Origin of the sequence: Acinetobacter sp. V110_1 (assembly GCF_031798975.1) — a bacterium.
In the GTDB taxonomy this organism is placed as follows: Bacteria; Pseudomonadota; Gammaproteobacteria; order Pseudomonadales; family Moraxellaceae; genus Acinetobacter; species Acinetobacter nosocomialis_A.
In genome coordinates, this window is the sequence record NZ_JAVQNN010000013.1 from 173,014 (window position 1) to 230,684 (window position 57,671).

At 39.6% G+C, this 57,671-nt stretch carries 55 protein-coding genes and 2 pseudogenes (1 of these 57 running past the window's edge); 36 read left to right on the plus strand and 21 right to left on the minus strand.

Features of this window, described 5'->3' with window-relative positions; genetic code table 11:
* Window positions 1–8: 8 nt before the first annotated feature.
* Window positions 9–131 (minus strand): hypothetical protein, encoded by a 123-nt coding sequence (locus RMA95_RS03350; RefSeq protein ID WP_081404853.1) that lies wholly within the window; start codon window positions 129–131, stop codon window positions 9–11.
* Window positions 132–234: 103 nt separating this feature from the next.
* On the opposite strand from RMA95_RS03350, the gene RMA95_RS03355 reads away from it, so the two are divergent.
* Complete coding sequence (locus RMA95_RS03355; RefSeq protein ID WP_311069584.1) at window positions 235–1,128, plus strand: LysR family transcriptional regulator; 894 nt, start codon at window positions 235–237, stop codon at window positions 1,126–1,128.
* 11 nt (window positions 1,129–1,139) lie between these two features.
* Here RMA95_RS03355 and RMA95_RS03360 read toward each other — a convergent pair whose 3' ends face one another.
* The 5 genes from RMA95_RS03360 to RMA95_RS03380 form a co-directional block, all read right to left on the minus strand.
* Window positions 1,140–1,649 (minus strand): hypothetical protein, encoded by a 510-nt coding sequence (locus tag RMA95_RS03360; RefSeq protein WP_002050979.1) that lies wholly within the window; start codon window positions 1,647–1,649, stop codon window positions 1,140–1,142.
* Window positions 1,650–1,984: 335 nt separating this feature from the next.
* The gene (gene dusA / locus RMA95_RS03365) at window positions 1,985–2,989 is read right to left on the minus strand and encodes a tRNA dihydrouridine(20/20a) synthase DusA (RefSeq protein WP_311069585.1); all 1,005 of its coding nucleotides are present in this window, start codon (window positions 2,987–2,989) and stop codon (window positions 1,985–1,987) included.
* Window positions 2,990–3,126: 137 nt separating this feature from the next.
* Window positions 3,127–4,323 carry an MFS transporter gene (locus tag RMA95_RS03370; RefSeq protein WP_263612936.1) on the minus strand — a complete coding sequence of 399 codons (1,197 nt, stop codon included), beginning with the start codon at window positions 4,321–4,323 and terminating at the stop codon, window positions 3,127–3,129.
* Window positions 4,324–4,341: 18 nt separating this feature from the next.
* Window positions 4,342–4,749 carry a RidA family protein gene (locus tag RMA95_RS03375; RefSeq protein ID WP_263612937.1) on the minus strand — a complete coding sequence of 136 codons (408 nt, stop codon included), beginning with the start codon at window positions 4,747–4,749 and terminating at the stop codon, window positions 4,342–4,344.
* A gap of 68 nt (window positions 4,750–4,817) precedes the next feature.
* Window positions 4,818–5,744 (minus strand): DMT family transporter, encoded by a 927-nt coding sequence (locus RMA95_RS03380; protein ID WP_263612938.1) that lies wholly within the window; start codon window positions 5,742–5,744, stop codon window positions 4,818–4,820.
* 237 nt (window positions 5,745–5,981) lie between these two features.
* Between RMA95_RS03380 and RMA95_RS03385 the strand changes: the two genes are divergently transcribed.
* From RMA95_RS03385 to RMA95_RS03395, 3 genes are read left to right on the plus strand one after another with little or no spacing between them, the layout of a single operon-like run.
* Window positions 5,982–7,109 carry a Re/Si-specific NAD(P)(+) transhydrogenase subunit alpha gene (locus RMA95_RS03385; protein ID WP_174735586.1) on the plus strand — a complete coding sequence of 376 codons (1,128 nt, stop codon included), beginning with the start codon at window positions 5,982–5,984 and terminating at the stop codon, window positions 7,107–7,109.
* A gap of 11 nt (window positions 7,110–7,120) precedes the next feature.
* Entirely contained in the window at window positions 7,121–7,435 is a 315-nt protein-coding gene (locus RMA95_RS03390) for a proton-translocating transhydrogenase family protein (protein WP_000230434.1), read from the plus strand.
* A gap of 12 nt (window positions 7,436–7,447) precedes the next feature.
* The gene (locus RMA95_RS03395) at window positions 7,448–8,902 is read left to right on the plus strand and encodes an NAD(P)(+) transhydrogenase (Re/Si-specific) subunit beta (RefSeq protein WP_311069586.1); all 1,455 of its coding nucleotides are present in this window, start codon (window positions 7,448–7,450) and stop codon (window positions 8,900–8,902) included.
* Between the two features lie 51 nt (window positions 8,903–8,953).
* Here the strand turns inward: RMA95_RS03395 and RMA95_RS03400 are convergent, their stop codons facing one another.
* The 6 genes from RMA95_RS03400 to RMA95_RS03425 form a co-directional block, all read right to left on the minus strand.
* Window positions 8,954–9,775 (minus strand): SDR family NAD(P)-dependent oxidoreductase, encoded by an 822-nt coding sequence (locus RMA95_RS03400; protein ID WP_311069587.1) that lies wholly within the window; start codon window positions 9,773–9,775, stop codon window positions 8,954–8,956.
* A 240-nt stretch (window positions 9,776–10,015) separates the two neighbouring features.
* Window positions 10,016–10,417: a ribosome silencing factor gene (gene rsfS / locus RMA95_RS03405; RefSeq protein ID WP_019458118.1), complete on the minus strand. Its 402-nt coding sequence runs from the start codon at window positions 10,415–10,417 to the stop codon at window positions 10,016–10,018.
* An 81-nt stretch (window positions 10,418–10,498) separates the two neighbouring features.
* The gene (locus tag RMA95_RS03410; protein WP_311069588.1) at window positions 10,499–11,293 is read right to left on the minus strand and encodes a TIM barrel protein; all 795 of its coding nucleotides are present in this window, start codon (window positions 11,291–11,293) and stop codon (window positions 10,499–10,501) included.
* 16 nt (window positions 11,294–11,309) lie between these two features.
* Entirely contained in the window at window positions 11,310–12,176 is an 867-nt protein-coding gene (locus RMA95_RS03415; RefSeq protein ID WP_311069589.1) for an NAD(P)-dependent oxidoreductase, read from the minus strand.
* An 11-nt stretch (window positions 12,177–12,187) separates the two neighbouring features.
* A complete protein-coding gene (locus tag RMA95_RS03420) occupies window positions 12,188–12,976 on the minus strand; it encodes a crotonase/enoyl-CoA hydratase family protein (RefSeq protein ID WP_016803787.1) in 789 nt (262 codons plus the stop codon).
* 97 nt (window positions 12,977–13,073) lie between these two features.
* Entirely contained in the window at window positions 13,074–15,881 is a 2,808-nt protein-coding gene (locus RMA95_RS03425; RefSeq protein ID WP_311069590.1) for an ATP-binding protein, read from the minus strand.
* 172 nt (window positions 15,882–16,053) lie between these two features.
* Here RMA95_RS03425 and cysM point away from each other — a divergent pair, with 172 nt between their 5' ends.
* From cysM to RMA95_RS03445, 4 genes are read left to right on the plus strand one after another with little or no spacing between them, the layout of a single operon-like run.
* Window positions 16,054–16,986 carry a cysteine synthase CysM gene (gene cysM, locus RMA95_RS03430; protein ID WP_002054567.1) on the plus strand — a complete coding sequence of 311 codons (933 nt, stop codon included), beginning with the start codon at window positions 16,054–16,056 and terminating at the stop codon, window positions 16,984–16,986.
* Window positions 16,987–16,998: 12 nt separating this feature from the next.
* Window positions 16,999–17,817: a 3'-5' exonuclease gene (locus tag RMA95_RS03435; RefSeq protein WP_311069591.1), complete on the plus strand. Its 819-nt coding sequence runs from the start codon at window positions 16,999–17,001 to the stop codon at window positions 17,815–17,817.
* 9 nt (window positions 17,818–17,826) lie between these two features.
* Window positions 17,827–19,218 carry a 23S rRNA (uracil(1939)-C(5))-methyltransferase RlmD gene (gene rlmD / locus RMA95_RS03440; RefSeq protein WP_311069593.1) on the plus strand — a complete coding sequence of 464 codons (1,392 nt, stop codon included), beginning with the start codon at window positions 17,827–17,829 and terminating at the stop codon, window positions 19,216–19,218.
* 30 nt (window positions 19,219–19,248) lie between these two features.
* Complete coding sequence (locus RMA95_RS03445) at window positions 19,249–21,555, plus strand: bifunctional (p)ppGpp synthetase/guanosine-3',5'-bis(diphosphate) 3'-pyrophosphohydrolase (protein ID WP_004698623.1); 2,307 nt, start codon at window positions 19,249–19,251, stop codon at window positions 21,553–21,555.
* 44 nt (window positions 21,556–21,599) lie between these two features.
* Here RMA95_RS03445 and RMA95_RS03450 read toward each other — a convergent pair whose 3' ends face one another.
* Entirely contained in the window at window positions 21,600–22,373 is a 774-nt protein-coding gene (locus tag RMA95_RS03450; RefSeq protein ID WP_311069595.1) for an SDR family oxidoreductase, read from the minus strand.
* A gap of 112 nt (window positions 22,374–22,485) precedes the next feature.
* Here RMA95_RS03450 and mazG point away from each other — a divergent pair, with 112 nt between their 5' ends.
* The 9 genes from mazG (at window position 22,486) to yjgA (ending at window position 29,123) form a co-directional block, all read left to right on the plus strand.
* Window positions 22,486–23,292 (plus strand): nucleoside triphosphate pyrophosphohydrolase, encoded by an 807-nt coding sequence (gene mazG, locus RMA95_RS03455; RefSeq protein ID WP_311069596.1) that lies wholly within the window; start codon window positions 22,486–22,488, stop codon window positions 23,290–23,292.
* Entirely contained in the window at window positions 23,261–23,671 is a 411-nt protein-coding gene (locus RMA95_RS03460) for a ComEA family DNA-binding protein (RefSeq protein WP_311069597.1), read from the plus strand. Before mazG ends, RMA95_RS03460 begins: the two co-directional genes overlap by 32 nt.
* Before the next feature lie 125 nt (window positions 23,672–23,796).
* Window positions 23,797–25,260: a polynucleotide adenylyltransferase PcnB gene (gene pcnB, locus RMA95_RS03465; RefSeq protein WP_233930186.1), complete on the plus strand. Its 1,464-nt coding sequence runs from the start codon at window positions 23,797–23,799 to the stop codon at window positions 25,258–25,260.
* Window positions 25,257–25,739, plus strand: coding sequence for a 2-amino-4-hydroxy-6-hydroxymethyldihydropteridine diphosphokinase (gene folK, locus RMA95_RS03470; RefSeq protein WP_031982042.1), 483 nt, complete (start codon window positions 25,257–25,259; stop codon window positions 25,737–25,739). The genes pcnB and folK overlap by 4 nt, the downstream gene beginning before the upstream one ends.
* A gap of 43 nt (window positions 25,740–25,782) precedes the next feature.
* The gene (panB, locus tag RMA95_RS03475) at window positions 25,783–26,592 is read left to right on the plus strand and encodes a 3-methyl-2-oxobutanoate hydroxymethyltransferase (RefSeq protein ID WP_032047472.1); all 810 of its coding nucleotides are present in this window, start codon (window positions 25,783–25,785) and stop codon (window positions 26,590–26,592) included.
* 3 nt (window positions 26,593–26,595) lie between these two features.
* Window positions 26,596–27,444, plus strand: a complete 849-nt coding sequence (panC, locus tag RMA95_RS03480; protein WP_042076257.1) for a pantoate--beta-alanine ligase — start codon at window positions 26,596–26,598, stop codon at window positions 27,442–27,444.
* Between the two features lie 22 nt (window positions 27,445–27,466).
* Window positions 27,467–28,318, plus strand: coding sequence for an RNase adapter RapZ (gene rapZ / locus RMA95_RS03485; RefSeq protein ID WP_042076255.1), 852 nt, complete (start codon window positions 27,467–27,469; stop codon window positions 28,316–28,318).
* Window positions 28,315–28,584, plus strand: a complete 270-nt coding sequence (locus tag RMA95_RS03490; protein ID WP_019458135.1) for an HPr family phosphocarrier protein — start codon at window positions 28,315–28,317, stop codon at window positions 28,582–28,584. The genes rapZ and RMA95_RS03490 overlap by 4 nt, the downstream gene beginning before the upstream one ends.
* A 2-nt stretch (window positions 28,585–28,586) precedes the next feature.
* On the plus strand, window positions 28,587–29,123 hold the full coding sequence (yjgA, locus tag RMA95_RS03495) for a ribosome biogenesis factor YjgA (RefSeq protein ID WP_004883153.1): 537 nt from the start codon (window positions 28,587–28,589) through the stop codon (window positions 29,121–29,123).
* A gap of 60 nt (window positions 29,124–29,183) precedes the next feature.
* On the opposite strand, the gene RMA95_RS03500 is transcribed toward yjgA, so the two are convergent.
* Window positions 29,184–30,812, minus strand: a complete 1,629-nt coding sequence (locus tag RMA95_RS03500) for an acyl-CoA synthetase (protein WP_207693296.1) — start codon at window positions 30,810–30,812, stop codon at window positions 29,184–29,186.
* Between the two features lie 412 nt (window positions 30,813–31,224).
* Between RMA95_RS03500 and thrS the strand changes: the two genes are divergently transcribed.
* The 4 genes from thrS (at window position 31,225) to RMA95_RS03520 (ending at window position 35,014) form a co-directional block, all read left to right on the plus strand.
* Entirely contained in the window at window positions 31,225–33,147 is a 1,923-nt protein-coding gene (thrS, locus tag RMA95_RS03505; RefSeq protein WP_019456642.1) for a threonine--tRNA ligase, read from the plus strand.
* Between the two features lie 5 nt (window positions 33,148–33,152).
* Window positions 33,153–33,704, plus strand: coding sequence for a translation initiation factor IF-3 (gene infC, locus RMA95_RS03510; protein ID WP_079377112.1), 552 nt, complete (start codon window positions 33,153–33,155; stop codon window positions 33,702–33,704).
* Window positions 33,705–33,910: 206 nt separating this feature from the next.
* Complete coding sequence (locus RMA95_RS03515; RefSeq protein WP_002054551.1) at window positions 33,911–34,531, plus strand: glutathione S-transferase N-terminal domain-containing protein; 621 nt, start codon at window positions 33,911–33,913, stop codon at window positions 34,529–34,531.
* A 54-nt stretch (window positions 34,532–34,585) separates the two neighbouring features.
* Complete coding sequence (locus RMA95_RS03520; protein WP_004698584.1) at window positions 34,586–35,014, plus strand: YqaA family protein; 429 nt, start codon at window positions 34,586–34,588, stop codon at window positions 35,012–35,014.
* A gap of 40 nt (window positions 35,015–35,054) precedes the next feature.
* On the opposite strand, the gene nreB is transcribed toward RMA95_RS03520, so the two are convergent.
* A complete protein-coding gene (gene nreB, locus RMA95_RS03525; RefSeq protein ID WP_311069598.1) occupies window positions 35,055–36,305 on the minus strand; it encodes a nickel resistance MFS transporter NreB in 1,251 nt (416 codons plus the stop codon).
* A gap of 129 nt (window positions 36,306–36,434) precedes the next feature.
* Here nreB and RMA95_RS03530 point away from each other — a divergent pair.
* From RMA95_RS03530 to RMA95_RS03550, 5 genes and pseudogenes are all read left to right on the plus strand, one after another.
* Window positions 36,435–36,542 (plus strand): annotated as a pseudogene (locus tag RMA95_RS03530) (hypothetical protein); the annotation flags it as partial.
* An 11-nt stretch (window positions 36,543–36,553) separates the two neighbouring features.
* A complete protein-coding gene (gene rpmI, locus RMA95_RS03535; RefSeq protein ID WP_002054552.1) occupies window positions 36,554–36,748 on the plus strand; it encodes a 50S ribosomal protein L35 in 195 nt (64 codons plus the stop codon).
* An 11-nt stretch (window positions 36,749–36,759) separates the two neighbouring features.
* Window positions 36,760–37,119 carry a 50S ribosomal protein L20 gene (rplT, locus tag RMA95_RS03540; protein ID WP_000124858.1) on the plus strand — a complete coding sequence of 120 codons (360 nt, stop codon included), beginning with the start codon at window positions 36,760–36,762 and terminating at the stop codon, window positions 37,117–37,119.
* A 93-nt stretch (window positions 37,120–37,212) separates the two neighbouring features.
* Window positions 37,213–37,770, plus strand: a pseudogene (locus RMA95_RS03545) (NADAR family protein).
* 54 nt (window positions 37,771–37,824) lie between these two features.
* On the plus strand, window positions 37,825–38,328 hold the full coding sequence (locus RMA95_RS03550) for a GNAT family N-acetyltransferase (protein WP_212285037.1): 504 nt from the start codon (window positions 37,825–37,827) through the stop codon (window positions 38,326–38,328).
* A 6-nt stretch (window positions 38,329–38,334) separates the two neighbouring features.
* Here RMA95_RS03550 and RMA95_RS03555 read toward each other — a convergent pair whose 3' ends face one another.
* Window positions 38,335–39,336, minus strand: a complete 1,002-nt coding sequence (locus RMA95_RS03555; RefSeq protein WP_200001352.1) for a hypothetical protein — start codon at window positions 39,334–39,336, stop codon at window positions 38,335–38,337.
* A gap of 157 nt (window positions 39,337–39,493) precedes the next feature.
* Here RMA95_RS03555 and pheS point away from each other — a divergent pair, with 157 nt between their 5' ends.
* The 3 genes from pheS to RMA95_RS03570 are packed head-to-tail and all read left to right on the plus strand — an operon-like array spanning window position 39,494 to window position 43,181.
* Entirely contained in the window at window positions 39,494–40,474 is a 981-nt protein-coding gene (pheS, locus tag RMA95_RS03560) for a phenylalanine--tRNA ligase subunit alpha (protein ID WP_311069600.1), read from the plus strand.
* A 32-nt stretch (window positions 40,475–40,506) separates the two neighbouring features.
* Window positions 40,507–42,888 carry a phenylalanine--tRNA ligase subunit beta gene (gene pheT / locus RMA95_RS03565; RefSeq protein ID WP_311069601.1) on the plus strand — a complete coding sequence of 794 codons (2,382 nt, stop codon included), beginning with the start codon at window positions 40,507–40,509 and terminating at the stop codon, window positions 42,886–42,888.
* The gene (locus tag RMA95_RS03570; protein WP_000126166.1) at window positions 42,885–43,181 is read left to right on the plus strand and encodes an integration host factor subunit alpha; all 297 of its coding nucleotides are present in this window, start codon (window positions 42,885–42,887) and stop codon (window positions 43,179–43,181) included. The genes pheT and RMA95_RS03570 overlap by 4 nt, the downstream gene beginning before the upstream one ends.
* A 166-nt stretch (window positions 43,182–43,347) precedes the next feature.
* On the opposite strand, the gene RMA95_RS03575 is transcribed toward RMA95_RS03570, so the two are convergent.
* Window positions 43,348–43,611, minus strand: coding sequence for a hypothetical protein (locus RMA95_RS03575; RefSeq protein WP_311069602.1), 264 nt, complete (start codon window positions 43,609–43,611; stop codon window positions 43,348–43,350).
* A gap of 93 nt (window positions 43,612–43,704) precedes the next feature.
* Here RMA95_RS03575 and RMA95_RS03580 point away from each other — a divergent pair, with 93 nt between their 5' ends.
* Window positions 43,705–43,839, plus strand: coding sequence for a hypothetical protein (locus RMA95_RS03580; protein ID WP_311069604.1), 135 nt, complete (start codon window positions 43,705–43,707; stop codon window positions 43,837–43,839).
* A gap of 183 nt (window positions 43,840–44,022) precedes the next feature.
* Here the strand turns inward: RMA95_RS03580 and rho are convergent, their stop codons facing one another.
* On the minus strand, window positions 44,023–45,291 hold the full coding sequence (gene rho, locus RMA95_RS03585; protein WP_001054522.1) for a transcription termination factor Rho: 1,269 nt from the start codon (window positions 45,289–45,291) through the stop codon (window positions 44,023–44,025).
* Between the two features lie 320 nt (window positions 45,292–45,611).
* Window positions 45,612–45,938, minus strand: a complete 327-nt coding sequence (trxA, locus tag RMA95_RS03590) for a thioredoxin (protein WP_002054512.1) — start codon at window positions 45,936–45,938, stop codon at window positions 45,612–45,614.
* A 279-nt stretch (window positions 45,939–46,217) separates the two neighbouring features.
* On the opposite strand from trxA, the gene ppx reads away from it, so the two are divergent.
* From ppx to RMA95_RS03615, 5 genes are read left to right on the plus strand one after another with little or no spacing between them, the layout of a single operon-like run.
* The gene (gene ppx, locus RMA95_RS03595; RefSeq protein WP_311069605.1) at window positions 46,218–47,738 is read left to right on the plus strand and encodes an exopolyphosphatase; all 1,521 of its coding nucleotides are present in this window, start codon (window positions 46,218–46,220) and stop codon (window positions 47,736–47,738) included.
* Between the two features lie 18 nt (window positions 47,739–47,756).
* The gene (locus RMA95_RS03600; RefSeq protein ID WP_213688850.1) at window positions 47,757–48,578 is read left to right on the plus strand and encodes an acetyl-CoA carboxylase carboxyltransferase subunit alpha; all 822 of its coding nucleotides are present in this window, start codon (window positions 47,757–47,759) and stop codon (window positions 48,576–48,578) included.
* The gene (gene tilS / locus RMA95_RS03605) at window positions 48,515–49,915 is read left to right on the plus strand and encodes a tRNA lysidine(34) synthetase TilS (RefSeq protein ID WP_311069606.1); all 1,401 of its coding nucleotides are present in this window, start codon (window positions 48,515–48,517) and stop codon (window positions 49,913–49,915) included. Before RMA95_RS03600 ends, tilS begins: the two co-directional genes overlap by 64 nt.
* Window positions 49,890–50,726 (plus strand): pyrroline-5-carboxylate reductase, encoded by an 837-nt coding sequence (gene proC / locus RMA95_RS03610; RefSeq protein WP_079377114.1) that lies wholly within the window; start codon window positions 49,890–49,892, stop codon window positions 50,724–50,726. The genes tilS and proC overlap by 26 nt, the downstream gene beginning before the upstream one ends.
* Window positions 50,727–50,747: 21 nt before the next feature.
* Entirely contained in the window at window positions 50,748–51,317 is a 570-nt protein-coding gene (locus RMA95_RS03615; protein WP_002054582.1) for a YggT family protein, read from the plus strand.
* Between the two features lie 53 nt (window positions 51,318–51,370).
* On the opposite strand, the gene polA is transcribed toward RMA95_RS03615, so the two are convergent.
* Complete coding sequence (gene polA, locus RMA95_RS03620) at window positions 51,371–54,142, minus strand: DNA polymerase I (RefSeq protein ID WP_311069607.1); 2,772 nt, start codon at window positions 54,140–54,142, stop codon at window positions 51,371–51,373.
* Between the two features lie 154 nt (window positions 54,143–54,296).
* Here polA and RMA95_RS03625 point away from each other — a divergent pair, with 154 nt between their 5' ends.
* Window positions 54,297–57,110 carry a DUF2339 domain-containing protein gene (locus tag RMA95_RS03625; RefSeq protein ID WP_311069608.1) on the plus strand — a complete coding sequence of 938 codons (2,814 nt, stop codon included), beginning with the start codon at window positions 54,297–54,299 and terminating at the stop codon, window positions 57,108–57,110.
* On the opposite strand, the gene RMA95_RS03630 is transcribed toward RMA95_RS03625, so the two are convergent.
* On the minus strand, window positions 57,100–57,671 hold the 3' portion of the coding sequence (locus tag RMA95_RS03630; protein WP_039251156.1) for a mechanosensitive ion channel family protein. Its footprint extends 346 nt past the window's final position; the window shows 572 of its 918 coding nt (coding positions 347–918); its start codon lies beyond the right edge, outside the window; it ends in the stop codon at window positions 57,100–57,102. The two genes, RMA95_RS03625 and RMA95_RS03630, sit on opposite strands and share 11 nt — an antisense overlap.

Below are 57,671 nucleotides of genomic sequence, written 5' to 3' on the forward strand. Positions count from 1 at the left end.
GAAACTATTTAATCGTACAGCTCTATGTTGTCTTGCTGGGGCTGTGTAGGTAGCTGCTGATCATAAAATTTAAAGCACCATAAAATTAGAATAACGATGGTGCATATTGCGAAACCTTTTAAATACTTCATGAAGAATTCAATCAAGTGAATGGTCTTGATTAAAATTCTAGTCAAGGTTATTTATCTAATCTAATATAGAAAATAGACTAAATTATCTAATTTTGAGATGGTAATGCTCACATTAAAACAATTCCAATATTTCATAAAAATTGTTGAAGAAGGGAGCTTTACTGCTGCTTCAGAAAAGCTATTTATTGCTCAGTCTGCTTTAAGTCGACAAATGAAACTATTAGAAGAAGAAATTGATTTTCAGTTGTTTGATCGCACGGACAAAAGAGCAAAACTCACGGCAGCGGGAGAGGTCTTCTATAAGAAAATAAAAGATAACCTGCTTTATCTAAATGAAATTATTGACCTGTCTAAAAGTGTGTCGGATGGGAAAAACCGTCAGATTAAAATTGCTCATTCAAGTAGCATTGTTATGGATCATAAAAAGGTTCAAATATTAAAAGAAGTTAGCTTAACCCAGCAGCTGAGTTTTGAGTTGAATACCTTGTCATCAGAACAACAGATCTTAGCGTTAATGAATGGTGAAATTGATATTGGTTTTATTCGGCCACCCGTTCGGCACACACTGGATGAGATGAGTGTTGTTAAGCTATATGAAGAGCCATTAATGGTGGCTGTACATATTGATCATGCCAAATTTGCTAAAGAAGAAAAGGTTTATTTAAAAGACTTAAAAGATGAGTGTTTTGTATCTACACCTCATGCTGAAAGAGGGGGCTTAAGTTATTTGGTCGCAAATCTGTGTTTAGCAGCAGGATTTACCCCACAAAAAGCCCCGATTCAGTCACGGAAGGTTTCGCAGCTACAATTGGTTGCTACAAATTTGGGAATCAGTATAGTTCCTAAAGAGTTCAAACAAATTTTGCCTAATCAAGTAAAGCTTTTACCTTTGGCAGATCATTTGTCACTTTCAGAAGTTTTATTGGTCTATAGAAAAGATCATGATGAAATGATTCAGCGCTGTGCCGAGCAAATTCATCAAATGTTTTTATCTTAAAAAGCAGTAAATTAACCTAATCTGTAGTAAGTGTAGGTGACGTTGTCGTCTTTGTAGACGTCATAACTGCTTTGTTTGAAGTCTGACACCCATTCACTGCCTGTGTAACCAGCAATATGTCCATAAACGTGATTGCGGGTTCTGTGAATGATGTAAATGTCGCCTTCTTGTGGCTCATCAAAAGCTGGGTTAATTTCTTTATAGCCAATCTTTTTCAGGGTATCGCCCCAATCAGATGCTGCAATAGGATGGTTTTCAACATCGGCACCAGCAGATTCAAGCGCGAGGCGAATGCTACGTGCACAGCGGGCTTTGCTGCGTCTAGAGGTAACACTTTCTAATTTTGCCACGAATTTTTCTACATCTATGGCTGGAGGGGTGTTGCTTTCAGTGCGGTGATTATTGGGTTTCATGGTGAAGGGATAAGGAAGGCTTGGTGTGCTGTGTGATACAACAATCGCTGCCTGATTTGAATCCTGATACATATAATTATCAGCTACTTGTCCGTCATAAATAATCATCGTGAAATCTCTACCCGTACTACCTATATCCGTATTTAGAAAATCACCACCTACCTGTGGCGTTCAGAGATACTAATTGCCCAAACTTAAAAGTTTTGTTTATGTTATGTAATAACGTATCTTTTTTCCAGTTTTTATTTCTGACTGAAAAAAATAGCCTAGTTGAAATAGCGACTAAAAGCAGTGAAATTTAATTGTTTGATATTATTCATTATAAATAATTAATCAGAGCTTAAATTTGAATATTTTGAGCCGACATTTGCGAATATACTCAAAATCTAAGTCTCTGATTTAAAATGCCACATTTTCTTACAATTTAAGAAGGCTAAGCGGGCTTAAACCTGATGCTCTTTTACATATTCTTCAGTACGAATAATGGCAGCTTGCATGTTTTGAATTGCATTCTCGACATCAGCTAAAGTTTTCGCATTTCCACCGCTCAATGCCTGACGCCATTTACGGGCACCCGGTAAATTTTGGAATAAACCTAAAATATGACGGGTAATGATAGAGAGTGGCGCACCTTCAGCCATGCGTTGTTCGATATAAGGCAGCATTTGTTCCATAATATCGAAACGGTCTGGTGCTTCTAGGCTCCAAAGTTGGCCAAGCTCAGCAAGTAAGTAAGGGTTGTGATAGGCTTCACGGCCAATCATCACGCCGTCAACGTGCTGTAAATGAGCTTGAGTTTCGGCAAAAGTTTTAATTCCACCATTAATTTCAATGGTCAGGTGTGGGCGTTCTTGCTTTAAACGGTAAACATCTTCATAACGTAGTGGTGGCACTTCACGGTTTTCTTTCGGAGACAAACCTTTCAATATCGCAATGCGTGCATGCACAACAAAATGAGTACAGCCTGTTGCCGCAACAGTGTCTACAAAGTGCAGCATTTCTTCGTAAGACTGCATGTCATCAATACCGATACGGTGCTTTACCGTTACCGGAATATTCACCGCTTTTTGCATGCTATGAATACATTCAGCGACCAAATCTGGTTCTGCCATTAAACATGCACCGATTTTATTATTCTGGACACGGTCACTTGGACAGCCTACATTGAGGTTAACTTCATCGTAACCCCAGTCTTCAGCCATTTTTGTGCAGGTCGCAAGCTCTTGCGGATTTGAGCCGCCAAGTTGCAAAACGATAGGGTGTTCTTGTGCGCTGTAGTCCAAGTGGCGTTTTGCATCACCAAATAAAATCGCGCCTGTCGTTACCATTTCGGTATACAGCACAACGTTTGGGTTAAACAAGCGTGCAAAGAATCGGTAATCCTTTGTAGTCCAGTCCATCATCGGTGCGACAGAAATACGAGGTTGTAACGATTGAAGTGATTGCATAACCAATAGACCCAAAAGTCGCTAAATTAAAGAAAGGGCAGCATTATACGGGGTTTAGCCTTGAATCGACAGAGGCTTTTAGCCGTATAATTTATAACCGCCCTTATAGTGAATGTAGAAAGATGATTTTTAACAAGTTACGTTATGGCTGGCCCAGCTGCTTTTTTTTGTAAGAAAGCATCAATCACACTAAACAAAATGCAAAACACAACGAGTCCAACACCGGCAAGACATGTCATGGTCCATCCGCCATGATTCCATGCAAAAATTCCTAATGCTGAACCAGCTGCGCCACCAATAAAATAAGTCGTCATATAGATGGCATTAATACGAGATTTAGCATCTGGACGTAAGCGGAAAATAATACTTTGATTACTGGTATGAACGAGCGCGAGTGCCAATTGAATTAATGCAAAACCAATAACATAAGTAGAAAGTAAAGTTTGTCCGAAATAGAAACAAACCCAGCTTACCAAGAACAGTCCACAACCCATCCAAGTAAGTAATCTTGTGTAGCCTTGGTCGGCGTATTTACCAATATAGCGCGTGGATAGTGCACCAAAGATACCGACTAGAGGAACTAGTCCGATAAATAGATCGGGTAAATGATGTGCCGAGGTAAGAAGTAATGCAATAGTAGAATATAAAGTACTGACTGCTGCAAAGGCAAAAGCACCCGTAAGCGCTCTTAATAATAATCGCTTTTCTTGCTTCAAAAGCTGAGCCATGGAAACAAAGATTTGTCCATAGTTCATTTTCATACGCAGGACATAAGGCAAGCGGCTTTTTAAAGTAAATGCCAATAGAAGCATTAATACACCGCTTACCACATAAACCACTTTCCAGTGGAAAAGATTGGAAAATAAGCCTGCCAGACTGGTAGAGAGTAAAATCCCAACCAATAATCCACTCATTAAAAAACCAATAATCTCGCCTGTTTTCTCAGGTTTAACCGTCATGGTTGCAAGTGGAATAAGAACTTGAGCTGCAACAGAAAACAAGCCAGCTAAAATTGTACCAATCCAGAGCATGGGCAAGTTAACAGCAAACGCAGAAGTAAATAGACCAACTGCGCAAAGCACCATCAAAAATGGAATAGCCTTGGCTTTATTGACGATATCACCCATCGGAACAATAAAGAGTAAACCGAGGGCATACGACACCTGAGCAAATGTCACTGTTAAAGCAGCTTGTGCTTGCGTTACAGCAAACTCTTGCTGAATAGAGTGAATTAGAGGCTGACAGTAATAATTCACACCTGCACATAAGCCACATGCTGCTGCCATCAACCAAAGCAAAGGTTTATTTTGACTGATATCTTCAGGGGTAGACATGATGTTCTCTCAGTTTTATTAGGTATATGCCGTTGCTTCAACTTCAATAAGCATGCGTTCTAATGCAAGGCGTGGCACAGGAATGAGTGTGCAGGCTGGAAAAGGATGATTTTTCCATAGATTTTGCATGATTTTAATTAAAATTTGGTGTTTTTCATCCGAGTGGTCAACAATTAAAACTCTTAAAACAGCAATATCTGAGATTTGTGCGTTTGCTGCAGTTAAGGCATGTTGAATGTTATTAAAAACTTGAGTGGCTTGTTCTTGAAAGAGTGGGCTGAGTTCGCCTTTTGAATCTTCACCGCCTTGACCAGCTACATGAATAATATTTTTAAAATTTTGGACTACTGCAACATGACTATAAGCATTTGGGGTTGGGTTATATAAAGATGATGGATTTATGATTTTAAAAGCTTCTTTATTCATTGGAATTCGACCGTTCATTAAAAGTTAGATGAGTATCCAACCTCAACTTAAGTTGAGGTCAAGAAGATTTAATGTTTTAGTCTTTTCTTTCTAAGGGTAATCATCATCACACCTACAATATTGAGTAGGCAGCCCACCCATTGCCACATATTGAGATGTTCATTTAAGAAGACAACGGCAAGTAAAATTGTTAGAACTGGTCCAATTGAAGCAATCATTGCAGATTGTGATGCACCAAGACGCTCAATGCTTTGTATAAGCATAACAGTGGGTAACACAGTGACTAAAAAGCCTAAGCCGACTCCATACCAAATGACGCTTGAGGGAAGCTGTAATATCAGTTGAATAGGATGAGGTGTGCTCAAAGCGTAATGCGTTAATGCACCAATACAGGCAATAGTGAGTGCTAAGCCTGTGAAATTCCAAGAACCAAATTTTTTAATTAATGGCGGAGTTAGCAGTAAATAGCCCGCAAAAGCTACCGCACTTGCAAATACGAAACTTGTTCCCAACCAGAAATTGCCCTGAATTGGTGCATTGTTATGTTCTTGAAGCATTACTAGTACCGTTCCACCATAACTAAGGAAAATGGCGAATAAACTTTTTACATCTAATTTTTGTTTGTAGAGCAGGCTTGAAGCAATCACGGTAAGTGTGGGATATAAAAATAGGATAATTCGCTCTAAAGAGGCACTAATAAACATGAGACCCATGAAATCGAGCCAGCTGGCGAAGTAGTAGCCTAATAGACCGGCAAAAATTAAAATTAGCCAATCCTTCTTTTTTATGCCCTGATTATGATGCCTATTGAACCAGCAAATTAATAGAAAGAACGGTAAAGCGCTTAACATACGTAAAGCCATCAGGACTGTACCGTCTACTAATGGAGAAAGGGCATAGGTTTGTTTAATAAAGATTGCTTTTGTGCTGAATAGAAAAGCAGAGCAAAGCGCAAAAAAAGACCCAATTTGAGACGAAGATAAAGAAATTTTCATATACAGGACTGTATAAGAGAGACTATTGTCTGAAAAAAAGAAAAATATTCCTATATTACACCTCAAGTCAAATATCGTGAATCATTAGTTCAAAATATGGGTATTTATTAAATAAATAGTGGGTGGTATTTTCAAAAAGTTCAATTAGAATCCAAATTCTGTACAAAGAATACACATGGGGGAAACATTGCGAGTTGCAATGTTTTTGACAATGAGAAATTAGCTTGAGGAACGCTCATGCAGATCGGAATCCCAACCGAAACTGTCGTCGGTGAAAATCGTGTAGCTGCTACGCCAGAGACAGTAAAGAAGTTGATTAGCGCTGGTCATAGCGTTGTGATTGAACGTGGTGCTGGTGTAAAGGCTGCGTACATTGACAGTGCTTATGAACAGGTCGGTGCAACCATTACGGATGATGCCTATACAGGTAGTCAAATTATTTTGAAAGTTCGTGCGCCACAAGGCGGGGAAATTCAAAAACTTGCAGCAAATACAGCTGTTGTAGCAATGTTTGATCCTTATCGTAATACCGAGCTAGATCAGTTTGCGAATCAGCAAGTATCTGCTTTTGCTCTGGAATTGCTTCCTCGTACGCTTTCTCGTGCACAAAACATGGATGTGTTGTCTTCTCAGGCGAACTTGGCTGGTTATAAATCAGTTTTGCTTGCAGCGGCCGAATATCAACGCATGTTCCCAATGCTTATGACTGCTGCCGGTACTGTAAAACCTGCACGTGTTGTGATTATGGGTGTTGGGGTTGCGGGTCTTCAAGCGATTGCTACTGCAAAACGTTTGGGTGCAATTGTTGAAGCAACTGACTTGCGTCCTACAGCAAAAGATCAGGTTGAGTCTTTAGGTGGTAAGTGGTTAGACGTACCAATGTCTGAAGAAGAACAGCAACGTGCAGCAGATGCAGCAAAAAATGGTTATGGCTGGATGCCAGGTGAGCAATACATCAAAGACCAAGCTGCGATTGTAGATAAAGCTGTGTCGAATGCCGATATCGTGATTACAACAGCATTGTTGCCGGGTCGTGATGCACCGCGTCTGATTAAAGCTGAAACTGTTGCCAAGATGAAACCGGGCTCTGTCATTTTAGATATGGCTGTTGAAACTGGCGGTAACGTTGAAGGCTCTAAAGTTGGCGAGACTGTGTTTACAGAAAATGGTGTGAAAATTTTGGGTATTCCAAATATTCCAGCCACTGTTGCGACAGAAGCTTCTGCATTATATGCACGTAACGTTTTTAATTTCGTAGAAACTTTATTCGACAAAGAGAAAAACTTTGCGATTAATCAAGAAGACGAAATCCAAAAAGCCCTATTGGTCACTCATGGCGGTCAAGTGCTGCTTAAGCGTGGTTAAGGAGATCTCTCATGGTTGAAACTATTACAATTTTCGTCCTTGCCATCTTCGTAGGTTATTACGTTGTTTGGGGTGTTACACCAGCTTTGCACACGCCACTTATGGCGGTAACCAATGCATTGTCATCAATTATTGTTGTTGGTGCGATGTTGCAAACAGTAGGTCTACCTGTTTTAGGTGTGGATGCTAATGTTGCATTTCAAAGTGTGAATGTGGTGAGTGTACTGGGTGCGATTGCAGTATTTTTAGCAAGCATTAATATTTTCGGTGGCTTCGCAGTAACTGCGCGCATGCTGGAAATGTTCAAGCCTAAGCAAAAGAAATAAGAGGGCTTTGACATGGAATTTATTCAAGCAAATGCAAACTGGTTGTACCTTGTAGGCGCAATCCTCTTTATCTTGACGCTTCGTGGCTTGTCTGGCCCTAAAACAGCAATTCAAGGTAACCGTTACGGTATGATCGCAATGGCGATTGCAGTTGTGACAACCTTCTTTGTTGCCAACAACCCAGTGATCTGGATGATTGGTGGTGCAATGGTGCTTGGTGCGATTGTAGGTATTGCACGTGCACGTACTGTCCCAATGACTCAAATGCCTGAAACTGTTGCACTTATGCACTCATTGGTGGGTTTGGCTGCGGTTTTAATTGCAGTTGCAGCAATTTTGCATAACAACCAGCTTACAGCATTGTTTGCTCAAAACGAGGCTGCATTAACAGCTGCTGGCGTACAACATGCGCACATGAGCAAGGTTCACCTATTTGAATTATTTGTTGGTTGTTTTGTTGGTGCAATTACCTTTACAGCATCTGTGTTTGCTTACGGTAAATTGGCTGCGAAAAAATGGGCTAAAACAATCTCTGGTGGATGGGTTAAACCTGTTCAAGCACTTATCTTTATTGCGATGTTGGCTTGTGGTTTCTACTTCTTCACAACTGGTAATATGACTGCTTTCTGGGCAATGACAGCACTTGCACTTGCATTTGGCTGGGTATGGATTGCACCGGTAGGTGGTGGTGATATGCCTGTGGTGGTATCGCTTCTTAACTCGTTCTCTGGTTGGGCAGCAGCAGGTATTGGTTTTACACTAGAAAACAACATGTTGATCGTTGCAGGTTCGCTTGTTGGTTCATCTGGTGCGATTCTGTCTTACATCATGTGTAAAGCAATGAACCGTTCAATCATCAACGTATTATTTGGTGGTGCAATGGGTGGTGCGGCAGTTCCTACAGCAGCTAAAGGTGAACAAGTTCAACGTAACTACCGTTCAGGTTCTGCTGATGATGCTGGCTTCTTAATGTCAAATGCAGATAGCGTTGTGATTGTACCAGGTTATGGTATGGCGCAAGGCCGTGCACAAAATGCTGTAAAAGAATTGTGTGAACTTTTGAAAGAACAGGGTGTAACGGTTCGCTTTGCAATCCATCCGGTTGCAGGTCGTATGCCTGGTCATATGAACGTACTACTTGCTGAAGCAGACGTAGCATATGAAGACATCTTGGAAATGGATGAGATTAACTCAGATTTCCCAGCAACTGACGTAGTACTTGTCATTGGTGCAAACGACGTTGTGAACCCTGCTGCAAAAGATGACCCAAGCTCACCGATTTATGGTATGCCGATTCTTGAGGCTCATAAAGCGCGTACAATCATGGTGATTAAGCGTTCTATGGCGACTGGTTATGCAGGCCTTGATAATGACTTGTTCTATAATGAAAAAACAATGATGATCTTTGGTGATGCTAAGAAAGTTGTTGAAGATATGACTAAAGCAATTAACGGTACAGGCCACTAAGTTGCTTTGATACAAAAAACCACCTTCGGGTGGTTTTTTGCTTTTTGAGATTTAAAGAAACTTTTCTACTAAGTCCATTGATTGTTGGTAGAGATCACGTGCCAGTTGCTGGTTTTTGGCATGTGAAGATTTCCAGTCAGGCATATGCGCACTGACATATTCGCCGTTGCGGTTGTGCCATGAGTCTCCAATCGCCATCTCTGTTATGAGCTTTGCCGGAACTGATGTTGGAACTAAACCTACTTTCATGGCTGCATAAACTGGTTTTGGTAAATCGCGATAAATATCAGAAGCAACACCACCAGGGTGTAATGCATTGTTAGTAATTGTACTACCAGTTAGTTGTTCAGCTAATGCATTACTGAACAGTAAGTTTGCAAGTTTAGATTGTCCATAATAGAACAGGGGATTATAAAAACCTTCTGCACGAAATTTATTAGGTTTAATTGAACCAACCCAGTGGGCAATAGATGCAAGGTGAATAATGCGTGCTTGAGGTGATTGTTTTAAAGCTGGAAGTAGCTTTTGAGTGAGTAAAAAATGCCCTAAATAATTAACGCCAAATTGCTGTTCAAAACCATCTGCTGTGAGCTGTTTTGTTTTTGCAAATAGCCCAGCATTATTAATGAGTACATCAAGATTGCCGTATTTATCTGCAATTTCATCAGCAGCTTTTCTGGTTAACTCAAGACTGTTTAGATCAAGAGAAACGATATCAACTTGTCCTTGGTTGAGTGAGCGTAGTTTGTTTTGTGCCTCTTGTGCTTTTTGAAGATTTCGACACGCCAAAATGACATGTTGCCCTTGTTTTACAAGTTGTTCGGCTGTGGCAAAGCCAATCCCTGTGTTGGCGCCTGTAATGAGTATCTTCACTTTTTAGTGCTCCAGTTATGCTATTTATTGATGAGACTTTAAGAGTAGTTATAGTGCTGGAATTCTGACAATTTGTCATGTCAATTTTAATGAAGGTTGATGACTAGCTCGTAAGTGCTGTTAAAGCTTTGATAGAAATGTCTGAGGCTGTAAAAGATAGTTTGTTTTAAATAAAAATTTTGGTTGGTTATATAAACAAAAAGCGGCTCAAAAGAGCCGCTTTTTTTAAAAGCAAAAATTTTATGCGACTGACTCTGGGGCAGTACGCCATAAGCTTTCTAAATCATAGAATTTGCGGGCAGTTGGTAGCATCACGTGTACTACAACAAAACCAAGATCAATCAAGATCCATTCGGCATCTCGTTCGCCTTCAACGCCAATCGGGCGGAAACCAGCTTTTCGAGCTTCTTCTGCAACATTATCAGCAAGTGCTTTGACGTGACGAGTAGAAGTACCACTCGCAATAACAATAGCATCAGCAACGTTGCTAATAGTGCTAACATCTAACTGTAGAATATCTTTTGCTTTTACATCAACTAAAGCGTCATGGACGACTTTGAGACAAGCTTGTACGTCTTTATTTGAGGTGTTCATTGCGAAATCGTGAGAATTAGACACGCTGGGCGATGGTTCTAAATTCATATAGGGTATATTTTCCTGACAATTACTCACTATCTAATATAGTGGTTTTCGCGCTAAATTTCAAACAAAACTAGTAACAGTTTATATATTTACATCATCGGAAAAATATTTCTTTTTCCATGTAAATGACTGATTTGACCCGTTTTTAGGCTTGTATTCTGCCGCAATGTAGCCTTCATAAGCGCTTTGCTTAATCCAAGAAAAAATTTGTTCATAAGGGATTTGAGCTGTGTCGGGTTCATGGCGTCCCGGACAATCTGCAAACTGAATATGGCCAATCTGGTGAATATTTTCTTGTAAACCTTCAAGTACATCTTCACCCATCATTGCCATGTGGTAACAGTCATACTGCATTTTTAGGGTAGGGTGATTGACTGCTTCGAGCATTTCTTGGGCTTGGGCAATGTTTTGTACTAAAAAGCGTGGCATATCTGTGCCATTAATCATTTCAAATACAGGTTCAATACCCTGTTCTGTAAGTAAATGACAGGCCAATTTTAAATTGCTTGCTAGTGTTTTAAGGCAAGGGAGTAGGTCTGAATCTTGAGGTTGCTTACCTGCCAGAATATTAACACGAGGTACTTTTAAGGCAGTGGCATAGCGAATAGCTAACTCTAGTGCTTCACGAAATGCTTTTTCTTGACCCGGTATACCTGCCAAACCATTTCCACCCTGCATAAGATCACCAGCAGGAACATTAATTAAGCATAAACTTAGGTTGTAACGTTCAAGTTGGTCTTGAATATCGGAAATGGAAAGTTCGTATGGGAATTGGATTTCTACATGTTCAAAGCCCTCTGCGTGGGCTAATGCAAAGCGTTCAATTAAAGAAACTTCGGTAAAAATCATGGATAAGTTAACGGCAAGACGACCCATATACAAACTCCGTTTATTATTGCTCTACTACTTGAATCATAGTAGCTAAATCTTTCTCAGCAAAGCCATTTTTTTGGTGAGTTTGTAGCTGTAATAGAGCTTTTTGTGCAACAGGGATATCTAAATTAACATTGTTAGCCAAAGTTACTGCGTTGTTAAGATCTTTAGATAATGTTTGAACTTTCCACTGAATAGGCTCGAATGTATGAGTTGCCATACGTGGTGCAAGTATTTGAAAAGGCTTTGAGTCAGCAAAACCACCTGCTAGGGCGGGAGCGAGTAATGTCGTGTCTACACCTGCACGGTCTGCTAGTGCTACAGCTTCAGCAATAAGAGCACTGTTTGCTGCCACAATCAGTTGATTGCAAATTTTAGTGGCTTGCCCCGTACCTGTATCGCCCATACGTGTTACACGTTGAGAAAGTACATTATAAACAGGACTTAAAGCTTCAATAGTTTGAGCATCTCCACCTGCAAAAATGACAAGTGTACCTTGTTCGGCACCAGCGGTTCCCCCTGAAACAGGAGAGTCAATCCATGTCACATGTTGTGATGCGGCAGCCTGAGCAAGTGCTTTTGTTGCAGCTACAGACAGGCTTGAGAAGTCTACAATAACCTGACCAGCTTTTAAGTGAGGTTGAATTTGTTCAAATACGGCTTGCACAGCTTTATCGTCAGCTAAACAAGTTAAAACTATAGGGTATTGTGCGATGTTTGAAAGATCGAGAGCGTGTGCGCTAATATCGATAAGTTCTTCACAAGCAGATGCTGTTCTGTTCCAGACAGCAACTTGAAAACCTGCTTGAATAAGACGGCTAGCCATACGGCTTCCCATAAGCCCTATGCCTAAAAAGGCAATAGGTGTATTACGATCAAAATTCATCTTCAATGCTCTTATCTATATTGGCGTGGTAAAAATTTAACTTCCGGATGTTTATCTTTTTTACGAGCAAGTTTGCTATTTTTACCAAGTAATAATTTAAGTTGCCAGATTTTTTCTAGACGTAATGATTTTTCTGGTTGATGCTCCATTGCATCTAATACGCGTTTTGCAGCAGTCAAAGCATCTGGTGAGCGTTGCAGCATTTCTGAGGCAATCGCATTTGCTTTTTCTAATGGATTTTCACTTAAGTGAGTTACAAGGCCAATATCTTTTGCATAGTTTCCGTCAAATACACGGGCAGTTAAGGTCAGCTCTTTTGCAAGATCAACACCTATCAAACCCTTAAGTGAGCGGGTAAGTCCCATATCTGGTACTAAACCCCAGCGACTTTCCATAATCGACATTTTAGTCTCTGGGTGAGCAATACGGATATCGGCAGCCAGCGCAAGTTGCATCCCCGCACCAAAACAATAACCTTCAAGTGCGGCAATCACAGGTACAGGTAAGTTCTGCCAAATTAGAAACGCTTTTTGGAAAAGGCTTTGTCCCGGCTTTACAAGTTCCCAAATCGCAAATGCAGAGTTCTTAGGATTGTTAAGGTCAGATAAATCAATACCAGCACTAAATACTTGTGCTTCACCCGTCAAAATTACACAGCGGATATCTCGATCTTTTTGTATGGCTTTAGCCGTTGAAACGAGTTCTTTAAGGAGGGCGAAACTCATGGCATTACGTTTATCTGGACGGTTTAGATAAACTGTCGCAATACCATTATTCTTTTCAATACGTAAAAGTGCCATGAAATTCCCGCTTATTTTTTTATCGATAAGCGGAGCATAACATGGCTTGAAATTGGAAACATGACAGGTCAGTCATGCCTTTTTTACAGGTTCTTGTTTAGTCTGGTATAACTAAGATTTGATGAGCCGCACTTTCAACTTCTTTAATGACAAGACCTAATTCATCGAAACGTCTCATGACTTCTTCAATGAAGCCATCGTCAGCTCTGCGGCGCTCTTTACGTAATGTAGAAACGAATTGCTCGAAGTCACCAGTGACTTGTTGAAGTTTTGGCGTACCGACATAGCGAGTTGCGCCGTAGAGGCGATGTAACACATGTTCAAGCTGAGGGAAGTCTTCCAGCTCAATGAGCTGCTGCATTTCATCTAGCTCAGTTGGAAAACTGTCTACCAACATTTTCAGTAAGTCTTGAGCAAGATCTTCTTTATTTGCAGCCAATTGTAGGCTTTGCTGCCAGTTTAATATGTCTGGGTCTAGTGCTTCGGCAACAACGTGATGATCTTTATCTAAAGCTTGCGCAGTGAAATTGTTTTTGGTCCATTGCGTTAAAATCTGAATGATTTGCTCCATTTGAATTGGTTTGGTGACATAGTCATTCATACCAACTTTAAGAAGCTTTTGCTTTTCATCAGCAAGCGCATGGGCTGTTAATGCAATAATTGGAAGCTGCATTTCGCCATCTAGCGTTGACTCTAGCGAGCGGATCGCGCGCGTAGTATCAATACCTGACATAACCGGCATTTGAATATCCATAAACACCAAATCAAATGGTTTGAGTTTTTGGTCAATGCGTTCTTGAATGATATTCAGCGCTTCTTGTCCACTTAAAGCTTTAGTAGTTTTAACATTTAGCTCACCTAACAATGCTTCTAAAACAATTAAGTTTGGTAAGTGGTCATCGACCGCTAGAATATGTAAACCCTGACCATTAAAGTCTTGTTGTTCCTCTTCAAAAATAGGTTGGTCACTTAATAATTGAATGAGGCCACTGCGGCTTAATGGTTGATAAAGTGGGCGAGCGCGATATTCGGTGAGCATGTTTGGCTCAAGTGTCATTTGATAGCCGTAAACTGCTAAGTTGCCTTGATAGCGGCTACGAATTTCTTTAAGCAGAGCCTCTGTATCGCCGCTATGATCAACAATAAGCCATGTGTTGTCTTTCTGGTCGAGGTGTTTTAGGCGGCTAAACAAGTCCAGAATCGACTGAGTTTCGATGTGTGGAACTTGGTAATTTTCAAGATAGTATCGTAAAACACTTGCCGTTGCTGGGTGTGCTAAATAAGACACGACTTGTAAGTGTTCGAAGTGAGGGTGTTCTATCTCATGTTCTTCATCTACAGCAAACTGTGCAGTAAACCAGAATGTTGAACCTTTTTCTGTTGGTGCACGCTCTTGGTTATCTTCAAAGCCAATTTGACCATGCATGAGATGAACCAGTTGTTTGGAAATCGCGAGACCTAAGCCTGTACCACCAAATTGGCGTGTAACAGATGCATCGCCTTGTGAAAACGACTCAAATAATTTTTTGCGGTCAGTACCACTTAAACCAATACCGCTATCTTGAACGCTAAAATGCAGCAAACATTGTCCAATATCGTCATGTTCCATACGTACACGAACAATAATTTCGCCATCTGGAGTGAACTTGATTGCATTTGAAATTAGGTTGGTCAAAATTTGCTTAAAGCGTAAAGCATCTCCAATGACTTCTTGAGGAATGTTGTCTGCATAATAGAATGCCATGGCAATATGCTTTTGGGCAGCCAAAGGTGACAACATATCCATGACATCGAAAATAGCTTCTTCTAAATCAAACGGTGCTGTCTCAAGCTCTAATTTACCTGCATCAATTTTTGAGAAATCTAATACATCGTTAATTAATGCTAATAAATGGGCAGAAGATTTTCGAATAGTTTGTAGATAGAGGTTTTGTTCGTTACTTAGGTTTTGTTGGCGAAGTAATAAATGAATAAAGCCATCAATACTGTTAAGCGGCGTACGAAGCTCATGACTGATATTGGCAAGGAAAACAGATTTTGCCTGATTTGATGAAATGGCTTGGTCACGTGCCTGACGGTAAGTAATATTTTGAACTTCGAGAGTATCTAATGTTCTGCGTAAGTCTTCTTCGGTTTGTTCTGTGTGTTCTTTAAGTTCTAAAAAACTAAAATGTAGTCTTTTCACTACACTTGCGATATCGCGCTGCAGTAAGCGTAATTCACCAGTACTGTTAATGACCATGTGCTGGTCTAAAGTATCTGCATTAAGTCGCTGTAGCTGCATCCGAATTTCGTACATTGGCGCAACCCAACGGCGAGAGAAGAAGTTTAGACAGAGCAAAAGTAATAATAAAGTCATTAGACTGGTAATAACTAACGCAATCAGAATGCGATAACGTGCTAATTCTAGTGGCTGATTATCCATTTCAATCACTAGCCAGACAGGGGCTTTCCCTGTGGTATTGCTGACTCGAATACCATAGATATTGTTATGGTTGTAAGAGATCGGGCCAAAAAAACTATTGTTTTGCGTAAAGTTGGGCCAGTAACGATTATCTCGGTAACCCACACTTAAGTATGTTTGACCATTACTATCAATTAAAGCAGCACGCTTTAAATCTTTTTCACTGAACATGCTTTGCATAATATTTTGTGCATGATCATATTCATCAGGTTTTAGCTCTACCAATGTGTAGAGGTTTTTGGCGATTTCATTATAACGAGCCAAAATAGCTGAGGCATGATGTAGTTGCTGTTGTTTTGCAGAGTGAGAGGTTTCAGTTAAAACCAGAAAAGCACCAACACCGGTTAAAATCATCATGGGCACAAAAATAAGAGCAATCAATTGCCCATATGCATGATTCAGACGTAAGCGTTTCGATAAGGTTTTATTGAAATTAGACATGGCTACATCGGATTGATCTCTCTGTAGGGCATATTATCACGCTTTATTTTAAAACAGACGGCATTTTATAACTGACTGGGCTTTAATCACTTTCATTAAAAAGCATAGTGAAATGGGTGCAGTACCGATCATTTTTTCATACAATAGTGCCACCCCGATTTAGGTGTTGATCATGAGTAATACACAACCTGATTTTTTAGCCGACGAATTTTTGTTAGATCACTATGTAGGTAAAACACCTTTAGTCCGTTTGCAGCGCTTGGCTTGTCATACGCAGGCAACGGTTTTAGCAAAATTGGAAGGTAATAATCCGGCAGGTTCTGTAAAAGATCGCCCTGCATATAACATGATTATGCAGGCAGAAAAGCGTGGTCAAATTAAACCGGGCGATACGTTAATTGAAGCAACTAGCGGCAATACAGGTATTGCGTTGGCTATGGTTGCGGCAATGCGCGGCTATAAAATGAAACTTATCATGCCAAATAACATGAGCCAAGAACGCAAAGATGCGATGTTAGCTTATGGCGCAGAACTGATTGAAGTGACTCCACAGCAAGGTATGGAAGGCGCACGTGATTTAGCTTTGCAAATGGAAAAAGATGGCAAGGGTCATGTTCTAAACCAATTTGGTAATCCTGATAATGTTGAAGCTCATTACCTGACGACAGGTCCTGAAATCTGGAAGCAAACTGGCGGTAAAATTACTCATTTTGTAAGCTCAATGGGTACAACCGGTACCATTATGGGTGTTTCTAAGTATTTAAAAGAACAAAATCCAGACATTCAGATTGTGGGTTTACAACCAGCTGACGGTTCAAGTATTGCGGGTATTCGCCGCTGGCCAAAAGAATATTTACCAACAATTTTTGATAGCAGTCGTGTAGACCGCATTATTGATATTCCTCAAATTGAGGCTGAAAAAACCATGCGTAAATTAGCGCGTATGGAAGGTATTAGTGCTGGTACATCTTCGGGTGGTGCGGTTTGGGCATCCATCAAGATTGCAGAAGAAAATCCGGAAGCTGTTATTGTGTGCATTATCTGTGACCGTGGCGATCGCTACTTGTCTACAGGTCTGTTCTCAGTACAGGACGATAACTCATAATTGAGAGAAAGAATGCGTTTCCCAACTTTAGTTTTTGACATTGAAACTTTAACTGATTTAAAAGCGGGAGCGCATTTATATCATCTTGATTTGCCAGATGCAGATGTTGAACAGGCACTCACAAAAATCCGTCGCCAAGAATCAGGTATGGATTTTCAGCGTTTGCCATTGCATGAAATCGTTTGTATCTCTGGTTTATGGATTGATGAATCGGGTTTTAGACTGTTTTCTTTTAGTCGAGAGCACTATTCAGAAGCTGAAATTTTACAGAAATTTCTATCTATTTTTGACAAGCGCCATCCTACTTTGGTGAGTTGGAATGGCTCACAATTTGATTTACCAGTTATTTTGTTCCGTGCCATGTATCATGGTCTTTCTGCACCGGGCTTGTTCGATCAAGGTGAGCTTGATAGCCAGAAGCGTTTTAATAATTATCAAAACCGTTATCACCACCGTCATATTGATTTAATGGATGTGATGGCAATGTTTAATGGCCGTAATTTCCAGAAACTTGATGAGGTTGCCTGTATTTTAGGTTTACCAGGTAAACGTGGTGAATCGGGGTATCATGTTCCTGAATACGTACGTACTCAGCAATGGTTAAAGTTAACCAGTTATTGTGAAGGTGATGTACTCAATACATGGTTTATTTATTTGCGTTGGTTGTTACTTAAAGGCCAAATTAATGTAGATGAACATAACCACTGGATTAGTTCGAGTATTGAATATTTACAGACTATGCCTCAACAGGCCGATTTTCTTGAAGTGTGGCAACGTACCTCAAAACACACCGATTTTACGTCCCACTATTTTAATCCTTTAGATTTTTAGGTTCATTCTTTGAAACAGCAAGCCAAATCTCGCAAAGCTCAGCAACCTGAATATATTTTTCAGGTTGAAACTCTTTCTCATGAGGGGCGAGGAATTGCGCACTATGGTTCTCATCCGGATCATCCGGCAGATAAGCATGGTAAAAAGGTATTTATCCGTTATGCGTTGCCTGGAGAAACCGTAAAGGCTCAAATTACGCATGAGGCTAAACGCCTTGAAGAAGCTGAAATGATTGAGCTTTTAGCAGAACCTTCGCCAAATCGTGTAGAGGCAGTTTGTCCTCATTATGGTATTTGTGGTGGCTGTAGCATGCAGCACATCCATCCAGATGAGCAAATTCGCTTAAAGCAAAATGTACTCCAGTCACATTTACAACACTTTGCGGGTATTCAACCTGAACAGTGGTTAGAGCCAATTCGATCTTTACAAAGTGATTATCGTCGTCGAGCGCGTATTGGTGTGCGTTATTTGCCAAAACCGGATCGTTTGATTCTAGGTTTCCGTGAGCATCATAGTAATCGTTTAACTTCTATCCATACATGTAGTGTTTTGGACAAAAAGTTATCAGATAGTCTGCCAGAATTGCGTACTTTACTCCAAAGTCTAAAGGGCAAAGCGCATATTGGTCATGTAGAATTAGCAAAAGGTGATGATGAAATTTCTTTATTGGTTCGTCATGTAGAAAAATTAAACATTTCTGATGTCAACCAATTAAGACAATTTGCGTTACACAAAGGCTGGCAATTGTATTTGCAACCTAAAGGTCCTGAAAGTCTTCGTCGTATTGATGAAGAGCAAGGTGCTATGCGGTTACATTATGCTTTAAATGCATTTGAGGTAAATTTTGCTTTTTCGCCATTGGATTTTACGCAGGTCAATGGCACAGTAAATGAACAAATGGTGCAATTGGCATGTGAATTGCTTCAATTGCAGCAGGGTGAAAGGGTACTGGATCTGTTTTGTGGATTAGGTAATTTTTCGCTTCCACTTGCACGATGTGTTGGTGCAAATGGACAAGTTGTGGGTGTGGAAGCAAGTGAAGAAATGGTGCAACGAGCAACGGATAATGCCAAGTGTAACAATCTGGTGCAAGCGAGCTTCTTTTCACAAGATTTAACAAAAGATTTTTCGCATCATTCTTGGGCAAATCAAGGATTTGATGCATTATTGATTGATCCTCCTCGTGCTGGTGCATATGAAATTATGCAGTATGTACCAAATTTTGGAGCAAAAAGAATCGTTTATGTATCATGTAATCCAGCAACACTAGCAAGGGATGCAGGTGTTTTGGCTCAACATGGGTACCAGTTAAAAAAAGCAGCGGTTATGGACATGTTTACGCACACAGAACATGTTGAATCAATTGCTTTATTTGAAAAAATTCAAGAGATAAACGATTAAAAACATGAGTTACATATCCAGGAGAATGGTATGGTCACAGTACGTGAACAGTTACCTGAACAACTAACTGAGTTGTCAGAGGAAACGACTGTAGAGCATGCCGCCGAAACACAAGTCGGTTTAGCCTCATGGTTGGATCGGGTTCGTGAAATATTAGATGGGGCAGAGCTTAAACAACTCGAAGAGGTTGCGCATTTAACCCTGCAAAAAGAGTTAGATTCAACGGTTAATCATCGTTCTAATACATTTGCTACTGGTGTTGGAATGGCTGATATTCTTGCGCATTTGCATGTAGATGAAGACACTTTATCTGCTGCAATGCTTTATCGTAGTGTTCGTGAGGACATTACTGATATAGAAGAAGTGAGGCGCAAATTTGGTGAGCAAGTCTATAACCTTGTCAAAGGCACTTTGGCAATGGGTAAGCTTTCAGAGCTCATTGAAAAAAATAAACGATTAGAAGACCATTTTAATAATAACCAGCGGGAACATTTAAGCGGCATTTATAAAATGCTGATTTCTGTGACCGAAGATGTTCGTGTTGTTTTAATTAAGTTAGCTGAGCGTACTTATTCTTTACGAGAGCTCGCAAACTCGTCACGTGAGCGTCAAGAGCGTGTCGCACGTGAAATTCTAACTATTTATTCGCCATTAGCGCACCGTTTGGGTATTGCACAGCTTAAGTGGGAACTAGAAGATTTAGCTTTCCGCTATTTGGCACCAGACCGTTATAAAGAGATTGCTTCTTTACTCAATGAAAAGCGTCTTGAGCGCGAACACTATATTCAGTTCGTGATTGATCGCTTAAAGAATGAGTTGGCGTCTTACGGCATTGAAGCTGAAATTACAGGTCGAGCAAAACACATTTATTCGATTTATCGAAAAATGAAGAGCAAAAACCTGAGTTTCGATCAGCTTTATGATATCCGTGCCTTACGTGTATTGGTCAATAGCGTACCGGAGTGTTATCACTCATTAGGTATTGTTCATCAAATTTGGCGTCATATCCCACATCAGTTCGATGACTATATTACCAACCCGAAAGCTAATGGTTATCGCTCATTACATACTGCTGTTATTGCTGAGAATAAATCTTTAGAGGTACAAATCCGTACTCATGAGATGCATGACGAAGCAGAGTTAGGTGTGTGTTCGCACTTTAACTATAAAGAAGGTTCAAAGAATACAGACCACTCTTTTAACCACCGTTTGCACTCGCTTCGTGCTGTTTTGGAACATTACCAAGAGCGTAATGAAACAACAGTACATCAAAATGAAGATGAGACAGAAGGCTTTGATCAACTTCAAGACTTTGAAGGTTTTGAAAAGATTTATGTCTTTAGCCGTGATGGTGATATTAAAGAATTACCACGTGGTTCAACTGTTTTAGACTTTGCCTATCATGTGCATACAGAGGTAGGAAATAAATGTTATGCAGCGCGTGTTAACCAGCGCTACGTGCCATTAACCTATACATTAAAAACAGGTGAGCAGGTTGAGATTTTAACCAAGAAAGATCGTGAACCAAACCGTGATTGGTTGGTGAACTCTCTAGGTTATATCAAGACATCTCGTGCACGTGACAAGCTACGTCACTGGTTTAGACAGCAAGATCGTAGTAAGAACCTTGAAGTTGGTCGTGAGTTGCTGAACAAAGAATTGTCTCGATTGGCGATTCACCCGAAGAGTATCGATCTCAACGACTACTCATCACATTTTAATGTGAAAACAGGCGATGATATTTTGGTTAATCTGGTTAGCGGCGATATAAGCCTGCATGCCTTGATTAACCAGATTAATCGTCAAATGCATCTGGATCAGGATGAGCCTGAACTGGTACTTAAGCCAACATTAAACCCACGTGCCAGCCATACTTTGTCTGCACATGGTATTTTGATTGATGGTTTAGACAACGTAGAGCTACATATTGCACAGTGTTGCCAACCAGTCCATGGCGAATCAATTGCTGGCTATATCACATTGAACCGTGGGGTAAGTATTCACAAAGTCTTGTGTTCTGATTATCAACGTATGATCAAGCAAGAGCCAGAACGTGCTGTTGAAGCGGATTGGGAGATGCAGCCAACTCGTGGTCAAAGTGTTCAAATTGTAGTTGAAGCTTATGATCGTCGTGGCTTACTCAAAGACTTAACTCAAGTGATTTTCTCTGACCAGATTAATATCCGTCAGGTGAATACAATTTCTGAGGCTGATGGTATTGCCAATATGAAGTTGCTCATTGAGGTCAAAGGTTTGGCTCAGCTTTCACGTTTGTTGGCTCGTTTAGAACAGCAACCTGGAATTATTAGCGCACGACGCATGATTCAAGGTGTTTAACTAAATTGAGAAAAAGGCCGTCAATTGACGGCCTTTTTTATAAGCTACTTTCTTGATAAGTAAATGTTAGTTAAACGATTTAAAAACTGCGGACTTATTGTTGAGAGTTGATAAAGCAGTTTGGTTTTTATACCAACTGGAGTGTGAGTCGGTGTCCAGAAATGAGCTTTTTTCTCTACAAGTGAAAGCACCTGTTGAGCAATATCATTAGGCGTTAAATCGACTCCCATGTTTTGAATAGAACCTGCATCCATATTATTGACCATTGCGGTTTGTACAAATAAAGGCATCACATCTAAAACACGAATACCGTATTTTTTCCATTCCACATCTAAACCTTCGGTAATCCCGCGAACTGCAAATTTACTGGCTGAATAAGAAACAAGGTCAGCTTGCCCGTAAATTGCAGAAGCTGAAGAGAGATTAATGACTCGTGCAAAAGAAGCTTGCTTTAAATAAGGGAGTGCAGCATGGCAACCATTGATTACACCGTTTACATTAATATTGATTGTTCTTTGGTGGGACTTGATATCGATATTTTCAAAGGATCCGGAATATAAAATCCCTGCATTATTCACCAAAATATTAAGCTCGCCAGCCCAGTCGGTAAATTCTTTTAATATAAGTTGCCACTGGCTGTAATCACTAACATCTAAATAGCCAGCGCATGCATTAGGTCCTAACTCTGTTGCTAAGCTTTGAGCAAGTGATTCGTTAATATCATAAATGCCTACTTTATATCCTTGATTGTAAAATACCTGTGCAATTTCTGCTCCAATACCTTGAGCTGCGCCACTAATCAGAATGCTGTGTTTCATCTTTTTTTCTCTTTATCGTTACAATAGGGCGAATGATTTGCCGCTTTAATTTTGATCATAGCAAATTAAGATTTTAAATTTACTGACCGACTTTTTTAACTTGAGGGTTACCATGGATAAATTGCTTAAAATTATGCAAGAGCTACGTGAAAAATGTCCGTGGGATCAACAGCAAACCCCAATGTCACTGACTAAATATGCAATTGAAGAAGCATATGAAGTCGAAGCTGCCATTCGTCAGGGCGATATTGATGAGATTCGAAATGAGTTGGGTGATTTGCTACTACAAGTTGTATTTCAATCACAAATGTTTAGTGAGCAAGGGGCATTCAATTTTCAAGATGTAGTTGAGGCAATTAGTGAAAAATTGGTAAGACGTCATCCACATGTTTTTCAAGCTGATCAATTTAATAACTTAACACCCGAACAAGTCAGTGAGTTATGGAAACAAATTAAACAACAAGAAAAGCAAGGCAAGCCACAATCGAGATTAGATGAAATTAAACATGGGCCAGCACTGTCTCAAGCACAGGAAATTCAAAAAAATGTCGCAAAAGTCGGGTTCGATTTTGAAACAGTAGAAGATGCTTATACAAAACTAGAAGAAGAACTAGATGAGTTTAAAGAAGCGCTAAAAAATCAAAATATTGATGAAATTCAAGATGAATTTGGAGATTGTCTGTTTTCATTAGTCAATGTAGGACGTAAACTTAACATTTCAAGTGAAACTTCACTTTTATCGACCATACATAAATTTAGAAGTCGTTTTGCTTTTATTGAAGAGCAAGCCATAAAACAGCAAAGAACATTAGAAGACATGACCTTGTCCGAGATGGATGAATTGTGGAACCAAGCAAAACGACAATTACATTCAGGGGAAAAACGACATGCAATACAGCATGAGACTTTGGAAAAATAAGTGTTTTATTTTAATGATGTTGTGCTTAGGGGTAATTTCACCTTCGGTTTTTGCTCAATCTTTTGACCAGAACTTTCAAGAATGGAAGGCTAAACAGCAGATGTATGACCAAAAGTTAAACGTCTCTAAGCCTTCTCATTCTTATGCTTCTAAAAATTCTCACACTCAGAGTTCTAATGACTCTACAGGGCAAATTCACTTGAATCAGGCTACTGTAAGTGAGTTTCAGCAGTTAAAAGGTGTCGGTGAGAAAAAGGCGCAAGCGATAGTAGAATATAGACAGAAGAACGGAAGTTTTAAAAATATTGACGAAATTAAAAACGTCAAAGGAATCGGACCTGCTATTTTTGAAAAAAATAAATCACGTTTAACCTTATAAAAGTTGTGTTCGTCAATTATCATTTCCTGCGCAATCTAAAGAGAATCAAATTGCCCTTTGTGTGTGTTAGAGCTATGATTAGCGACAACTTGTTATTTACGTCCTGACGTAGGAGACAGCGTCTTTTGCAAACCTTGCGAGCGTCAAAATGTGGTTTGTCCACAGCCCAACTTCCTTCTTCGATTTTAGATGTGATCGATAGTCTGAACAAAGCAGGCTATGAAGCTTATATTGTTGGGGGTGGTGTCCGTGATTTAATGCTAGGACTCAATCCTAAAGATTTCGATGCAGTCACCAATGCAACACCTTCTCAAATTAAAGAAGTTTTTGGTCGTCGATGCCGAATTATTGGCCGTCGATTTGAATTGGCACATGTCTATTCAGGGCGTGAGCTAATCGAAGTTGCTACTTTCCGTGCCCCTCCTAAAAAAGCAGTCACCAATGCTTCAGGCATGATTTTGCGTGACAATAATTGGGGAACCATTGAACAGGACTTTGCTCGACGCGATTTTTCTATCAATACGCTTTACTACCAACCACGTAAAGGTATTGTGCTCGATTTTTGTAAAGCAATTGATGATGTCAAAAATAAGACTTTGCGTTTATTGGGCGACCCTGTACAACGTTTTGAAGAAGATCCGGTGCGTATGCTACGGACGTTACGTTTTGCAGCGAAGCTAAATTTTAAAATTGATCCAGCGATTCTCGATATTTTTGATGTTGAGATGACGCAGTTGCTTCGTGATGTTTCTCCGCACCGTTTATACGATGAGTCTCAGAAGCTTTTCACAATGGGTCATTTGGCACGTGTATTACCAATGCTGATTGAATTTGGCGTGTGGAAACAGCTTTTTGCTGATATTCGCCCAGATTTGACGCCATTTATTCAACGTGCTGCAAAAAATACAGATCAACGTATTCAAATTGGTAAAACCATTAACCCTGCATTTTTTTATGCAGTTTTATTGTGGCAGCCATTTTTAGAACGTTGTGACTTTTATTTAACGAAAGGTGTAGTTCCAGCTGAAGCTCGTGCCCAAGCTGGTTTAGATGTTTTAAAACGTCAAGCCACACGTACAGTCATTCCTCGTTTTGCCGAAACTTTTATTCGTGAAGTTTGGGAAATGCAAACTCGATTGCTTAACCCAAAGCCACAGCAAATTGAAGCATTGGCAAGCCATGCGCGTTTCCGTGCAGGCTTTGACTTCTTATTACTTCGTGAAAAGTCAGGTGATGACACAACACAAGGAATGGGAAGCTGGTGGGATGCTTACCAAGAAATGTCAAATGACGAAAAAGAAGCTGCGATTAGCCAATATAATCGTCAAAAAGCGAAAAGTCGTCGTAAGGTTGCTGCTGAACCTGTTGAGAACAATAGAGTTGATGCAGAAATTGAGCCTTTGGTGGATGTTCCAGAGCCTCGAAGCCGTCGTGGCAAGAAAGAACGTGCACGACAAGAGCAGTCTGTTGACCGTTTTATGGAAAAATCTTCCGCATCACAAACCAATATGACGAGCGATCACCCAATCTTAAAGCGTAAGCGGGTACAACGTGATTTGAGCCAAGTTATTTTTGGACCTACGCAATGACAGTAACCACATATATTGGCTTAGGAAGTAACCTAGGTGACTCACGCCAAATTTTGTCTGAAGCGATAGCCAAGCTTAAATCTATTGGTGAAGTGAAGGTATCCAAACTGTACCAAAGCCCACCGATGGGTCCTCAAGATCAACCGAATTATCTAAATGCAGTAGCTCAGCTAAAAACTGAGTTACTTCCGCTTGATTTACTCGACCATTTACAGCGTTTTGAACAGGAAGCTGGGCGAGTGAGACTCCGTCATTGGGGAGAGCGAACTTTAGATCTTGATCTACTGATTTATGGCAATGAAAAAATACAAAATGAGCGCTTAACTGTGCCGCATGTAGGAATCTTGCAACGAGATTTTGTTGTGATTCCTTTATTAGATTTAGACGCTGATTTACATATCGATGATCAGCCACTTAAAAATTTAGAACTCTTACAGCAGCCGACGCTGACTGTACTTGCTGATGAGTCTTGGGCTTAAGCCTGACTTATACGTTCTGCAAACTCCTGTAGAGGATACCATCATGATTAGTCTAAGTGACTTAAGAAAATTTAAAGCCGAAGGACGTAAGTTCTCTTGTCTAACTTGTTACGATGCAAGTATGGCAAAAGCAATGGAACTTGCTGAAATTGATACTATCTTAATTGGTGATTCTCTTGGAATGGCAATTCAAGGTCGTGACTCAACTTTACCTGTAACTGTTGAAGACATGGCTTATCATACAGCGGCGGTGCGCCGTGGTAATCAGCATGCATTGATTATGACTGATTTACCATTTATGAGTTATGCCACTTTAAACGATGCTTTGCAGAATGCGAAAACAGTTATGCAAGCTGGTGCCCAGATGATCAAAATCGAAGGTGGTGCATGGCTAAGTGAAACCGTACAAGTGTTAACACGTAATGGTGTACCTGTATGCGTACATTTAGGTTTAACACCTCAGTCTGTACATGTATTTGGTGGCTACAAACTACAAGCTAGAACCCGTGAAGCTGCTGATCAACTGATTGCTGACTGTACGGCTGTGGTTGAAGCTGGAGCGGCGGTACTATTGCTTGAATGCGTTCCAGCACAGTTGGGCCAAGAAATTGCTGAATTATTCCCGAATACTCCTGTAATTGGTATTGGGGCGGGTAATGCGACTGATGGTCAGGTACTTGTAGTACAAGACATGTTAGGTTTGACGTTTGGCAAGGTTGCACGTTTTGTGCGTAACTTTATGAAAGAACAATCTGGTGAAACAGCAATTTTAGATGCTTTTAAAGCTTTTCACGCTGCTGTACAGGACCAGTCGTTCCCAGCCAAAGAACATACTTTCCAAGTTGAGCTGTAATTCATGAAAACAGAAACCACTATACAAGGCTTAGCTGCTTCTTTAAATCCTGCTAGAGCTGCACGTAAAATCATTGGTTTTGTCCCAACTATGGGAAATCTACATGAAGGCCATCTCACCCTTGTTCGTGAAGCGAAAAAGTTATGTGATGTTGTGGTTGTAAGCATCTTCGTGAACCCGACCCAATTTGGTCCAGGTGAAGATTTTGATAACTATCCACGTACTTTAGAGCAGGACAGTCGCCTACTTGCTGATGTTGGTTGTGATATTATTTTTGCACCTTCAGTTGAGCAAATGTACGGTACACAGCCTCGTTTAACTAACATTAGTGTTAGCCAGATTACCGATGACTTGTGTGGTAGTTCACGTCCGGGACACTTTGATGGCGTAGCACTGGTTGTCACAAAACTCTTTAATATTGTGCAACCGAATTATGCTTTCTTTGGTCAAAAAGATTACCAACAGTTAGCAGTGATTCGCCAGTTTGTACAAGACTTAAATATTCCATTAGAAGTGATTGGCGTGCCCATTGTTCGTGCGGCCGATGGTTTAGCACTTAGTTCAAGAAATGGTTATTTGACTTCTGAACAACGTCAAACTGCACCAGTCATCTATCAAGGTCTAAAGCAAGCTGAAGAGCAATTACACCAAGGTAAAGATTTACAACAAGTCTTGGCAGATTTAAAAACGCTGTTGACAGACAATGGTTTTGTTGTGGATTATGTGGAAGCTCGTCAGCCGAACTTGTTAGCTGTTTCTCAGTTTGATCGCGATATTGTGTTGTTTGTCGCGGCTAAATTGGGCGCAACACGTTTAATTGATAATTTACAAGTTGCCTTTACACCTCAATAATACATAAAAGGACAGCCATGCCATGAAGCGTATACTTATCGTGACAGGACAGTCTGGTTCAGGAAAATCTTCAGCTCTTCAGGTATTAGAAGATTTGGGCTATTACTGTATTGATAATTTACCTTTGGCATTGCTGCCTGAAATTGTGGCAAAGCTAGATCATGAAAATAATCTTGAGCAACTGGCTTTAGGTGTAGATGTTCGAAGTACACGGGCTGATATGCAAGAGTTCGACCATGTTTTTGAGCAATTACAAAAACATGGTACGGTTGATGTGATTTATCTGACGACACAAGATCAGGATTTGATTGCACGATTTAGTGCTTCGCGTCGTCCACATCCGTTGGCGAACCGTTTCAAAAGCCTTTTACAATGTATTCATGAAGAAAAGCAGTTACTGATTCCAATTCAGTTCCGCGCTACCGTTCATATTGATACTACCGATAAAAGTGTTCATGATTTAAAACATATTTTGCTGTCGAAATTAGGGCAGTCAGATAATCTGATTGTTATATTGCAGTCATTTGGTTATAAACATGGCATTCCTTTAGATGCCGACTATGTTTTTGACGTACGGCATTTACCAAATCCGCATTGGGATTTAGAATTACGCCGCTTTTCTGGTTTAGACGAGCCAGTTAAGCAGTTTTTAGAAGCAAGTCCACAAGCAAACGAAATGTTTGAGGACATACATCACTTCTTAAAAAAATGGTTGCCGGCATTTGCTGAAGGGCATCGTCACTATATGACGGTTTCAATAGGTTGCACAGGCGGCCAGCATCGTTCAGTTTATATGGTAGATAGACTAAAACAAGCACTTGAGGCAGAATGGTCTGTTCAGGTCTTACACAGAGAAATGAAGCACTGGTCATGATAGACACAACTGTTGATGTAATTAATAAACTCGGTTTACATGCACGTGCATCAGGAAAACTGATAGAGGTCACTACGAAGTTTCGTTCATCAATTCAGATTGGTAAGGGCGATCATTTAGTAGATGCAAAGAATATTATGTCGTTACTGATGTTGGGTGCAGGAAAAGGGACCACTTTACGTTTGGTCATTGATGGCGCTGACGAAGAACAGGCATTAAATGAAGTACAGGCGTTATTCGCCGCAAAATTTTATGAGGCAGATTAATCGTGGCACGTCGTCCCCAGCGTTATACTGAAGAAGATTTTGATTCTTTAGAAGGACGTGCAAGTAAAACCGAACAGAAAAAAGCAGTTCAACGTATGGCTGCTTTAGGTGAGCAGTTAGCACAACTTTCTATCAAACAGATTCAAAAACTTCCGGTTGATGAGCGTTTAATTGATGCTCTTTTAGAAGTCCAGAATATTAGCTCGTTTGAAGCGCGTCGTCGCCAGTTTCAGCGTGTTGGTAAACTCTTGCGTAATGAAGATGAGACCGTCATTTTATCTTATTTGACTCCTCAACAAGGCGCGAAAAAACAAGCTCAATTGATGCGTTGGGTAGATCGTATGATCGAGCAGGGCGACCCTGCAATTAATGAGTTTAGTAAAATCTATAATGCATCTGAACGTCATACTTTGCGTCAGCATGTGTTAAGAATTAACCGTGATAAAACTCAGCAAGTTGCGGAAGCAGATCTTGAAGCATCTAAAGGTAAGTTTATTAACTACGTGCAGCAAGTCGCTTTATTGTCAGATCAAGGTTAATACCGTTTTAACTAAAAAAAAGCGACGTTAGATACGTCGCTTTTTTATTTCCGATATTGTTTAAACGCGTTCTTTTGCCCATTCACGCAAAATGAATTTTTGCAATTTGCCTGTTGAGGTTTTTGGAATTTCAGTAATCACTACATCTTTGGGAACTTTAAAACGCGCCAGTTCTTTTTGACAATGTGCAATAATTTCTTCAGGAGTCACTGTAGCACCTGTTTTTAATTCAATAAATGCACATGGTACTTCTTGCCAACGTTCATCAGGTTTTGCCACAACAGCCGCCGTTAAAACTGCTGGATGTTTATATAAAACGTCTTCCACCTCTAAAGATGAGATATTTTCTCCACCTGAAATAATAATATCTTTGGAGCGGTCAGTGATTTTTGCATAGCCATCTGGGTGGCAAACCGCTAAGTCTCCAGTGTGGAACCAACCGCCCGCAAAAGCTTCTTCAGTTGCCTTAGGATTTTTTAAATATCCCTTCATGACAATGTTGCCACGGAACATAATTTCTCCCATGGTTTCGCCGTCATTCGGAACGGGCTGCATCGTCTCAGGGTCTAGTACTCGCATACTATCTTGAAGTGGATAAGGCACACCCTGACGAGAGTGTAGTTGCGCTTGCTCGGTAATGGAGAGATCGCTCCATCCGGCCTGAGAGGCACAAAGCGCAGATGGCCCATAGGTTTCAGTTAAACCGTAAACGTGGTTGACATTGATTCCAATATTTCGCATACCTTCAATTACAGCGACAGGTGGTGCAGCACCTGCCACCATAACTTCAACATGATGCTGTATGTTTGGTTGTTTTTCTTTCGGTAGGTTAATAATCATGGACAGGACAATAGGAGCACCACAGAAGTAATCAACCTTATGTTTTGCAATAAGCTGCATCACCAGTTCAGGATCGACTTTACGCAAACAAATATTGGTTCCGCCACTTGCTGCAATACTCCATGCAAAGCACCAACCGTTACAATGGAACAGAGGAAGTGTCCATAAATAAACAGCTCGAGGTTTCATGCCACAGGCTAAAATATTACTAGCTGCATTCAAATAAGCACCTCGGTGATGATAAACCACACCCTTAGGGTTACCTGTTGTGCCGGAAGTGTAATTTAAGCTAATTGCATCCCATTCATCTTGCGGTAAATGCCATTCGAAATCAGTATCACCTTGAGCTATCCATTCTTCATATTCAAACGAACCAATAAATTGGTTTTCACCCTCATATTCTTCATCAGCCACATCAATCACAATAATATGTTGGTTGGGAATGAGCGATAGAGCTTCTCTGGCTAAATTAACAAACTCTGGGTCAACCAAAAGCACTTTAGTTTCAGCATGCTCCAGCATAAAAGCGATGGTTTTAGCATCTAAACGAGTATTTAGTGTGTTAAGAACAGCACCAGCCATAGGTACAGCAAAATGGGCTTCGATCATTGCTGGTACATTTGGCAATAAGACTGAAACAGTATCGTTTTTAGTTATACCTAATTGTTGAAGTTGAGAAGCAAACTGTCGGCAGCGCTGGTAAGTTTCTTTCCATGAAATCTGACGGTTACCATGAATGATAGATGCTTGGTCTGGATAGATATAAGCTGCACGTTCTAAATAGCGCAGAGGGGATAACGCAACAAAGTTTGCGGGTGTGCGTGGTAATTCATCGTATGCACTAACCATGTGAAATAACTCCATGTTCTATTTTTTAATTCATTCTTTGAAAATATGACTTAATATTAATCAAAGCATTAATGCTTTAGTCTTAAACAGAAATACCCCTCAGTCAGGAAATGAGCACAAATGCTATTTCCAACATCTTAAAACAGTTCTGATGAATAATTATCCTATTTATGTATTTCTTAAAATTTAGGTAGAGCGCTTATTAAAGTCATTTATTGCTGTTTACCGTATAAGCAAAATGTATTTATGATTTTATGAGCACAAAGGTTTTCACTTGGCTTGAACAAGTGTAAAATCTTTCAGGTTTTTTAATTTTGATTTACACCGTTTTTATATTTTGAGGCTTGCCTCGATCATAATCTCGCGGTGAAATGCTCCTTCGTATAGGGCATCACTCCTTAAGGATTTTTCTATGCCAATTATCACATTGCCAAATGGCGATCAAAAGAGTTTTGATCACCCTGTATCTGTTATGGAAGTCGCTCAAAGTATTGGGCCTGGTTTAGCAAAAAATACTGTTGCTGGACGAGTAAATGATCGCTTAGTTGATGCATGTGACTTAATTACCGAAGACTCGACCTTACAAATTATCACTCCAAAAGATGAAGAAGGTCTTGAGATCATTCGCCACTCTTGTGCACACCTTGTAGGGCATGCAGTAAAGCAACTTTTCCCTGAAGCAAAGATGGTGATTGGTCCGGTCATCGAAGAAGGTTTCTATTACGACATCTGGATGCCACGTCCTTTTACATTAGATGATATGGCAGCAATCGAAGAGCGTATGAAAAAGCTCATCGATCAAGATTACGATGTTGTTAAAAAAATGACTCCACGTGATGAAGTTATTGCTGAATTTACTGCTCGTGGTGAAGAATACAAATTACGCTTGATTGCAGACATGCCTGAAGAAACACAAATGGGCTTGTACTACCATCAAGATTATTTAGATATGTGTCGTGGTCCTCACGTACCGAATACAAAATTCTTAAAATCATTCAAGCTCACTAAAATCTCTGGTGCTTACTGGCGTGGTGATGCGAAGAATGAACAGCTTCAACGTATTTACGGTACTGCTTGGGCTGATAAAAAACAGTTAGCAGCTTATATCAAGCGTATTGAAGAAGCTGAAAAGCGTGACCACCGTAAAATTGGTAAAGCATTAGACTTATTCCATATGCAAGAAGAAGCACCGGGTATGGTGTTCTGGCATGCAAATGGTTGGACTATTTATCAAGTACTAGAGCAGTACATGCGTAAAGTTCAGCAAGACAATGGTTACCAAGAAATTAAAACTCCGCAAATCGTAGATTTTACGCTTTGGGAGAAATCTGGTCACGCAGCAAACTATGCAGAAAACATGTTTACGACTCATTCAGAAAGTCGTAACTATGCTGTAAAACCAATGAACTGTCCTTGTCACGTTCAAGTGTTCAACCAAGGATTAAAATCTTACCGTGATTTACCAATTCGTTTAGCTGAGTTTGGTTCTTGTCACCGTAATGAACCATCTGGTTCTTTACACGGTATTATGCGTGTTCGTGGCTTTACACAAGATGATGCACATATCTTCTGTACTAAAGAACAGATCGGTAAAGAAGTTGCAGACTTTATTAAACTCACTTTAGATGTTTATAAAGACTTTGGCTTTGAAGAAGTTCAAATGAAGTTATCTACTCGCCCGGAAAAGCGTGTAGGTGATGACGCACTTTGGGATTTAGCTGAAAAATCTTTAGCAGATGCTTTAGATGAAGCCGGTCTTAAATGGGAATTGCAGCCGGGTGAAGGTGCATTCTATGGTCCAAAGATTGAGTTCTCTTTAAAAGACTGTCTTGGTCGTGTATGGCAATGTGGTACCATTCAGTGTGACTTCAACTTGCCAGTTCGTTTAGACGCTTCTTATGTAACTGAAGAAAACGAACGTGATCAGCCTGTAATGTTGCACCGTGCAATTCTTGGTAGTTTTGAGCGTTTTATTGGTATACTAATTGAACACTACGCTGGTTTTATGCCACCTTGGTTGTCACCTGTACAAGCATGTGTCATGAACATTACCGACGCTCAAGCGGAAGCAAGTGAGCAAGTTGTGGCAAAACTCAAGGAAAATGGCCTTCGCGCTATTTCTGACTTGAGAAATGAAAAAATCGGATTTAAGATTCGTGAGCGTACTCTAGAGCGCATTCCTTACCTGTTAGTTCTTGGTGATCGAGAAGTTGAAGAAGGTACAGTGAATGTACGTACTCGCTCAGGAAAAAATTTAGGTACTATGTCAGTGGATGCTTTCATTGACTTAGTGAAATCTGCCGTCGCCGAACGTGGCCGGTATATTGTGGAGTAAGAAAGATTAAACAGCCTGACCGTAACCAACAACAAGGTGCAAAGAGTAACCGTCCAGCAATTAACGATGAGATCCGTGCAAAAGAAGTACGCCTCGTCGCTGCTGATGGTGAGCAAAAAGGAATTGTTTCATTAAATGAAGCACTGCGTGCTGCTGAGGATGCAGATCTTGACCTTGTTGAGATTGTCGCAAACGCTGAGCCGCCTGTTTGTAAAATCATGGATTACAACAAGCACTTGTTTGACCTGAAACAGAAGCAAAAAGATGCCAAGAAAAAACAGCATCAAGTGCAAGTGAAGGAAATCAAACTACGCCCAGCAACTGATGTAGGTGATTATCAAGTTAAGCTTCGTGCTATTTTGAAGTTCCTTGAAGAAGGTAACAAAGTCAAAATCACCTTACGTTTCCGTGGTCGTGAAATGGCTCACCAACAACTTGGTTTAGCTCAATTACAAAAAATTGAAGCAGACGTAGCTGAGTTTGGTATTGTAGAGCAAGCTCCGAAAATGGAAGGTCGACAAATGGGTATGTTACTTGGACCGAAAAAGAAAAAGTAATACTCATAAAAAAGCACTGCAAAAGCAGTGCTTTTTTATGCCTGTCATTTCGTGATTTAGTATCTTTAAAATGCGATTTAATAACTTTTTAAACCAAAGCTATTCTCAAATTTTATGTATTTTTTGGTGTTGGAGATATCATTGTATTAGCCAAAACATGATATAACGCAAGACGCAGTCATGATAACGATGAATAGGAAAATAGAATGATTGATCTATATTATTGGGGAACACCCAATGGACATAAAATCACAATTGCCTTAGAAGAAATGGGACTGGATTACACCCTTTATCCAATTAATATTTTAGAAAATGATCAATTTCAACCTGATTTCCTGAAAATTTCCCCAAACAATAAAATTCCTGCAATTGTCGATCAGGACGGTCCACGTGGTGAGCCAATTTCAGTATTTGAATCTGGCGCGATCTTGCAATATTTAGGTCGAAAAACTGGCTTATTCTATCCAACAGATGAACAAGAGCGAGTTGAAGTTGAACAATGGCTCATGTGGCAAATGGGTGGGCTAGGGCCTATGCTTGGGCAGAATCATCATTTTAACCGCTTTGCGCCAGAGAAAATTCCTTATGCAATTGAACGTTATGTGAATGAAACTAAGCGTTTATATGGCGTATTAAACAAACAACTTATAGGGCAAAAATTTGTTGCGGGGGAATACTCAATTGCTGATATGGCAATTCTGCCTTGGATCTTGCGATATGAATGGCAGGGGATTCAATTAGAGGACTATCCATATGTGCAAGAATATATTGTCCGCCTAACAGCACGTCCTGCGGTACAAAAAGCTTTATCAATTAAAGTCATCTAATTTTGCTTGGTAGCGCAATGAATAAAGTGAAAGGTAGTTTGGTTTTAATTTAATATGCTAAGTTACTTTTTACTTTTTTTGAGTGCTTTTGGGGCGGCTACATTATTACCGCTACAATCAGAAGCTGTACTCGCTGCGTTATTATTAAAAAATCAACATTCCGCCTTTCTTCTTATTTCGATTGCTACTTTCGGAAATGTACTCGGTTCATGTGTGAACTGGTGGTTAGGTTTAAAAATAGAACAGTTTAAACATAAAAAATGGTTCCCAGTTTCTGAAAAACGTCTAGAACAAGCTCAACGTTTTTATCATAAGTATGGCTTTTATTCGCTGCTTTTAAGTTGGACACCTGTGATTGGTGATCCAATTACTTTGGTTGCTGGCTTATTCAAAGAAAATTTTTGGCGCTTTTTATTTATGGTTCTTATTGCTAAGGCTGGGCGTTATATTTTCATTTATTGGGTAATTACAGACTTTATTTAAAGTAAAAGCATCCGAAGATGCTTTTATTAAAAGGATTTAATTAGTCTTCTGAGCTTTTAGTAATATCGACTTTAAATAGGTCATTGGTTTTTAGCCAACAGAAGGTGACCACTGCAAGCGTCATGCAACCGCCAAAAATAGTTGCTGCAATAGTTCCCAAATATTTAGCTGCCAAGCCTGATTCAAATGCACCCAGCTCATTACTGGATGAAACAAACATTCCATTTACAGCTGCAACGCGACCACGCATATTTTCTGGTGGGAAAATTTGCAAAATGGTTTGTCTAACCACAACTGAAATACTGTCACAAGCACCTGTCATGGCCAGTGCAAATAGGGACAACCACATATTGTTTGAGAAAGCGAAAAGGATCGTGAATACACCAAAACCAGCAACTGCAAGTAGCATGTTACGCCATGCGTGTTGAGTTGGAGGAAAACGGGTCAAAGCAATCATGGTAATGAGGGCACCAATAGATGGTGCTGCACGTAGATAACCTAAGCCTTCTGGCCCTACTTTTAAAATATCTTCTGCAAAGATAGGCAGTAGGGCAATCACACCTCCAAATAAAACAGAGGCAAGGTCTAAAGAAATAGCCCAGAGAACTATTTTGGTTTTCCAAATAAAGCGGAAACCATCACCTAAGCTTTCTAATACATTGGTAGTTTCAATTTTAGGAAAGCTTCGTTTTTGTAATAAATTAATGAGAATAAAACAGATGCTGAGTAGGCCTGCAACACTAAAAAGACTGGTTTCTCTGCCTAAGTAAGCAAGCATAAACCCACCTAGCATAGGCCCAATAATCACGCCACTTTGCCAACCAATAGTTGTCCATGTTGCGCCATTGGCATAAAGCTCACGTGGAATTAAGAATGGTTTCAATGATGTAGCAGAGGGATTATAAAACCCGCGTATGGTACCTAAGCCAAAAATAACAGCATAAATACCCCAAGAAAGGAAATTTACGCTGATATGGCCTAAACCATGCAGATGGAACAGCAGCCACAAAACTAAAGGTAGAGGCACTGAGAAAAATAAACAGATTTTCATAATGATCTGTTTATTAAATTTATCAGCAAAATAGCCACCCCAAAGCGATAGGGCAATAAATGGAATGGCTTCTGCTAATCCAATTAAGCCTAAAGTTAGAGGGTCTTTGGTAATTTGATAAAGTGAATAAGCAACAATAATTTCTTGAATCAAAATTGCTAACGTTAAGCAAAATTGATTAATGGTAACAAGAGAGAAATCTCTATAGCGCAGTGCAGCGAATGCATCATGTTTCTGCATTTGAAATATCGTATGTTGATAATTTGGACATATTATAGAGCTAAATAAGCCATGATGCTGAATTTATTAGCAATGACCAATCTCTAAACAAACAATATAAATTTTTAATTTGTTAAGACATCAATCCAAAAAAATGCTACGAGTAGTTTTAATTTTAGTCAGCATGCTATAAAATACGCGCTTCCTTACCTGCAGGTCGATTTTGCAATGGTGCAATCGCGCCGAACAGGTGCCTAAAAGAGGTTACTATGGCTAAGTTAAAAACTCGCCGTGGTGCAGCTAAACGCTTCAAAGCGACTGCAAACGGTTTTAAGCGTAAACAAGCGTTCAAGCGCCACATCTTGACCAAAAAATCTGCTAAACGTATCCGTCAATTACGCGGCTGTGTAATGGTTCATGTTTCTGACATGAATTCAGTTCGTCGTATGTGCCCATACATCTAAGGAGATTATAAATGGCTCGTGTAAAACGTGGTGTAGTGGCTCATCGTCGTCACAAAAAAATTCTTGCTCGCGCTAAAGGTTACTATGGTGCTCGTTCACGCGTTTACCGCGTAGCGTTCCAAGCGGTAATCAAAGCTGGTCAATACGCTTACCGTGACCGCCGTCAAAAGAAACGTCAATTCCGTGCTCTATGGATTGCGCGTATCAATGCTGGTGCTCGTCAAAACGGTTTGTCTTACAGCCGTATGATCGATGGCTTGAAAAAAGCTCAAGTGATCATCGACCGTCGCGTATTAGCTGACATCGCTATGCATGATGCAGTAGCATTTGCTGCTTTAGCTGAAAAAGCTAAAGGCGCATTAGCTGCATAAGCTTAGAGATTCAAAGAAAGACCGCTTTTTAGCGGTCTTTTTTTATTTTTAGTGGTCCTATTTTAAAAAAGAGAAAATAATCAGAGATAAATGATGAAAGACGAAAAATTTCTAAATGACTTAATTCAAAAAGTACAGCAAGGTCACCAGTATAAATACTTATATTTTTGGGGACATACTCCTAAACAAGCTGATCTTGTTGATAAAAGCTGTTTTAGCCAGTGGTTCCCAGCGCAATTTAAAGTAGAAGGTGTCGAGTACTTTACTGCTGAGCATTATATGATGGCGCAAAAAGCAAAATTATTTAATGATGAAGAATTTTTTGCACGAATTTTGCAGGTTAAACATCCGAATGAAGCAAAGCAACTCGGCCGTAAAGTACGTAATTATGACGAACAGATATGGCGAGAAAACCGTTTTGATATAGTAGTGCAGGCAAATTTTGCCAAATTCTCACAGCATCCTGAGTTGAAGAAATTCTTATTAGCAACGAAAGACCGTATTTTGGTTGAAGCATCTCCTGTCGATAAAATTTGAGGTATTGGTATGGCCCAAGACCATCCACATATCCAAGATCCTTCTCTATGGCAAGGTCTAAATTTGTTGGGGTTTGCTTTAATGCATGTTCGAGAGCTGCTTTTAACTGAGTAGGTTGGTGCGATATCAATGCTTCACTCTAAAGAGTAGTGACGTGAGGGGAGTGAATTGAAACCATTAAATGACACAGATATTCGTATAGCATCATTTAAGGATGCATTATCTATTGCAGAAGTACATGTGCAAGGTTGGAAAGAAACCTATGCCGATATAGTTAAGCAAGAAATATTAGATGAGCTTAACGTACTAGATAAAGAACAGTTATGGAAAGAGATAAGCAGAAGTCCTGATCATAAGTTATTTATCTATACTGAAAATGGAGTAGTAAAAGGCTTTCTCGATGGTTATTTAAATCCAGAAAATAACGTTGCTGAAATTCTTGCTTTTTATCTTTTAAAAGAAGTTCAAAAACAAGGCATAGGCCGTGAGTTATTCCAAAAGTTCTATCAATGCGCTTTAAAGCAAGGTTATGCTTTTATTCGTTTAGAGGTTTTTAATAAAAATCCGAGTCGTTTCTTCTATGAAAAAATGGGAGCAAAGTTAATTGATGAGGCCGAACTACCAGAGTTCGGCCTCGGAATAACAGAATTACTTTATCAATGGGAACTTTAATCTTGATTAAAGACCAAAATAATAAGCTAAGGCACAAATAATGATGGTTAGAACAATAAGCTTGATTACACCTGTTCCTCCAGCCTTATGATGAGGTGCTTTTAAATGGGTTGCAGACTCATTCGTTGCATCAAAAGGAGAGGGTTTCTCAACAGGCTTTAATTGAGCTGTTTGATAGTGATTTGCTGCTTTCACAATCAGCTTTGCAAATAGGTCGTCAGTTTTGTGGGTAAAATTTCTTAAGTTAATAATTTGTTCTTGGTCTAAGTCTTCCCCTAAAGGATCATTTGCGGTGCGTTTCTTCTGCTCTAAATAATCTGATAAAGCCTGAGTGCGGTAGAGGAGTTGATGTGCACAATCAGCTGGGTAGTTTTCAGGAATAAGAGCAAGAGTCGGTTGATGATCTACTGAAATTTGATGTGTTGACCCATCAAAATATTTTTTCAGAAATTCTGGTTCTTCAAAACCTGCTGCATACTTACTTCGAAATAACTCAGTTTCCATAAAGTCAGCTATTTCATCCCATTGAGGTACTTTTAAGTCAGCATCAACTTTCTTGGATAATTTTTCGTTCAGTTCAAAACGCCAGAAAGTTTCTAAACGTAAATCACTACGCTGATTTAAAGGCGCTTCAAATTCATTATCGCTGCTGTACCATTCGGCAAGCTCATGGCCAAAAATCCATGCGATTTTTTTATTGTTTTGATGGCTCACAATAAAATGGGTATAGGGTAAAAGTTCTACATTATTATTTGGATTTTGCTCTTCATTTAAGATGGTTGATAAGTGAAGAGAGATTTGGGTTGTTCCCTGTTTTTTGAGTGCTTCTAGCCAAACTTGGAAATGTTGAGCAAGTAAATGCTGTGAAATTAAGTCACGAAACTGAAAACTATGTTGGTCAAAAATATGATGTTGTCGCCATTGATTGAAGCTTAAATTCTGGCGAAGGTATTCATTACCGTAGGTCACAAGTGTAAGTTGTTGTTTCCAAATCTGATTGAGCGCCATAATAATTGATCTCATTGACGATAGTATTATTTTATACGTTTTATCTTTTTGTTGCCTAATACATTTTTCATGATGGATAAACTTCATCAATACGGTGAAAAACTGTTAGAATGCAGCGTTTTATTATATTTTTAAATTTGTTGCTTTGAGAGTTAATATGTCACTGGAAGCCCTGACCACAGAAGCGCTTGCTGCCATTGCAGCAGCTCAAGACCTTGTTGCACTTGATCAGGTGCGTGTGCAATTTACAGGGAAAAAAAGCCAGCTTGCAGAACAATCGAAAGCATTAGGGAAAATGGACCCTGAAGAACGTAAAGTACAAGGTGCTGCGATTCATGCTGTTCGAGAAACAATTAATAGCGCTTTAAGTGAGCGTCAAACGGCATTACAACAAGCTGCGCTAGCGCAAAAACTAGCAAATGAGACCATTGATATTACTTTACCAGGTCGTGGACAGCGCATTGGTACAGTTCATCCTGTTATTCAAGTACAAGAACGTATTTGCCAGTTCTTTACTAAAGCTGGTTTTACAGTTGCAACAGGACCAGAAGTTGAAGATGACTATCATAACTTTGAAGCATTAAATATTCCTGGGCATCACCCTGCACGTGCTATGCACGATACTTTCTATTTCGATGCAAACCATTTGTTGCGTACGCATACTTCTGGTGTGCAAATTCGTACCATGGAAACAAGCCAGCCACCAATTCGTATTGTATGTCCGGGCCGTGTATATCGCTGTGACTCAGACCAAACGCATTCGCCAATGTTCCATCAAATCGAAGGTTTGTACGTTGCTGAGAACACCAGCTTTGCTGAATTAAAAGGTTTATTAATTAACCTACTGAATGAATTTTTTGAGAAAGATTTAAAAGTACGTTTCCGCCCATCATATTTCCCATTTACAGAGCCTAGTGCAGAAGTGGATATCATGGATGAGCGTGGACGTTGGTTAGAAGTATTAGGCTGTGGCATGGTACATCCAAATGTACTACGTGCTGCGGGTATTGATCCTGATAAATACAAAGGCTTTGCTTTTGGTTTAGGGGTAGAGCGTTTTGCAATGTTGCGTTATGGCATCAATGACTTACGTATGTTCTATCAAAATGATGTGCGTTTCTTACGCCAATTTGCCTAACATTTTTTCAGGATTAAATAAGGTTTATAAAGATGAAGATTAGCGAAAATTGGTTACGCACATGGGTTAACCCAGCCATTGATAGTGATACATTATCTGATCAGTTGACTATGCTTGGTCTTGAGGTAGATGAACTAGCACCTGTTGCTAAGCCATTTACTGGAGTTGTGGTTGGTGAAGTTCTAACGGTTGAACAACATCCAGATGCAGACCGTCTGCGTGTAACAACAGTTAACATTGGTTCAGGTGAACCTCTGCAAATTGTATGTGGTGCTCCTAACGTTCGTGTTGGAATGAAAGCACCTGTAGCAACTATTGGTGCAGTATTACCAGGCGATTTTAAAATCAAAAAAGGTAAGCTTCGTGGCATCGAATCACAAGGTATGCTGTGCGGCGCTTCTGAAATCGACCTTGAAGATAAAATCGATGGTTTGCTTGAGCTACCTACCGATGCTCCAGTAGGGGTGAACATCCGTGAATACTTAAAACTTGATGATAACGTTATTGATATCAGTATTACACCAAACCGTGGTGACTGTTTCAGTATCCGTGGTATCGCACGTGAGATTGCAGTAATTAACCAACTGCAAATGAATGAGCCTGAAATCAAGTCAGTTGATGCGACAATCACTGATGAGAAAAAAGTAGTGATCAGCACGGATGGGGCTCCACGCTACTTAGGACGTGTAGTTAAAAACGTGAATGTAAAAGCTGCGACCCCAGAGTGGATGGAACAAGCTTTAGCACGTTCAGGAATTCGTACTCACAGTATTCTGGTTGATGTAACGAACTATGTCCTCATGGAATTGGGTCAGCCAATGCATGCTTTTGATTTAGCTAAAATCGAAGGAACTGTACACGTTCGCCAAGCTCAGCCACAAGAAAAGTTGCAACTCTTGAATGATCAAGAAGTTGAGTTGCAAGAAGATGTGATGGTTATTGCAGATGACCAGAAAGCACTAGCAATCGCTGGTATTATGGGCGGTCTAGCATCAAGTGTAACTGATGATACAGCTGATATCTTCTTGGAGAGCGCATTCTTCGCTCCACTTGCGATTGCTGGGCGTGCTCGCCGTTTTGGTTTGCATACAGATTCTTCGCAACGTTATGAACGCGGTGTAGATTTTGAATTGCCATTAATTGCGATGAATCGTGCTTCTCAGCTCATTCAAGAATTAGCGGGTGGTGAGTTTGGTCCTATCACTGTAGCTGAAAAAACTGATTTACTTCCAAAACGTGAAGCTATTGAACTTAAGCAAGCTCAAGTAGACCAATTATTGGGATATCAAGTTGCTGCTGATTTCATTACAGATGCTTTAACTCGACTAGGGGGTAAAGTAACTGTTAAAGCTGAAGGTGAGTGGAGCGTAGTTCCACCATCACATCGTTACGATATGGCAATTTATCAAGATTTGATTGAAGAAGTTGCACGTATTGATGGGTATGACAATATTCAGATTAGCTTACCAAGTATGGATGTTCAGCTTGCTAAGTATCAAGATCGTTTTGAAATTGCTCAACTACGCCAAACAGTAGTCACTTTGGGTTACCAAGAAGCAATCAGCTTTAGCTTTGCTGATGCAAAACTTGAAAAGCAATTAAATCCACAAGTAAATCCACTCATGCTAGCAAATCCAATTTCAAGTGATTTAGCAGCAATGCGTAGCACTTTGCTTTCTAGTTTAATTCCTTGTGTACAATATAATTTAAACCGTCAACAAAGCCGTGTGCGTTTCTTTGAGCTAGGTTTGCGTTTTGATTATCAAAATGCCGCTTCTATTCAAGACTTAAAGCAAATCCCGACATTAGCGTTAATTGCTGTAGGTTCTCGTGAACCAGAATCATGGCATGCTAAGCCACAACCAATGGATTTCTTCGATTTCAAAGGTGAAGTAGAAGAGGTTTTAGCTGCTGGACGTCTTAAAGTTGAATATGCTCGTTCAGAGCGTGCTTGGTTGCATCCGGGACAGTCAGCTGAAATTTTAGTTGATGGTAAATCAATTGGTTACCTAGGCCGTTTGCACCCATCTTTAGAAAATGAGCTTGATTTGAGCACAACTTGGGTTGCTGAGCTTGATCAGGCAGCAGTTTTGCAATCTTATGTATCTAATTTTACAGAATTATCACGTTTTCCTTCGGTTAGACGTGATATTGCGCTTTTAATCTCTGATAATATAAATGTTAGAGATATTCAGCAGTTAATCGAAAAAACTGGTGGAGAGCTTTTAGACTCTACTTGGTTATTCGATGTGTATACGGGGCAGGGTGTCGAAGATGGTAAGCGCTCATTAGCGTTTGCATTACTATGGCAACATCCTTCACGTACGCTTGAAGATGCTGAAATTAAATCTGGTATGGACAATATAATCCAAGTGTTGGAAAACACTTATCAAGCGACATTGAGGGCCTCATGACAGCACTAACTAAAGCAGACATGGCTGATCATTTAAGTGAGTTAACCAGCTTAAATCGCCGTGAAGCAAAACAAATGGTCGAGTTGTTCTTTGACGAAATTAGCCAAGCGCTTATCGCGGGTGAGCAAGTTAAGCTTTCTGGTTTTGGTAATTTCGAACTTAGAGATAAACGCGAGCGTCCAGGACGTAATCCAAAAACAGGCGAAGAAATTCCGATTTCTGCGCGCCGTGTAGTGACCTTTAGAGCGGGTCAGAAATTTAGACAACGCGTTGGAAATGAGCAGATCGATTGATCTGCTTTTTTTATTTATGTTTGGTTGTAATTGGTTTTGAATGAATCATATTTAATGTAAGCCTAGAAATCTTTATATCAAGTACATCTGTACTGAACTTATAAAATTTTAGGCATAAAAAAAAGAGGACATAACGTCCTCTTTTTTATCTAATCTAGAATATAGATTAGTGTGCAGCAGAAGCAGCAGCGTCAGCAGAAGCAGCAGCGTCAGAAGCAGAAGCAGCAACGTCAGAAGCAGCAGCAGCAGTTTCAGAAGCAGCAGCGTCAACAGCAGTAGCAGCTTCAGAAGCAGCAGCAGTAGCTTCAGAAGCAGCAGCTACAGCTTCAGAAGCAGCAGCAGCAGCTGGAGCTTCTTCTTTCTTAGAACAACCAACGAAAGCTAAAGTAGCAGCAACAGCAGCAGCAACAGCGAATTTTTTGAATAACATGGCATCACTCTCACAAAAAAAATTTGAGATTAAAAAAACCTAAGTTAGGCTGTTTTGCTTTTATTATTCCTAAACGTAGCTAGGTAACAACGCATGGAGCAGTCTAACTGGTCTGCCGCTATGCTATCACTGCGAATGTTGAAATACTACTGTCACCTGTCAAAAAAGCGCAGAAAAATCGAAAAAACAGTCTGTTTTTTAACAGAAAAAAACAATCAAATAGATTAGATATATTGGAAAAGGTATAAGTAAGCTACTAAAAAACATAATTTTTTTATATTAAAAATATTTGTTTTCAAAAGCTTAAATATATCCTTACATAAGGAATAGTAAAATGTAGTTTTGTGTAAAGCATGTCAACCAAATAAAAAAGCTACTCACGAGAGTAGCTTTTTTGGAACAAATTAATGATTAAGTTGAAGCTTTACGTTTCATTTGATCAAAGAAATCATCATTTGTTTTAGTTTCTTTCATACGGTCAAGTAAGAATTCCATAGCAGCCAACTCATCCATAGGATGAAGAAGTTTGCGAAGGATCCAAACTTTACGTAATTTATCTTCATCCATTAAACGTTCTTCACGACGTGTGCCTGATTTCTTAATATTCATGGCAGGGAAGACACGTTTCTCAGCAATACGGCGATCAAGCGTAATTTCTTGGTTACCTGTACCTTTGAATTCTTCGTAAATTACATCATCCATTTTACTGCCAGTTTCAATAAGCGCAGTAGAGATGATTGTTAAAGAACCGCCTTCTTCGATGTTACGAGCAGCACCAAAGAAACGTTTTGGACGTTCTAATGCATGAGCATCTACACCACCCGTTAATACCTTACCTGATGAAGGGATTACAGTGTTGTATGCACGAGCTAAACGTGTAATAGAGTCAAGTAAAATCACAACATCTTTTTTATGTTCAACAAGACGTTTTGCTTTTTCAATGACCATTTCAGCTACTTGTACGTGACGGGCAGGTGCTTCATCAAATGTTGAAGCAACGACTTCACCGCGTACAGTACGTTCCATTTCAGTTACTTCTTCTGGGCGCTCATCAATAAGTAAAACAATAAGGAATACTTCCGGATTGTTTCTCACAATAGATTGAGCAATGTTTTGAAGTAACATTGTTTTACCCGCTTTTGGCGGTGCAACAATAATCGAACGTTGACCTTTACCAATTGGGGCAACTAAGTCGACAACACGAGCAGTTAAGTCTTCTGTTGTACCATTACCTAGTTCCATAACCAATTGTTCGGTTGGGAAAAGGGGAGTTAAGTTTTCAAATAAAATTTTATTTCGAGAATTTTCAGGCGTGTCATAGTTAATCTGATTAACTTTGAGTAACGCGAAATAACGCTCACCTTCTTTCGGAGGGCGAATAGTACCTGTGATGGTATCACCTGTACGCAAGTTAAAGCGTCGGATTTGTGAAGGACTCACATAAATATCATCCGGACCTGCTAAATACGAACCTGCGGCAGAGCGCAAAAAACCAAAACCATCAGAGAGAATTTCAAGAACGCCGTCACCAAAAATTTCTTCGCCATTCATTGCATGGCGTTTCAATATGGCAAAGATAATATCTTGCTTTCGGTTACGAGCCATACCTTCAAGGCCCATAAATTCAGCAATTTTAATTAGTTCGCCGATTGGTTTTTTCTTGAGTTCAGTTAAATTCATAAGGGTCAGAATTAGGAAAGAGTAGAGTGTGGTTTAAAAGAAGAAAAATCGCTCGCATACAAAAAAGAGTATCGCAATTGTATTTACACAATAACAATTCAGAAGTCTGATTAACTGTTTCGAAGAGAAATGTGAAAAAACAATTTCTGTTGCCGAGTGGCGATCTATATGTTTGTGTCTTGTAAGAAGCCGGACAGAAGACGATTCCCTTCAGTGCCTCTTGAGCATGCAATATAAGTGAGATCAGCTAATTTGTCAATTTATAGCCGAAAAAAATACGCTATAGAGATATAGCGTATTTTTATCTGTAACGTTTCTTCTTAAACGTTTTCGTCAATGAAGCTAACGAGTTTAGAACGAGGTACAGCACCGATTTGCTGAGCTACTACTTCACCATTTTTGAAAAGTAATAAAGCAGGAATATTACGGATATTGTATTTCACTGCTGTATCTTCACAAGAAGTTACGTCAACTTTAACGATTTTTACTTTACCAGCATATTCACTTGATAAATCTTCAAGAACAGGTGCAATTGCTTTACAAGGTGCACACCAACCTGCCCAGAAGTCAACAAGTACAGGGGTTTCTGCATCTAGAACATCTGCTTGGAAGTTATCATCAGTTGTATTTACAATAGTCGCAGACATGGTACGGCTCCAATTTTTAGAAAAAAGTGCTATCACTATATGAGGATATAATCTCTATCAGTATTACATAGCTACTTAGTTCAATGTAAGGGTTTGATGCTATTATTCAAGGCTTAACTGAATTTGTCTAATGGATGCTCACGATATTCACCATCGGCTTGTACAATCGTTTAACAAATAGAAAAATATCGATGTCTATTAATTGTTGATGAAAATGGCTTTTCAATTGCATTCTTGTGAATTACTCTAGGCGTGAATTGTTATGGGTTTAGTTCAATAATGTCTGATTTTCTGATTGATGAAGAATTACTTGCTGCCATAGATATGGGGTCGAACAGTTTTCACCTTGCAATTGCACGGGTAGATCACGGTGAAGTTAAAAAAGTGGCTTCAATGTCAGAAAAAGTACAGCTTGCGGCTGGTCTTGATGAAAATAAAAATTTAACAGAAGCAGCACAACAACGTGGATTAGCATGTTTAGCTCGTTTTGTGGGACGTTTAAGTTCTGTTCAACCCAATCGTTTAAGAATTGTGGCAACCAATGCTTTACGTCAGGCTAAAAATGGCCATGAATTTATTCAAAAAGCCGCTGAAATTTTACCCAAACCTATTGAAATTATTGCTGGTCGTGAAGAAGCACGACTGATTTACCTTGGCGTATCTCACACGATGGCTAACGGTGGACGTCGTTTAGTTGTGGATATTGGTGGGGGATCTACCGAGTTTATTATTGGCGAAGAGTTTGAGCCTATATATACCGAATCATTGCAAATGGGATGTGTGGCGTATACAAAAGCTTATTTTGCTGATGGCGAAATCACACAAAAAGCATTCGATAAGGCAGTAGTTGCTGCTCGTAAAGAACTTTCAGCAATTGCAACAACTTATAAGATGGAAGGTTGGGATACTGTTGTTGGTTCAAGTGGAACTATTAAAGCCTGTCGTCAAATTATGGTGAATATGGGGTTAAGTGACGAGCAAGAAAATGTCACTCGTGAAGGCCTCTATAAACTTAAAGATAAGTTACTTAAGTTCAAAAATATTTCTGAAATTGATTTTGAAGGACTTCGAGAAGACCGACGAGCAGTTTTGCCAGCCGGATTGGCAATTTTGTACGCAGTTTTTGAAGTATTGGAAATTGAATATTTGGCATATTCTGATGGTGCATTGCGTGAAGGAGTCATGTATGACCTGTTAGGTCGTTTTAAACATGAAGATATCCGAGATCGTAGTGTACAAGCCCTAATGGGACGTTATAACGCTGATCCGAAACAAGCAGAACGAGTTGTAAATACAGCTCAACAGTTATTCGATGGTGTAGCAAAGCCACTTAATTTAACCAGTGAAGACAGTGACTTACTGCGCCGTGCTGCATATTTGCATGAAATTGGTTTAGCAATTAGTCATGGTGGTTACCATCGTCATGGTGCTTATTTATTACAGCATTCTGATATTCCAGGTTTCTCACAAATTGATCAAAACCATCTTTCACATTTGGTTGCTCACCATCGTCGCAAATTACGTAATGATGTAAAAAATGAAGTTTTAAAGGCTGGCGGTTATAAATTACTTTACTTAAGTTTATTACTTCGCCTTGCAGTTTTACTCAACCATAGTCGCAGTGATCAGATGCTTCCTGCCATTGAATTGACCATCATAAATGATCAACAATGGCAGCTTAGTGTTTCTGGTGATGCCAAACAATGGCCATTGTTAGTTGCCGACTTGCATGATGAGCAAGAGCAGTTTAAGCATTGGGACATTGAATTGAATATTCAGTCGGAAAAATTTATCGATTAAAGGGATAATATTCGACCTATGAAAAAAGCTACTCAGTCCAAAGCGTGGACAACGGTTCAAATTGCACGTCATCCTGATCGTCCGCAGTTTCTAGATTATGTCGGTGAAATCTTTACAGAGTTTGATGCCTTGCATGGTGATCGTTTGTTTGGTGACGATGGTGCGATGGTAGGTGGTCTTGCTCGTTTTGACGGTCAACCTGTGATGGTCATTGGACAACACCGTGGTCGTAGTACCCGTGAAAAATTAAAGCATAACTTTGGTATGGCGAACCCAGAAGGTTACCGTAAATCTCAGCGTTTATTAGATATGGCTGAGCGTTTTAATCTTCCGGTGTTCACGTTTATTGATACGATGGGTGCATACCCAGGTGTTGGTGCTGAAGAACGTGGTCAAGCTGAAGCAATTGCTACTAGCCTTGCTCAACTTTCAAGTTTGAAAGTTCCTGTTGTTGCAACAGTACTCGGTGAAGGTGGTTCTGGTGGTGCTTTGGGTATTGGTGTTGCAGACCGAGTAATTATGTTATCGCATAGTATTTATTCTGTGATTTCACCAGAAGGTTGTGCTTCTATTTTATGGAAGACTGCTGAAAAAGCAGCTCAAGCGAGTGAAGCTTTAGGTTTAACAGCAGATAAACTACAATCTCTAGGTATTGTTGAATATGTAGTAGATGAAGGTGAAGGGGCTCATTTAGACCCTGAGCGTGTTATGCAAAACCTAAAAGTGGTTTTGAAGCAAGCTTTGGAAGAGTTGCTACCAATGGATGCAAATGAACGATGCGAAGCACGTTATCAACGTTTAATGAAGTTTGGCAGCGAAAATTTAGGCATCACGTCTTAAAGCAGGCTCAAGAGTTTTCAGAAAATAGTTCTTTTCTTATTGGATGTAGTGGTGGCATGGATTCAATGCTACTACTACATTTAATGGCTCAAATTTTCCCTCAAAAGATCCGAGCAATTTACATTGATCATCAACTGCAAAAACAAAGTGCAGAATGGGGGGAATTTGTTGCCAGTCAGTCAACAAATTTAAATATTCCTTATATTATTCAAAAAGTTCAGATTTCTGATGGGAATCTGGAAGCTCAAGCACGTCAAGCACGTTATCAAGCTTATCAGCAACATTTACAACAAAATGAAATTCTATTGCTTGCTCATCATCAGCAAGATCAGGCCGAAACAGTTATTTTACGTTTATTGTCAGGTACAGGTGTAGATGGACTTGCTGCGATGCAAGCCATTGATTACCGTGTAAACATGACAATTTGGCGCCCTTTTTTGGATCTAACACGTGAGCAAATCGCTTTTTGGACTGCTCAGCTTGAAGTTAAGTATATTGATGATCCAATGAACTATGATACCCATTATGATCGTGTGTGGTGTCGTGAAGAGCTTTGGCCATTTTTAACAAAACGATTTCCAAAAATGCAGCAGGCACTGAGCCGAACCAGTTATCTCATGCAAGATGCTTCTGAAATTTTAGAAGAAGTTTTGAAAGCCGATTTAAAGCATTGTGGAACGGCTGAATGCTTAGATTTAATTAAACTATTAGATTTGTCATCTGCCCGTCAACGTCAATTACTTTCCGCTTGGATGAAGGGTGATGGGCAATATCGGCCTGCATTTGAAATGGTCGAGCGCTTAAAGACTGAAGTTATTGAATCTAAGTCAGATGCTCAAGCCGCTTTACATTGGAACCAGTTTTACTATGTTCGTTATCAAAATATACTCTATAGGTTAAGTAAACAGGTTTATCTTGCGGAAACTTTAAATCCGGTTGAAGCTGAACTCGAGCATGCATTTAAATTAGAAGAAAAGTGGCAGGGGGCTTCTGGACTTTTTCATATTGTGTCTAAAGAAATTGGTATAAGTCATTCTTTATTAAATAAAGAATTAAAAATAATTCGACGTCAAGGCGGTGAAAAAGTCCATTTATATGGTCGTGTTGGGCAATGGCCATTAAAAAAAGCAATTCAAGAGGCACATATTTTGCCTTGGCTTCGTCATACAATTCAAATATTAGTCATAGATAATGTTATGCTTGGGGTTTTTACACCGAAAGGATTTTGGTTGGCTCAGTCTCCGTATTGTGAGCAAGGAGGATGGCAACCAGATTTAATTTCTCATTCTTGTGATCTGGTAAATGGCGAATATGGTTATGACAAGTGCAGTAAATAGTAATATCTGTTTTATTGGTGGTGGTAATATGGCCCAAGCGTTGATTGGCGGGCTAATTTCGAGAGGTTTGCCGCCAACACGTATTACCGTTTCAGATCCAGTTGAACAAATCCGTCATTTATTACAAGAAAAAGAAGTTCATGTAACACAAGATAATGTGGCTGCAATTAAAAATGCAGATGTTGTAGTACTTGCTGTAAAACCACAGGTTTTAGCAAATGTTCTACGCCCGTTGAAAGGCTTATTATCGGATAAACTGGTTATTTCGATTATTGCTGGTGCGGAAATTAAGACAATATCAAATCTTATTGATAGCGAACGAATTGTACGTGTTATGCCGAATACGCCAGCATTAGTTCAAACTGGCGCACATGGTATTTATGCGACTGATGTGGTTGGTGCTTCAGACCGTGAATTAACGAGTCAAATTTTAGCAGCAACTGGTTTAACAATTTGGGTAAACTCCGAAGCTCAAATTGATGCGGTAACGGCAGTTTCAGGTTCAGGTCCGGCTTATTTCTTCTACCTCATGGAAAGTATGATTCGCGCAGGTAAAAATCTAGGGCTAGATGAAAAAGTTGCAACTGCTTTAACACTTCAAACAGCATTAGGTGCGGCTCAAATGGCAATTACGAGTTCAAATACTCCGTCTGAACTACGTAAAAATGTGACTTCACCGAATGGTACAACACAAGCTGCACTTGAAGTTTTTGATCGTGCACAAATCTCTCAAAATATTCAATCTGCATTAGCTGCTGCACAGAAACGTAGCCAAGAATTGGCTCAAGAACTGAGTGACAGTGCAAAATAGCTTTAATAGGATAAGACAACTATGGGTGCAAATTCTGCGCTAATTTTTGGAATTTTAATTAACGTTGCGATTTTATTGGTCTTTTTCCGGTTCTTAATGCAATTGGCGGCAGTAAGTCCTTATAATCCTGTGGTTTTATCGACAGTAAAGGCGACGAAGATTGTTGATATTTTTGGCCGAATTTTTCCAACGGTCGCAAAAGGCCGATTCAATTTAGCCGCGTTAGTTCTTTTAATTATTTTATATTTACTGAAAATTTTCGGTGTGATGTATCTTTCAGGTTCAATGCCAAATAGTCCGATTCATTTAGTGATTCTGACATTTGTGACTATGATTCAGGACTTGATTCGTTTCTGCCGTTATTTAATTTTCGCGACAATCATTTTGAGCTGGGTGGTTATGTTCACTCAATCTCGTTCTCCTTACATTGAAGTGATTCAAGATTTAGCTGAACCATTATTAGCGCCGTTCCGTCGTTTACTACCTAATATGGGAATGATTGACTTATCGCCAATTTTGGCTTTCTTGGCACTCTATATTGCCGAGATCTTAATGAATGAAGTCGCTAAAGTTCTTTTAACGGGACTGTAAGTTAATGCAATAAAAAAGGGCTGTTAATACAGCCCTTTTTTTATTTTTGCTAATTAATGGGCATCATCCCAGTTTTGTCCTTGTCCAACTTCAACCACTAAAGGCACGGAAATTTCTACAACAGATTCCATGACTTTTGCGATTTGTTTTGAAAGTTCCTCAGCAATATTTTGATTAGCTTCAAATACTAATTCATCGTGTACTTGAAGTAGTAGTTTAGCTTGATCTTTTGGCAAGATTTTATCAACTTCAATCATTGCAAGTTTAATAATATCAGCCGCACTACCTTGTAAAGGCGCATTAATTGCAGCACGTTCAGCAGCCTTACGTACCATCACATTTCGTGCATCAATATCAGGTGTATAAAGACGACGACCTAAAATAGTTTCAACAAAGCCTTGTTCCGATGCTACTTGGCGGGTACGTTGCATATATTCGTAAATGCCAGGATAGCGTTGGAAATATTGCTTAATATAATTTTGCGATTCTTGACGTGTGAAGCCTAACTGGCGAATTAAGCCAAACTCAGACATACCATACAGTAGGCCAAAGTTAACTGCTTTCGCTTGACGGCGTTGGTCATTGGTTACATCTTCGATCGCAATACCCAATACTTCTGCTGCCGTACGACGGTGAACGTCTTGACCATGTTGGAATGCGTGTACCAAAGCTTCATCTTGAGAGAAATGAGCCATTAAACGAAGTTCAATTTGTGAGTAATCGGCTGCTAGTAAAACTCGTCCTTCTGGTGCAATGAATGCCTTACGAATTTGACGGCCAATTTGTCTACGAATTGGAATATTTTGTAAGTTCGGATCGGAAGAGGAGAGACGACCTGTTGCTGTGAGTGCTTGGTGATAACTCGTATGTACGCGATGCGTATCGTTATGAGATTGCTCAACTAAACGGTCAGTATAGGTACTTTTAAGTTTTGCTAAACCGCGATGCTCTAGAATAATTTCCGCTAAAGGATGTTCTATTTTTTCTAAAACACTTTCACTGGTGCTGTATTGCCCAGTTGCAGTTTTTTTGCCACCTTTGATTCCTAATTTATCAAATAGGATTTCGCCGACTTGTTTAGGTGAAGCAATATTAAAAGTTTCATCTGCAATTTCCATCGCTTGATTTTCAAGCCCTTCCATTGTTTTTGCAAATTCAACGCTTAACTTGTCTAAGAATGCATGATCTAGTCGAATACCATCTTCTTCCATGCCTGACAAAATTCGGGCAACTGGCATTTCAATGTTATATAAAATATTTTCTAGCTCAGGATGTGCTTTGAGCTTACTTGAAAGAACTTCATATAAACGATAGGTCACATGTGCATCTTCGGCTGCATAATGAGCAGCAACTTCAATCTCAATTTGATTAAAAGTCTTTTGTTTAGCACCCTTACCAGCAATTTGTTCAAAAGTAGTGGTCAAGTGACTTAAATAGACACGAGCTACATCATCCATGCCATGACGAGTTGCTGCTGCATTTAATACATAAGATGCCAGCATGCTATCGAAGTACCAGCCTTTAAGCTCTATACCGTGGTTTGCAAAAATATGGGCGTCATATTTAAGGTGATGACCAATTTTTTTAACTGCTTCATTTTCTAGCACAGGCTTAATTTGCGCTAGAATTTGTTCACGGTTCAGTTGTTGTGGTGCATTTTCATAGTTATGCGCTAAAGGCACATAGTAGGCATCTTGTGCATCAAAGGCGACTGAAAAACCGACCATCTCTGCAATACGGTAATCAAGACTTGTGGTCTCTGTATCAATAGCAAAATGATCGGCATTTTGCATGCGTTGCCAGAGTTGATCCCAAGCTTCTTGAGTTAAAACAGTATGATAATTTGCAGTTCCAAGCTGGTCATCTTGACTAGTTAAGCTGGCGTGATCTTCGGTTTCTATCGTTTCAGCAGGTTTAACTTCATTTTGAACCACTGTCTGTGAAGCTTGCTGTTTGTAGCTTGAACTATTGGGGTTGTTTGGATGATCAAGCGATTGTAATTGGTTTCTAAACTCAAGCTCAGTGTATAGATTACGCAAAGCCTCTACGTTTGGATCAGTAAGCTTTAACTCATGCCAGTCGAGTTCTAAAGGAAGATCGCAAACAATACTTGCCAATTGATGATCAAGCTTAATGTTATCTAAATTGTCTTTAATATTTTGGCTCAGTTTGCCTTTAAGCTGTTCTACATTAGCAATGATATTATCTAAAGTGCCATATTCGGTCAGTAACTTAGCTGCTGTTTTTGCTCCCACGCCAGGCACGCCCATAATACCGTCAGATGCATCGCCCATTAGAGTCAAGTAGTCGATAATCTGATTTGGCCAAACACCAAACTTCTCAAATACGCCGTCGGTGTCCATTACACGGTCTTTAAAGCTATCTTCTAATTTTACATGGTCATTGACGAGCTGAGCCATGTCTTTATCTCCAGTTGAGATAAGGACATGATGGCCCTCGAGTACGGCACGTTTAGCAAGTGTACCGATAATGTCATCAGCTTCAGCACCCGGAAGGCTATATAAAGGAATCCCTTGAGCTTTAATCAATGCATGCAAATATGGAATCTGTTGAGATAACTCTTCAGGCATGGTTGGGCGATCACCTTTATAAATAGGTGAAAGCTTATGACGGAAAGTTGGCTCAGGCGTATCAAAAATGACAGCCATATGTGTTGGCTGCATACGGCGCATTAATTTTTGAATGGCAGAAATTGCCCCACGTATTGCATTGGTATGTAACCCTGTAGAGGTCGTCAATGGTGGTAATGCATGATATGCACGAAATAAAAAATAGGACCCATCAACCAAGACAAATGGTGGCATTGAACAATTCCTTAATTTGAATTAGGGGTATTTTACGTGAAAATGGCTATGAATGCAGGATTATGATTTTTGCAGTATTTTGTATGAATAAATATACGCTTGTATTGGCTTGAAGTAATATGACATGTAATGAAGCTGTTATATTGCTAAGCCCATGTATAAAAAAGACAAACAGGGAATGATCGTCGTTTTGATCGCTTTGACTTTGTTTTTAGCCATTTCAATTGGTTTTAAATTTCAAAGCGCCGTTGTTGCTTTATCTATTGCGCTCACTGTCATATTAGTTCAATTTTTATCAAATCTGCATCAGCGTTTAATTCATTTAGAACAACAGTTTTCTCAGCAGAAAACGCCACTTTATTCTATTCACATACAACGCACAGTCATTTATGCGGCTGCATTAGTTGCATTAGTTGCATTAGTTGCTTATATCAATCATTGGATATGGATTGCTGGTGGGGCATTACTGGTTTTATTATTATGTTTGATTCAAATCATTAGTGCATTTCATACTCGTCTATTGTTCCTCGAGTCAGCCAAACAAACAGTAAATGTAAATGAATCTATACATACAGAAGTTATAATGCCTGTATCAGAGCAAGCTGATCCAAACAATATTACCGAGCCAGCTCTACCTGAAACAATAGCTTTAAATCAAGAACAACAAATAGCTCATGTACAAAGCGCATGGTGGCAACCAGCAGTCGATTGGATGGTTCATGGTAATCCAATCTTAAGAGTTGCTGTTGCTGTGCTGATGGTTGGAGTAGTGTTGTTATTACGTTTTGCAAGTGAGCACTGGCAGTTAAGCTTAGGAGTAAAACTTGGTTTTATTGCTCTTGCTGGAGGTGTGTTAACAGCATTTGGGTATACCTTGCAAAAGAAAAACCAGCTTTTTGCTGTGGCATTGCAGGGTGTAGGACTTGCAGTTGTATTTTTGACGCTTGTGTTCTCACATCATTTTGGTGTGATTGCCAATATCACTACAGCAAGTATTTTATTTGCTATTTTATTAGCAATTACAGTATTCCTGAGCTTAAAACAACAAGCAATTTATTTAGCAATATTAGCACTCGGTATGGCTTATGCGGCACCTTTAGTTATTCCGCAATATCGCCCAGATGTAATTTTTCTATTTAGTTATTACTTCGTCATTAATCTTGCAGTGGCTGCTGTTAATTTTATTCAGCCTTGGAAAATCCTAAATCAAATTGCTTTCTTTGCCACAATGTTTATTGGTGGTAGTGCAATCGCATTTTATGCTGAGCCAGCAAAATTTGACACATTAGACTGGATCTTATGGTGTCATATTGCTTTGTTTATTTGGTTAAGTGTTCGTTATAGCCAAAATATATCGCGGGTTTCAGAACATGATAAACAAGTGGGTATTCGTTTACCTCCACTGTTAGATGTAGGCCTTATTTTTAGTGTTCCTGTATTAGGCTTTACACTTCATGCTTATTTAGTTCATGAGTCGACCCAAGCTTTGACGATTGGTGCTGCTGTATTAGCGGGTACTTATGCGGTATTAACTTATTGGATTAAAAAATCCCATCCACAACTTTCAGTTCTTGCAAAAAGCTTTTTCATTCTCGCTGTTGCTTTTTTTGCTTTAATTTTTCCACTTGCAAAAGGCGCGCACTGGACAGCAATTGGTTGGGTTGCACAAGGTACGGCTTTAATCGTTTGGGGAGTAACTGAACGCTACCGTTTAAGCCGATATATTGGTGTAGTTTTAGTGTTACTTAGCTCACTTGCACTGTTTTATCAGGTTTGGGCAAATGAAGAGTTCCCAACGCTAAGCACTAGCATTTATGCAATTGCTCAATTCATTTCGGCTTTTTATTTACTGCAATACAACAGTAAAGAACAACGCTATTTCAGTGCAAGCATGTTTAGCGGCATTTTCTTATGTCTAGGTATGTATGCGGGTGCTGTAGCAGGTGTAGAAATAATGGCATGGCATCATCATGCCTTAAGCCCATATTTGATGTTTGCCATAGCCCTAATCGCAATATTTAGTGCAGTTATTCATTATAAGCTTCGTGTCCAATGGGAAAGTTTACAGTTACTTTTAATTAGTCTGTTACTGTTACTAATTTTGGGTGAAGCTTTTACAAGTCAAGTTTTTACGTTGTTTAAATGGGTAGATTCATTACAGCAAATTACTTTCCTTGTTAGTACTATTCTTCTTAGTGGTTTATTTATTATCGCTCAACCGCAGTTGGGTGAGTCTAGCTACTTAAAAGTCTGGGCTGGTTTAAGCTGGTTAGCATTAGCGATAGTGGGTGTGGCTATTTTTCCGCAAATGCCAATTGTGGCTTTGGCTTTTGTTCCAGGGGGGTATTCACTTTGGGCATATAAAGCTCATAAAACGACGTTGTTGCATCAAATTCCGGTGTGGTGTTTGAGCTTATTGTGGTTGCTTGCGGTGAGTGTTGATATTCATTCTGCCGAGTACCTATATTTTGTTCCTTTATTTAACTTAACTGACTTACTTTCAATTGCGGGATTTGCAGGCCTACTCTTTATTATTTATCAACATGATTTTGATCAAGATAAGTCACTGGAGTGGACTTTTAAAATTACAACAATTTTAGTGGGACTGTTAGTGTTCAGTAGTGTGGTCGTTCGGGGCTTGCACTACTACTGGGCGACACCACTATGGAGCGTGGCAATTTGGACAAATGGAATAATCCAATTAAGCCTGACACTACTTTGGGTTATTTTGGCATTTGTATTGACCACATACTCTAGTCGGAAAATGATTCGTCAACTCTGGTTTGTAGGTGCTGCACTTTTAGGGATTGTTGTATTAAAGCTGATTTTGCTTGATCTATCGCAAAGTGCAACATTAACTCGAGTTATTTCATTTATTGGAGCAGGTGGAGTGATGTTGATAATTGCTTATCTTGCACCATTACCACCATCATCCTCTGTGCAGAAGAATCAAGAGCCTAAGCTTTAGGCTCTCGTTTTAACTCTTTCTGGTTGCTGTATTGATCGATATCATCTTCAGCAAAAACAGTAGATGGACGATCAATTAATCCCATTTTAGGAACAGGAATTTCAATTTGATTATCTAAAAAGCCATTTCGGATACGTTCTTGCATTTCATCTCGAACTTTTAAAGAATTTTCTTGGCGGCACCACATTGCAAATAAAAGCTCAATCGATGACTCTCTAAATGCAGTTACAGTTACCGCAGGTTTTGGGTCATCTAATACGAGTGGATAATTCGCTGCCACATTTAGTAAAACTTCGCGAACTTTAATAATGTCTTCGTGAAAGTTAATGGCGAGTGTAATTGGAATACGCCGTATCGGATATTTAGATAAGTTGTGTACAGGCGCACGAATAAGTTGTTCATTCGGCAAACGAATATAAACATTGTCGAGCGTGAGTAGCTTAACCGAGAGTAAGTCAATTGAAATGACTTCACCTTCGATGGTATTGCCACGAATGAGGGTAATTTGAATGGTATCACCGACTTCAAATGAACCTTCCCCAATCAAAAATAGACCACTAA

What these genes read in the sequence shown, in the direction of transcription:
- cysM (WP_002054567.1), top strand. Translation starts at nt 16,054, where the DNA reads ATGAGTAATACACAACCTGATTTTTTAGCCGACGAATTTTTGTTAGAT.
- trxA (WP_002054512.1), bottom strand. Translation starts at nt 45,938, where the DNA reads ATGTCTGCGACTATTGTAAATACAACTGATGATAACTTCCAAGCAGAT.
- RMA95_RS03390 (WP_000230434.1), top strand. Translation starts at nt 7,121, where the DNA reads ATGGTTGAAACTATTACAATTTTCGTCCTTGCCATCTTCGTAGGTTAT.
- proC (WP_079377114.1), top strand. Translation starts at nt 49,890, where the DNA reads ATGGTTATGACAAGTGCAGTAAATAGTAATATCTGTTTTATTGGTGGT.
- RMA95_RS03410 (WP_311069588.1), bottom strand. Translation starts at nt 11,293, where the DNA reads ATGGGTCGTCTTGCCGTTAACTTATCCATGATTTTTACCGAAGTTTCT.
- tilS (WP_311069606.1), top strand. Translation starts at nt 48,515, where the DNA reads ATGCGAAGCACGTTATCAACGTTTAATGAAGTTTGGCAGCGAAAATTT.
- RMA95_RS03445 (WP_004698623.1), top strand. Translation starts at nt 19,249, where the DNA reads ATGGTCACAGTACGTGAACAGTTACCTGAACAACTAACTGAGTTGTCA.
- RMA95_RS03555 (WP_200001352.1), bottom strand. Translation starts at nt 39,336, where the DNA reads ATGGCGCTCAATCAGATTTGGAAACAACAACTTACACTTGTGACCTAC.
- RMA95_RS03380 (WP_263612938.1), bottom strand. Translation starts at nt 5,744, where the DNA reads ATGAAAATTTCTTTATCTTCGTCTCAAATTGGGTCTTTTTTTGCGCTT.
- RMA95_RS03360 (WP_002050979.1), bottom strand. Translation starts at nt 1,649, where the DNA reads ATGATTATTTATGACGGACAAGTAGCTGATAATTATATGTATCAGGAT.
- pheT (WP_311069601.1), top strand. Translation starts at nt 40,507, where the DNA reads ATGAAGATTAGCGAAAATTGGTTACGCACATGGGTTAACCCAGCCATT.
- RMA95_RS03425 (WP_311069590.1), bottom strand. Translation starts at nt 15,881, where the DNA reads ATGTCTAATTTCAATAAAACCTTATCGAAACGCTTACGTCTGAATCAT.
- RMA95_RS03355 (WP_311069584.1), top strand. Translation starts at nt 235, where the DNA reads ATGCTCACATTAAAACAATTCCAATATTTCATAAAAATTGTTGAAGAA.
- thrS (WP_019456642.1), top strand. Translation starts at nt 31,225, where the DNA reads ATGCCAATTATCACATTGCCAAATGGCGATCAAAAGAGTTTTGATCAC.
- RMA95_RS03435 (WP_311069591.1), top strand. Translation starts at nt 16,999, where the DNA reads ATGCGTTTCCCAACTTTAGTTTTTGACATTGAAACTTTAACTGATTTA.
- rpmI (WP_002054552.1), top strand. Translation starts at nt 36,554, where the DNA reads ATGGCTAAGTTAAAAACTCGCCGTGGTGCAGCTAAACGCTTCAAAGCG.
- RMA95_RS03520 (WP_004698584.1), top strand. Translation starts at nt 34,586, where the DNA reads ATGCTAAGTTACTTTTTACTTTTTTTGAGTGCTTTTGGGGCGGCTACA.
- RMA95_RS03575 (WP_311069602.1), bottom strand. Translation starts at nt 43,611, where the DNA reads ATGTTATTCAAAAAATTCGCTGTTGCTGCTGCTGTTGCTGCTACTTTA.
- RMA95_RS03615 (WP_002054582.1), top strand. Translation starts at nt 50,748, where the DNA reads ATGGGTGCAAATTCTGCGCTAATTTTTGGAATTTTAATTAACGTTGCG.
- RMA95_RS03350 (WP_081404853.1), bottom strand. Translation starts at nt 131, where the DNA reads ATGAAGTATTTAAAAGGTTTCGCAATATGCACCATCGTTATTCTAATT.
- RMA95_RS03570 (WP_000126166.1), top strand. Translation starts at nt 42,885, where the DNA reads ATGACAGCACTAACTAAAGCAGACATGGCTGATCATTTAAGTGAGTTA.
- panB (WP_032047472.1), top strand. Translation starts at nt 25,783, where the DNA reads ATGATTAGTCTAAGTGACTTAAGAAAATTTAAAGCCGAAGGACGTAAG.
- rplT (WP_000124858.1), top strand. Translation starts at nt 36,760, where the DNA reads ATGGCTCGTGTAAAACGTGGTGTAGTGGCTCATCGTCGTCACAAAAAA.
- RMA95_RS03625 (WP_311069608.1), top strand. Translation starts at nt 54,297, where the DNA reads ATGTATAAAAAAGACAAACAGGGAATGATCGTCGTTTTGATCGCTTTG.
- RMA95_RS03450 (WP_311069595.1), bottom strand. Translation starts at nt 22,373, where the DNA reads ATGAAACACAGCATTCTGATTAGTGGCGCAGCTCAAGGTATTGGAGCA.
- mazG (WP_311069596.1), top strand. Translation starts at nt 22,486, where the DNA reads ATGGATAAATTGCTTAAAATTATGCAAGAGCTACGTGAAAAATGTCCG.
- RMA95_RS03370 (WP_263612936.1), bottom strand. Translation starts at nt 4,323, where the DNA reads ATGTCTACCCCTGAAGATATCAGTCAAAATAAACCTTTGCTTTGGTTG.
- RMA95_RS03420 (WP_016803787.1), bottom strand. Translation starts at nt 12,976, where the DNA reads ATGGCACTTTTACGTATTGAAAAGAATAATGGTATTGCGACAGTTTAT.
- nreB (WP_311069598.1), bottom strand. Translation starts at nt 36,305, where the DNA reads ATGCAGAAACATGATGCATTCGCTGCACTGCGCTATAGAGATTTCTCT.
- dusA (WP_311069585.1), bottom strand. Translation starts at nt 2,989, where the DNA reads ATGCAATCACTTCAATCGTTACAACCTCGTATTTCTGTCGCACCGATG.
- panC (WP_042076257.1), top strand. Translation starts at nt 26,596, where the DNA reads ATGAAAACAGAAACCACTATACAAGGCTTAGCTGCTTCTTTAAATCCT.
- RMA95_RS03500 (WP_207693296.1), bottom strand. Translation starts at nt 30,812, where the DNA reads ATGGTTAGTGCATACGATGAATTACCACGCACACCCGCAAACTTTGTT.
- RMA95_RS03580 (WP_311069604.1), top strand. Translation starts at nt 43,705, where the DNA reads ATGGAGCAGTCTAACTGGTCTGCCGCTATGCTATCACTGCGAATGTTG.
- rapZ (WP_042076255.1), top strand. Translation starts at nt 27,467, where the DNA reads ATGAAGCGTATACTTATCGTGACAGGACAGTCTGGTTCAGGAAAATCT.
- folK (WP_031982042.1), top strand. Translation starts at nt 25,257, where the DNA reads ATGACAGTAACCACATATATTGGCTTAGGAAGTAACCTAGGTGACTCA.
- RMA95_RS03385 (WP_174735586.1), top strand. Translation starts at nt 5,982, where the DNA reads ATGCAGATCGGAATCCCAACCGAAACTGTCGTCGGTGAAAATCGTGTA.
- RMA95_RS03490 (WP_019458135.1), top strand. Translation starts at nt 28,315, where the DNA reads ATGATAGACACAACTGTTGATGTAATTAATAAACTCGGTTTACATGCA.
- RMA95_RS03375 (WP_263612937.1), bottom strand. Translation starts at nt 4,749, where the DNA reads ATGAATAAAGAAGCTTTTAAAATCATAAATCCATCATCTTTATATAAC.
- ppx (WP_311069605.1), top strand. Translation starts at nt 46,218, where the DNA reads ATGTCTGATTTTCTGATTGATGAAGAATTACTTGCTGCCATAGATATG.
- pheS (WP_311069600.1), top strand. Translation starts at nt 39,494, where the DNA reads ATGTCACTGGAAGCCCTGACCACAGAAGCGCTTGCTGCCATTGCAGCA.
- RMA95_RS03395 (WP_311069586.1), top strand. Translation starts at nt 7,448, where the DNA reads ATGGAATTTATTCAAGCAAATGCAAACTGGTTGTACCTTGTAGGCGCA.
- RMA95_RS03600 (WP_213688850.1), top strand. Translation starts at nt 47,757, where the DNA reads ATGAAAAAAGCTACTCAGTCCAAAGCGTGGACAACGGTTCAAATTGCA.
- RMA95_RS03515 (WP_002054551.1), top strand. Translation starts at nt 33,911, where the DNA reads ATGATTGATCTATATTATTGGGGAACACCCAATGGACATAAAATCACA.
- RMA95_RS03460 (WP_311069597.1), top strand. Translation starts at nt 23,261, where the DNA reads ATGCAATACAGCATGAGACTTTGGAAAAATAAGTGTTTTATTTTAATG.
- RMA95_RS03415 (WP_311069589.1), bottom strand. Translation starts at nt 12,176, where the DNA reads ATGAATTTTGATCGTAATACACCTATTGCCTTTTTAGGCATAGGGCTT.
- rsfS (WP_019458118.1), bottom strand. Translation starts at nt 10,417, where the DNA reads ATGAATTTAGAACCATCGCCCAGCGTGTCTAATTCTCACGATTTCGCA.
- polA (WP_311069607.1), bottom strand. Translation starts at nt 54,142, where the DNA reads ATGCCACCATTTGTCTTGGTTGATGGGTCCTATTTTTTATTTCGTGCA.
- rho (WP_001054522.1), bottom strand. Translation starts at nt 45,291, where the DNA reads ATGAATTTAACTGAACTCAAGAAAAAACCAATCGGCGAACTAATTAAA.